Annotated in this window: 50 protein-coding genes and 1 riboswitch (2 of these 51 running past the window's edge); of the genes, 10 read left to right on the top strand and 40 right to left on the bottom strand. The window is 45.1% G+C overall.

The features are described 5' to 3' along the window. A protein-coding gene (locus ACFSDB_RS03765; RefSeq protein ID WP_204890918.1) for an S-layer homology domain-containing protein crosses the window boundary here: on the bottom strand, positions 1 to 627 show its 5' portion. The gene continues 444 nt to the left of window position 1, outside the view; 627 of the gene's 1,071 nt are visible here — the first part of the coding sequence; the start codon lies at positions 625 to 627; the stop codon falls past the left edge of the window. Between the two features lie 244 nt (positions 628 to 871). Beyond that, entirely contained in the window at positions 872 to 1,933 is a 1,062-nt protein-coding gene (locus ACFSDB_RS03760; protein WP_204890919.1) for an S-layer homology domain-containing protein, read from the bottom strand. A 195-nt stretch (positions 1,934 to 2,128) separates the two neighbouring features. Between ACFSDB_RS03760 and ACFSDB_RS03755 the strand changes: the two genes are divergently transcribed. Together ACFSDB_RS03755 and ACFSDB_RS03750 are read left to right on the top strand one after the other, a co-directional pair. Beyond that, positions 2,129 to 2,953: an aldo/keto reductase gene (locus ACFSDB_RS03755; RefSeq protein WP_204890920.1), complete on the top strand. Its 825-nt coding sequence runs from the start codon at positions 2,129 to 2,131 to the stop codon at positions 2,951 to 2,953. A 282-nt stretch (positions 2,954 to 3,235) separates the two neighbouring features. Further along, entirely contained in the window at positions 3,236 to 4,594 is a 1,359-nt protein-coding gene (locus tag ACFSDB_RS03750) for a hypothetical protein (protein WP_204890921.1), read from the top strand. A gap of 50 nt (positions 4,595 to 4,644) precedes the next feature. On the opposite strand, the gene ACFSDB_RS03745 is transcribed toward ACFSDB_RS03750, so the two are convergent. The 5 genes from ACFSDB_RS03745 to ACFSDB_RS03725 all read right to left on the bottom strand — a co-directional run bounded on the left by ACFSDB_RS03745 (position 4,645) and on the right by ACFSDB_RS03725 (position 9,063). Then, a complete protein-coding gene (locus ACFSDB_RS03745) occupies positions 4,645 to 5,067 on the bottom strand; it encodes a CBS domain-containing protein (protein ID WP_204890922.1) in 423 nt (140 codons plus the stop codon). A 58-nt stretch (positions 5,068 to 5,125) separates the two neighbouring features. After that, entirely contained in the window at positions 5,126 to 5,353 is a 228-nt protein-coding gene (locus ACFSDB_RS03740; protein WP_204890923.1) for a YgaP family membrane protein, read from the bottom strand. A gap of 314 nt (positions 5,354 to 5,667) precedes the next feature. Continuing rightward, positions 5,668 to 7,119: an amidase family protein gene (locus ACFSDB_RS03735; protein ID WP_204890924.1), complete on the bottom strand. Its 1,452-nt coding sequence runs from the start codon at positions 7,117 to 7,119 to the stop codon at positions 5,668 to 5,670. Positions 7,120 to 7,483: 364 nt separating this feature from the next. Then, positions 7,484 to 7,681: a hypothetical protein gene (locus ACFSDB_RS03730; protein WP_204890925.1), complete on the bottom strand. Its 198-nt coding sequence runs from the start codon at positions 7,679 to 7,681 to the stop codon at positions 7,484 to 7,486. 182 nt (positions 7,682 to 7,863) lie between these two features. Continuing rightward, positions 7,864 to 9,063, bottom strand: a complete 1,200-nt coding sequence (locus ACFSDB_RS03725; protein WP_204890926.1) for a MalY/PatB family protein — start codon at positions 9,061 to 9,063, stop codon at positions 7,864 to 7,866. 223 nt (positions 9,064 to 9,286) lie between these two features. On the opposite strand from ACFSDB_RS03725, the gene ACFSDB_RS03720 reads away from it, so the two are divergent. Further along, the gene (locus tag ACFSDB_RS03720; protein ID WP_204890927.1) at positions 9,287 to 9,682 is read left to right on the top strand and encodes a DUF2512 family protein; all 396 of its coding nucleotides are present in this window, start codon (positions 9,287 to 9,289) and stop codon (positions 9,680 to 9,682) included. Between the two features lie 83 nt (positions 9,683 to 9,765). On the opposite strand, the gene ACFSDB_RS03715 is transcribed toward ACFSDB_RS03720, so the two are convergent. The 15 genes from ACFSDB_RS03715 to galE form a co-directional block, all read right to left on the bottom strand. Beyond that, the gene (locus tag ACFSDB_RS03715) at positions 9,766 to 11,301 is read right to left on the bottom strand and encodes a Na/Pi cotransporter family protein (protein ID WP_204890928.1); all 1,536 of its coding nucleotides are present in this window, start codon (positions 11,299 to 11,301) and stop codon (positions 9,766 to 9,768) included. A gap of 183 nt (positions 11,302 to 11,484) precedes the next feature. Next, on the bottom strand, positions 11,485 to 12,027 hold the full coding sequence (locus tag ACFSDB_RS03710; protein WP_204890929.1) for a DUF2179 domain-containing protein: 543 nt from the start codon (positions 12,025 to 12,027) through the stop codon (positions 11,485 to 11,487). A gap of 316 nt (positions 12,028 to 12,343) precedes the next feature. Continuing rightward, positions 12,344 to 13,249, bottom strand: coding sequence for an AEC family transporter (locus ACFSDB_RS03705; protein WP_204890930.1), 906 nt, complete (start codon positions 13,247 to 13,249; stop codon positions 12,344 to 12,346). A 127-nt stretch (positions 13,250 to 13,376) separates the two neighbouring features. After that, on the bottom strand, positions 13,377 to 14,699 hold the full coding sequence (locus ACFSDB_RS03700) for a UDP-glucose dehydrogenase family protein (protein WP_204890931.1): 1,323 nt from the start codon (positions 14,697 to 14,699) through the stop codon (positions 13,377 to 13,379). A 17-nt stretch (positions 14,700 to 14,716) separates the two neighbouring features. Beyond that, entirely contained in the window at positions 14,717 to 15,607 is an 891-nt protein-coding gene (galU, locus tag ACFSDB_RS03695) for a UTP--glucose-1-phosphate uridylyltransferase GalU (protein ID WP_204890932.1), read from the bottom strand. Between the two features lie 279 nt (positions 15,608 to 15,886). Next, positions 15,887 to 17,731 (bottom strand): asparagine synthetase B family protein, encoded by a 1,845-nt coding sequence (locus ACFSDB_RS03690; RefSeq protein ID WP_204890933.1) that lies wholly within the window; start codon positions 17,729 to 17,731, stop codon positions 15,887 to 15,889. 31 nt (positions 17,732 to 17,762) lie between these two features. Continuing rightward, positions 17,763 to 19,049: a lipopolysaccharide biosynthesis protein gene (locus ACFSDB_RS03685; RefSeq protein ID WP_204890934.1), complete on the bottom strand. Its 1,287-nt coding sequence runs from the start codon at positions 19,047 to 19,049 to the stop codon at positions 17,763 to 17,765. Positions 19,050 to 19,267: 218 nt separating this feature from the next. Next, positions 19,268 to 19,963, bottom strand: coding sequence for a sugar transferase (locus tag ACFSDB_RS03680; protein ID WP_204890935.1), 696 nt, complete (start codon positions 19,961 to 19,963; stop codon positions 19,268 to 19,270). Between the two features lie 1,139 nt (positions 19,964 to 21,102). After that, positions 21,103 to 22,110, bottom strand: coding sequence for a glycosyltransferase family 2 protein (locus ACFSDB_RS03675; protein ID WP_204890936.1), 1,008 nt, complete (start codon positions 22,108 to 22,110; stop codon positions 21,103 to 21,105). Between the two features lie 172 nt (positions 22,111 to 22,282). Beyond that, the gene (locus ACFSDB_RS03670) at positions 22,283 to 22,936 is read right to left on the bottom strand and encodes a CpsD/CapB family tyrosine-protein kinase (protein WP_204890937.1); all 654 of its coding nucleotides are present in this window, start codon (positions 22,934 to 22,936) and stop codon (positions 22,283 to 22,285) included. 6 nt (positions 22,937 to 22,942) lie between these two features. After that, on the bottom strand, positions 22,943 to 23,671 hold the full coding sequence (locus ACFSDB_RS03665; RefSeq protein ID WP_204890938.1) for a YveK family protein: 729 nt from the start codon (positions 23,669 to 23,671) through the stop codon (positions 22,943 to 22,945). 129 nt (positions 23,672 to 23,800) lie between these two features. Continuing rightward, entirely contained in the window at positions 23,801 to 24,892 is a 1,092-nt protein-coding gene (locus ACFSDB_RS03660; protein WP_204890939.1) for a glycosyltransferase, read from the bottom strand. A 167-nt stretch (positions 24,893 to 25,059) separates the two neighbouring features. Then, positions 25,060 to 26,181 carry an EpsG family protein gene (locus ACFSDB_RS03655; protein ID WP_204890940.1) on the bottom strand — a complete coding sequence of 374 codons (1,122 nt, stop codon included), beginning with the start codon at positions 26,179 to 26,181 and terminating at the stop codon, positions 25,060 to 25,062. A 67-nt stretch (positions 26,182 to 26,248) separates the two neighbouring features. Further along, positions 26,249 to 27,337, bottom strand: a complete 1,089-nt coding sequence (locus ACFSDB_RS03650) for a glycosyltransferase family 2 protein (RefSeq protein ID WP_377339163.1) — start codon at positions 27,335 to 27,337, stop codon at positions 26,249 to 26,251. 739 nt (positions 27,338 to 28,076) lie between these two features. After that, on the bottom strand, positions 28,077 to 29,150 hold the full coding sequence (galE, locus tag ACFSDB_RS03645) for a UDP-glucose 4-epimerase GalE (RefSeq protein WP_204890942.1): 1,074 nt from the start codon (positions 29,148 to 29,150) through the stop codon (positions 28,077 to 28,079). Positions 29,151 to 29,823: 673 nt separating this feature from the next. Between galE and ACFSDB_RS03640 the strand changes: the two genes are divergently transcribed. Further along, complete coding sequence (locus ACFSDB_RS03640; protein ID WP_204890943.1) at positions 29,824 to 30,315, top strand: hypothetical protein; 492 nt, start codon at positions 29,824 to 29,826, stop codon at positions 30,313 to 30,315. Positions 30,316 to 30,720: 405 nt separating this feature from the next. Here the strand turns inward: ACFSDB_RS03640 and ACFSDB_RS03635 are convergent, their stop codons facing one another. Further along, positions 30,721 to 31,515: a neutral zinc metallopeptidase gene (locus ACFSDB_RS03635; RefSeq protein ID WP_204890944.1), complete on the bottom strand. Its 795-nt coding sequence runs from the start codon at positions 31,513 to 31,515 to the stop codon at positions 30,721 to 30,723. 216 nt (positions 31,516 to 31,731) lie between these two features. On the opposite strand from ACFSDB_RS03635, the gene ACFSDB_RS03630 reads away from it, so the two are divergent. Then, complete coding sequence (locus ACFSDB_RS03630) at positions 31,732 to 32,916, top strand: ketopantoate reductase family protein (protein ID WP_377339159.1); 1,185 nt, start codon at positions 31,732 to 31,734, stop codon at positions 32,914 to 32,916. Positions 32,917 to 33,062: 146 nt separating this feature from the next. Here ACFSDB_RS03630 and ACFSDB_RS03625 read toward each other — a convergent pair whose 3' ends face one another. Next, positions 33,063 to 33,218 carry a hypothetical protein gene (locus tag ACFSDB_RS03625; RefSeq protein WP_204890946.1) on the bottom strand — a complete coding sequence of 52 codons (156 nt, stop codon included), beginning with the start codon at positions 33,216 to 33,218 and terminating at the stop codon, positions 33,063 to 33,065. Positions 33,219 to 33,470: 252 nt separating this feature from the next. Here ACFSDB_RS03625 and ACFSDB_RS03620 point away from each other — a divergent pair, with 252 nt between their 5' ends. The 3 genes from ACFSDB_RS03620 (at position 33,471) to ACFSDB_RS03610 (ending at position 36,225) form a co-directional block, all read left to right on the top strand. Then, positions 33,471 to 33,650, top strand: a complete 180-nt coding sequence (locus ACFSDB_RS03620) for a hypothetical protein (protein ID WP_204890947.1) — start codon at positions 33,471 to 33,473, stop codon at positions 33,648 to 33,650. After that, the gene (locus tag ACFSDB_RS03615; protein ID WP_204890948.1) at positions 33,647 to 35,065 is read left to right on the top strand and encodes an amidase; all 1,419 of its coding nucleotides are present in this window, start codon (positions 33,647 to 33,649) and stop codon (positions 35,063 to 35,065) included. Before ACFSDB_RS03620 ends, ACFSDB_RS03615 begins: the two co-directional genes overlap by 4 nt. 866 nt (positions 35,066 to 35,931) lie before the next feature. Further along, a complete protein-coding gene (locus ACFSDB_RS03610) occupies positions 35,932 to 36,225 on the top strand; it encodes a hypothetical protein (RefSeq protein ID WP_204890949.1) in 294 nt (97 codons plus the stop codon). A gap of 112 nt (positions 36,226 to 36,337) precedes the next feature. Here the strand turns inward: ACFSDB_RS03610 and ACFSDB_RS03605 are convergent, their stop codons facing one another. The 9 genes from ACFSDB_RS03605 to ACFSDB_RS03565 form a co-directional block, all read right to left on the bottom strand. Continuing rightward, positions 36,338 to 37,417: a M42 family metallopeptidase gene (locus ACFSDB_RS03605; protein WP_204890950.1), complete on the bottom strand. Its 1,080-nt coding sequence runs from the start codon at positions 37,415 to 37,417 to the stop codon at positions 36,338 to 36,340. Positions 37,418 to 37,432: 15 nt separating this feature from the next. Then, positions 37,433 to 39,067, bottom strand: a complete 1,635-nt coding sequence (locus ACFSDB_RS03600; protein WP_204890951.1) for an ABC transporter substrate-binding protein — start codon at positions 39,065 to 39,067, stop codon at positions 37,433 to 37,435. Positions 39,068 to 39,615: 548 nt separating this feature from the next. Next, positions 39,616 to 41,070 (bottom strand): lipopolysaccharide biosynthesis protein, encoded by a 1,455-nt coding sequence (locus tag ACFSDB_RS03595; RefSeq protein WP_377339152.1) that lies wholly within the window; start codon positions 41,068 to 41,070, stop codon positions 39,616 to 39,618. A gap of 247 nt (positions 41,071 to 41,317) precedes the next feature. Beyond that, positions 41,318 to 42,460 carry a glycosyltransferase gene (locus ACFSDB_RS03590; protein ID WP_204890952.1) on the bottom strand — a complete coding sequence of 381 codons (1,143 nt, stop codon included), beginning with the start codon at positions 42,458 to 42,460 and terminating at the stop codon, positions 41,318 to 41,320. A 307-nt stretch (positions 42,461 to 42,767) separates the two neighbouring features. Beyond that, positions 42,768 to 43,682: a glucosamine inositolphosphorylceramide transferase family protein gene (locus tag ACFSDB_RS03585; RefSeq protein ID WP_204890953.1), complete on the bottom strand. Its 915-nt coding sequence runs from the start codon at positions 43,680 to 43,682 to the stop codon at positions 42,768 to 42,770. Between the two features lie 476 nt (positions 43,683 to 44,158). Continuing rightward, a complete protein-coding gene (locus ACFSDB_RS03580; protein WP_204890954.1) occupies positions 44,159 to 45,439 on the bottom strand; it encodes a nucleotide sugar dehydrogenase in 1,281 nt (426 codons plus the stop codon). After that, on the bottom strand, positions 45,439 to 46,449 hold the full coding sequence (locus ACFSDB_RS03575) for an NAD-dependent epimerase (protein ID WP_204890955.1): 1,011 nt from the start codon (positions 46,447 to 46,449) through the stop codon (positions 45,439 to 45,441). Before ACFSDB_RS03575 ends, ACFSDB_RS03580 begins: the two co-directional genes overlap by 1 nt. 258 nt (positions 46,450 to 46,707) lie before the next feature. Continuing rightward, positions 46,708 to 47,535, bottom strand: coding sequence for a PGN_0703 family putative restriction endonuclease (locus tag ACFSDB_RS03570; protein WP_204890956.1), 828 nt, complete (start codon positions 47,533 to 47,535; stop codon positions 46,708 to 46,710). Positions 47,536 to 47,594: 59 nt separating this feature from the next. After that, complete coding sequence (locus ACFSDB_RS03565; protein ID WP_204890957.1) at positions 47,595 to 48,590, bottom strand: GNAT family N-acetyltransferase; 996 nt, start codon at positions 48,588 to 48,590, stop codon at positions 47,595 to 47,597. 373 nt (positions 48,591 to 48,963) lie between these two features. On the opposite strand from ACFSDB_RS03565, the gene ACFSDB_RS03560 reads away from it, so the two are divergent. Beyond that, positions 48,964 to 49,785 (top strand): neutral zinc metallopeptidase, encoded by an 822-nt coding sequence (locus ACFSDB_RS03560; protein ID WP_204890958.1) that lies wholly within the window; start codon positions 48,964 to 48,966, stop codon positions 49,783 to 49,785. Between the two features lie 147 nt (positions 49,786 to 49,932). Here ACFSDB_RS03560 and ACFSDB_RS03555 read toward each other — a convergent pair whose 3' ends face one another. Further along, positions 49,933 to 50,382 carry a RidA family protein gene (locus tag ACFSDB_RS03555; protein WP_204890959.1) on the bottom strand — a complete coding sequence of 150 codons (450 nt, stop codon included), beginning with the start codon at positions 50,380 to 50,382 and terminating at the stop codon, positions 49,933 to 49,935. A gap of 77 nt (positions 50,383 to 50,459) precedes the next feature. Further along, the gene (locus tag ACFSDB_RS03550) at positions 50,460 to 51,206 is read right to left on the bottom strand and encodes an MBL fold metallo-hydrolase (RefSeq protein WP_204890960.1); all 747 of its coding nucleotides are present in this window, start codon (positions 51,204 to 51,206) and stop codon (positions 50,460 to 50,462) included. A gap of 260 nt (positions 51,207 to 51,466) precedes the next feature. Between ACFSDB_RS03550 and ACFSDB_RS03545 the strand changes: the two genes are divergently transcribed. Then, positions 51,467 to 52,030: a spore germination protein GerW family protein gene (locus ACFSDB_RS03545; RefSeq protein WP_204890961.1), complete on the top strand. Its 564-nt coding sequence runs from the start codon at positions 51,467 to 51,469 to the stop codon at positions 52,028 to 52,030. A gap of 143 nt (positions 52,031 to 52,173) precedes the next feature. Here ACFSDB_RS03545 and ACFSDB_RS03540 read toward each other — a convergent pair whose 3' ends face one another. From ACFSDB_RS03540 to ACFSDB_RS03520, 5 genes are all read right to left on the bottom strand, one after another. Next, complete coding sequence (locus tag ACFSDB_RS03540; protein WP_204890962.1) at positions 52,174 to 53,181, bottom strand: GNAT family N-acetyltransferase; 1,008 nt, start codon at positions 53,179 to 53,181, stop codon at positions 52,174 to 52,176. Positions 53,182 to 53,542: 361 nt separating this feature from the next. Further along, positions 53,543 to 54,817, bottom strand: coding sequence for a DUF5667 domain-containing protein (locus ACFSDB_RS03535; RefSeq protein ID WP_204890963.1), 1,275 nt, complete (start codon positions 54,815 to 54,817; stop codon positions 53,543 to 53,545). A gap of 80 nt (positions 54,818 to 54,897) precedes the next feature. Further along, positions 54,898 to 54,981: riboswitch (cyclic di-GMP riboswitch) on the bottom strand. Between the two features lie 198 nt (positions 54,982 to 55,179). After that, entirely contained in the window at positions 55,180 to 55,716 is a 537-nt protein-coding gene (locus ACFSDB_RS03530) for a hypothetical protein (protein WP_204890964.1), read from the bottom strand. A 72-nt stretch (positions 55,717 to 55,788) separates the two neighbouring features. After that, complete coding sequence (locus tag ACFSDB_RS03525; protein ID WP_204890965.1) at positions 55,789 to 56,085, bottom strand: hypothetical protein; 297 nt, start codon at positions 56,083 to 56,085, stop codon at positions 55,789 to 55,791. A gap of 261 nt (positions 56,086 to 56,346) precedes the next feature. Next, positions 56,347 to 57,671, bottom strand: the 3' portion of a protein-coding gene (locus ACFSDB_RS03520) for an alanine/glycine:cation symporter family protein (protein WP_204890966.1). Its footprint extends 94 nt past the window's final position; the window shows 1,325 of its 1,419 coding nt (coding positions 95-1,419); its start codon lies beyond the right edge, outside the window; it ends in the stop codon at positions 56,347 to 56,349.

The following is a 57,671-nucleotide window of genomic DNA, read 5'->3' as shown; positions in this document are numbered from 1 at the left end:
CCGAAGGTAGGAATCGGGGATCCTTGCGTCGTTCTGGAACTTCGGCTCTAAGCCGCGCGCGAGGAATGCCGAGAATTGGCCGCGCGTCACATTGTCGAGCGGCCGGAACGTGCCATCCGGATAGCCGATTGTGATGCTCGCCGCGAGGAGGTTCTCAATCGGCCAGTACGCTTTCATGTTGTGGGACACGTCGGTGAATTCCTCGTCCATCCGCATGCCGAGGTTGAACACACGCTGCAAAATGATCGCCATGTCGCCGCGGATGATCGGTGCGTCCGGCTGATAGGTCCCGTTCGGATAGCCCGACAGCAAGCCCGCTTCCACCGATTCAGCGATATAGCCGCTCGCAATATGCCCGCTCGGCACATCGCTGAACGGCGTCGCAACTTGCTCACCGCTGAAGCCTTTCAGCCGGCCGATCATGATGGCCGCTTCGGCGCGCGTCACCACTCGGTCCGGCTGGACAGTGCCGTTCGAGTAGCCTGTAACAATTCCCTTGTCCATCAAATAGGTGATTTCGTCATAGAACCGGTGATCTTCCGAAAGATCCGGTGCAGCGAGGGCAGAAGGCGCCAACAACATCAGCGAAAGCAATAAAACCAGTGCGGCAAAAAGCTTTCTTTTCATGTCACCACTCCTTTTTTCTGATTTTTCTATCTTATTTTCATGTTATCAAAAAATTACCAAATATACTAGGTGTTTTTCAGATCGGCGGGAGCCGGGAAGAAATATGCTCAGCTAATGTTAAAATACGCACGACGAAGGTTAAAATACGCTCAGCAAAAGTTAAAATACGCACGACGAAGGTTAAAATACGATTCTGTGCCATCTCTCCACTAAAAAAGAGCCCTCACTCCGGAAGGCCCCTCCATCATTTCACTGAAATCAATTCAAAGACCACTTTCCCCGCTGCGTTGACCGTCTTCACCGTCGACTGTCCCGGCACCATGTAATAGCGCGTGCCGTCATACGTCGTCACTTCCGTCGCGTTGGTGAAGGTCTTGTAGCGGGTGGCGACCGTTTTATTGACAGCGGTGATGGTGTTGACTTGGCTTTCGTCGCCGTTGAACGTATCAAACTTCTTGCCGGCAACGACCGGGTAAGGGAGCGCAATGTCGTATTCCGAATACGGCCAGCCGAATGCAATAAAGCGGTAGTTCTCAAGTTCCGCATACTCACCGGTTTCACCGCCGTACTCCACGGTCCACATAAAGCCGTACGCGAGATTTCCACGGTCCGGCACATCAACAAAGCGGTGCACCGCCGACGCGCCGTCAGCCATGCGGTACGTATAGGTCTTCGTCTTGTCTTTCATGTAAGAACCGGGGATCGCCGCATCGTTCTTGAACTTCGGCTCAAGTCCGCGCGCGATGAACGCCGCAAACTGGCCGCGCGTCACTCGGGCTTTCGGCCGGAACGTATTGTCGGGATAGCCAGCGGTGATGTTCGCTGCAATGATGAGATTAACCGAATCATACGCCATCATGTTCGGCGACACGTCCTTGAAGCCGTTCTGGAAACCGAGGCCAAGGTTGAAGACGCGCGCGAGCACAATTGCCATGTCGCCGCGGATGATCGGCGCATCCGGCTTGTACGTTCCGTCGGTATAGCCGGTCAGGTAGCCCGCCTTCACCGCTTCAGCAATAAAACCGCTCGCAAAATGAGTCTTCGGCACGTCGCTGAAACGCGTCGCCTGCTGGGTGCCGCTCAAGCCCTTCAAGCGGGCAATCATAATGGCCGCTTCGGCACGGGTAACCGGCCGGTCAGGTTTGACGCTGCCGTCCGCCTCCCCTTCGATGACGCCTTTGTCGATCAGGTAATTCATTTCCTCATAAAACGTATGGCTCGCCGGCAGATCCGGCGGCGCCGCTTGGACTGGGACCAGAAGAAACAGCGACAGCAAGATGGCAATGGGCGCAAACAGTTTTTTCATGGCTCTACCCCTTTTCTCGTTCGTTTTTTCTTGTACTTTCAGTTTAACAATAAAAACTTGATAAAAATATAAAAATATTAGAAGAATCAGATTATATTAGCTTCTTTTATTTCAACTCCGCTTTAGGATTATGTACAATGAAGGAAGGGTATTTACTAAGGCACACGAAATTTCAGGAAAAAGGAGAAATGCGAAATGGATCATATTACATTGAACAATGGCCTTCAGATGCCGCAGCTGGGATTCGGGGTTTGGCAAGTGCCGGACGACGAAGCGACGGATGCGGTGCTTAAAGCGATCAAGTCGGGCTACCGGTCGATCGATACAGCGATGATCTACCAAAATGAAAAAGGCGTCGGGAAAGCGATCAAGGAAGCGGGCGTTCCGCGTGAAGAGCTTTTCATCACGACGAAAGTGTGGAACAGCGACCAGGGTTATGACGCTACACTTCGTGCTTATGAAGAAAGCCTCGAGCGCCTCGGCCTCGATTATGTCGATTTGTATCTGATTCACTGGCCGACACCGGAATTCGACCAATTCGTCGATACATACAAGGCGATGGAAAAACTGTATAACGATGGCCGCGTCAAAGCGATCGGCGTCTGCAACTTCGAGATTGAGCATCTTCAGCGCCTGCTCGATGAATGCGACGTGGTCCCGGTGCTCAACCAGATCGAATGCCACCCGTATTTGGCACAGAACGAACTGAAGGAATTCTGCGCGAAGCACGACATTTTCGTGGAAGCTTGGAGCCCGCTTGATCAGGGCGGCGAAGTGCTTTCGGACGACACGGTGAAACGGATCGCCGAAGCGCACGGCAAATCGCCGGCACAAGTCGTATTGCGCTGGCACCTCCAGAACAACACAATCGTCATCCCGAAATCCGTTACGCCATCGCGCATCGAAGAGAATTTCCAAGTCTTCGATTTCGAGCTTTCGACAGATGAAATGGATGCGATCAACGAGTTGAACAAAGACCGCCGCAAAGGGTCTCACCCGAACGAAATGCACGTGCGGTAAAATTGGACAGGCTGCCGGGAGATTTTCCCGGCAGCCTGTTTTCATTTCAGGGGTTAGGGGTTCTATGAGCGGTTTCCGCAGTTCTATGATCACTTTTCGCGGCACTATGAGCGCTTTTCCGAGTTCTATGAGCGCTCAACCGGTTTCTATGATCATTCAGCCCATCCCCCTCTCCTTTTCTCCACTCCCCCAACCCGATTCATTCCAATAAAAGCCCTTTTAAAAGACGGCTCCCCTTTTTTCTGGCAAACTGAAGAGACCAACACAGAAGGAGCTCCTGCCATGAAACCGATCCTGCGGCCGCTCAGCACACTCTTGATGGGCGGCACTTACCTGATCTCCATCTTTTTTCCGTTCCTTTACGCTGAGGCCTTTATCAGCTTTTTTGCGCTGATTGCGCTGCTATCGTTTTTTCCATACTTGAAGACGGTGCCGAAAGTGCTGATCCTCGCCCTTACCGTCGGCGCACTGGCGATGGATTTGAGCGCACAAGGCCTGCACGCGTTCTTCATCGGCCTGCAGACGAATGCCAATGTCCTTGCCATCTTCATTTTCGTTCCGCTCCTTGCTATTCCGATACGCCAAGGCAATTACCTGACGTACATAGAAGTCATTTTTTCGTATTACATCAAGCGAACGGACGGGCTGTATTTATTCTCCACTTTGACCGCCGGCAGCATCGGCGGCGTCATGAACATCGGCTCGATCCCGATCCTCTACCAGCTGACCGATACGCCGTCGTTTGAGCCGTACACGATGCTGCGCGTCAAGGCGATGATCCGCGGCTTCGTCCTGGCGTTCCTGTGGTCACCTTATTTCATCTCGGTCGGCCTGGTACTGGCGTATTTCGATGTTACGTGGCTGCAGCTGTTTCCGGTCGGCATCGTGCTGACATTCCTCATCATGGGAAGCGGCTATCTGCTCGAACGCAGATCTGCTAAGCCGATTCCAAGGGATGCGCCGCTGCCGGACGCGTTGGAATTGCACCGCGCAAAGCAGAAGGTTGCAGAACTCGCCGGGGTCATCGGCCTGATCACGGCGATTATCATGATCAGCGAGAAAGTGACCGGCCTGTCCGTCCTGACAGTCATTCCGCTTGTCGCCATCGTCATGTCGTTCCTCTGGTCGCTGTTCTTCTCGACACGCCAACAGCTCATTCGCAATTACCGGGCGTTCTTCGATGCGCGCGTTCCCGGCATGGGCAATGAGCTGTCGCTGTTCATCATCGCCGGCGCATTCGGCACGGCGCTCCTGAACAACGGCGCCGACGAATGGATCGTTACCTTGCTCAATGCGCTGAACATTACGAACGTCTTGCTGTTGATTCCGTTGATGCTCGCGCTCATGGTCATCCCGGCGCTGCTCGGGCTCCATCCGGTCATCACGGCGACGATACTCGCCATCACGCTGAGCGATGCACCGCTGTTTGCCGATGACCATTTCTATTTGAGCCTCGGGCTGCTTTCGAGCTGGATGGCGACAACCCTCGTCTCGCCGTTTTCCGGCTTGAACCTGCTGCTTGCCGCGCTCAGCCGCCGGAGCCCGTTTGAGATTAGTCTGAAGTACAACGCCGGTTTCGCCGCGATGCTTTGGGTGATGTGCTACGCGGCGATTGTGCTGCTGTACCTCTTCAGTCAATAAAAACAGCCGTCCTGGATTTTTTTCCAGAACGGCTGTTTTAGCTTTTTTCATCAATCCTGCTCAGAAGGCTTGGAGATTTCCTCGATCGCTTCCCCTGCGTGCTGATCGGACGGGTCTTTCACCGCAATATCGCCGAGCGAAACGATGCCGACCACTTGATCCCCATCGACGATCGGCAGCCGGCGTATCTGGTTAGCGGCCATCAATTCCGCAGCCTCCTCCACGTCCATATCAGGCGAACCGGTGACCGGGTTCTTCGATAGGATCTGCCCGACCGGTGCATCGAACGGCACTTGCGCCGCGACGCCCCGCGTCACAATATCCCGGTCAGTGATGATGCCCGCCAATTTCCCGTTGTCGGTGACCGGAATCGACCCGACGTCAAGATTCACCATTTGCACTGCCACTTCCTGGATCGGTGTTTCCGTTGTGCATGTTTCCACTTGGGCTGTCATAATGTCCGTCACTTTCATGATTGATGATGCCTCCTTTTATTTTTCATTCAGCTGCATGTTTGGGCTTGCGTGAAATCTACATCGTAATCGGCTTCTGCACCGGTTTTTTGTCCAACCCGAACATGTCCGTCATCGGACAGTAATTCGTTACGCCTTCAGCGACTTTTTGTGCCCCCATGAATGCCAAAAACATCTGGCCGCCGATCGGCTCCTCCTTCGCCATCTTGGCGATCGACCATGCGAGCAGCGTCAGTCCGCCGGAAATGCGCATCATCGAGTTGATGGTACCGATATTCTTCTTCATCGTCCTCGCCTCCTTTTTCCAAATCATTACCTATACAGTTCCCGTTCCGGGACGGGCTAAACCGCTCCGGAGCATTCGATGGTCGCTTCAAATTGATGGAATAAAATCTCTCTTTTTAGGATGTTGGTTCTACTCATTTTTGTGGCTGGCATGCGATGAGCGTTCGACCGTTCGTTATGAGCGTTGAACCATCTGCGATGAGCGTTCAGCCGAATGTTATGAGCGTTCAGCCACTCGTGATGAGCGTTCACCCAACCTGCCCGGCCAAATAAAAACAGTCCTCAAAAAATAGAGGGCTGCTGTCATGATAGGTTTTATTCAAATACAGGCGCTTTGCGCTTTTTCGAGGTCTGCTCATAGGCGTAAGCGAGTTCGATCAGTCGCGGTTCGCTCCAGGCGAGGCCGCTGAACGTCACGCCGACCGGCATGCCGGTCCCTGTGTAGCCGCCCGGAACGGTGATCGACGGATAGCCCGCTTTTGCCGGCATGGCGGCACCGCGGTTGTTCTGGAATAGGAGCGCGTCCAAGTCATGCTCCGCCATCGCCGCATCGATGCCTTTTTCTGCCGAAATCTTCAGATCGGTCGCGCGGTGCAGCAGATACGTCGTATCCGCCGGATCCTCGCTCATCATCTGGGTTTTTTCGAGTTCGGCCTGGCCGAATTTCATCCGGACTTCCGGGTCCTCTTTGTTGAACGCGATCAGTTCCTCAAGCGACTTCACCGGAACGTCATCCGACAAGCCTTTCAAGTAGGCATTGATGCCGCGCTTGAACTCGTACCATAATACGTCCGAATGGAATTCCTCGACCGGAATCGTCATTTCGACGATGACTGCACCGAGCGCTTCCAGGTCCGCCATCGCCTGGTCCATGATCGCCCGTTCGTCCGGTTCGGCGTCATTCAAGAACGTCACATCGACGCCGATGCGTGCGCCTTTCAGGCCGTCCGCTTTCAGATGCGGCGTGTAATCGGTCAAAAATTTGCCTTCACTTTTCTGTGTCGCCAAATCCCGTTCGTCTACGCCCGTCAACGCGCCAAGCGTGATCGCCGCATCCGCGACGGTGCGCGCCATCGGCCCCGGCGTGTCCTGGCTTTCCGCGAGCGGAATGATGCCGGCGCGGCTGATCAGGCCGACCGTCGGTTTGATGCCGACAATCGATGTGGAGCTTGCCGGGCTCAAAATCGAACCCGACGTTTCCGTTCCGATGCCGACCACAGCGAAGTTCGATGCAATCGCAGCACCGGTACCGGAACTCGAGCCGCCGACGCTGCCTGCCTCAAAGCGGTCGACTCCGTACGGATTATGCACCTGTCCGCCAAGCCCGCTGTAGCCGCTCGGGCCGTCCTTCGACATGAAATACGCCCATTCGCTCATGTTCACTTTGCCGAGGATGATTGCGCCTGCCTGGCGCAGCCGCGCGGCGATGAACGAATCATCCCGCGCGAAATTGTCCTTCAGCGCAATCGCCCCAGCCGTCGTCGGCATGTCGTCGGTCGTTTCGATATTGTCTTTCAATAGGACCGGGATGCCGTAAAGATCCCCTTGCCCGTCCTGCCCGCGCATGCTATCCAGTTCTCCCGCAATCTTCAGCGCATCCGGATTGAGCGACAGCACCGAATTGATTTTCGGCCCGTTCTTATCGTACGTTTCGATGCGGTCCAAAAACGCTTGAACAAGTTCAACTGATGTCAATTCGCCTGTTCCGAAAGCCTGCTGGATATCGTGGATGGTTGTTTCCTCTATTTCGAAAGTTGTTTTGTCCATGGGATTCTCGCCTCTTCTTTCCAAAGGATTTCGAGCAGATGCGCATTGTGTGCTCCGCTATACTTTCAATTATATGAATTTATTTCGGTAATAGAAACAAAATGTTTATGATAATTTTGAATACTACAGGATTATTCCTTTTTCCGGGGTGGGCTAAACACGTTTCATTCATCACAAATAAAAAAGCGCCTTTCTCTTTTCCGTTTTCACGGAGAGCGGAAGGCGCGTGGACGAAGATCTTAACAGCTAAGAGATTTCACAAAGGCCGCGATTGGATCACCGGCCAAAAAAGATAAAGGTATGCCGCCATGACAACGATTGAAAAAACAGCTGTCCAGAGAACGTTCTCCAGAATATGTACTTTTCATAGTAAGGCGTTGAGCAGAAGCAGCAGATTGGGCGACGCTCCGATAGCAGCAACAATCAGGAGGCTGATGAAAACTTCATTTCTCGGCTCCTGCCCCGTCCCTCCCCCTATGCCCATCACACTGACAAAATACATGAATACATGGAAGAGGATCAAAGCAATATTGAAAATTAAATACTGTAAAAAAGTCCTCAAATCTTCCTCCTTTTCTCCTCTAACAACGCTTGACTAATTTTTTTTACTAGGAGATAAATCTATTCAAGTTAAAAATTCTACAAAATTCTGGAAATCCCTTTAGCTGAACTCCATTTTTTCTATCAACAAATAAAAATAGCCCGCTCCGATGGAAAAGCTCCATCAGACCGGGCTATCAACATTTATTTTCCTTCTTCCAAATCCTCGAACTCCCGTGCAATCCGCTCTAATGCTTCCTGGATCAGCGGGCGCGGCGACGGCAGGCAGATGCGTTGGAACATCTCGCCTTCCTCGCCGAACATCTTGCCGTCTTCGAGGACGACGTTCGCCTTGTTGTAGATGCGGTCGTGGATCTCATCGGCGGAAATGCCGTAGCCGCTGAAATCGAGCCACATGATGTAGGTGCCTTCCGGGATATAGGCTTTCACTTTCGGCATGTGCTCAGCCAGAAACTCGATCGTAAAGTCCATGGTGCCGTCGATGTATTCCTTCAGCTGCTCGAGCCATTCGTCGCCGTCGTTGTAGACAGAGATCAACGCCGATACGGTGAACGGCGACGGCAGCTGCATGCCCATCTCGGTCGCAAATGTAGTGCGCAGCTCTTCATCCGTAATAACAGCGTTCGTACAATGAAGCCCAGCCAAGTTGAAGGTTTTATTGATCGCTGTAAATGTGATGATGTTGCTTGCGTCTTCAACCGCTTTTGCCATCGGTACGAATTCCTGCCCGATGCGCACCAAGTCGCCGTGGATTTCGTCTGCAACAATCAAGACATTATGGCGGCGGCAGATATCCGCGAGCTTCTTCAGCTCATCCGGCGTAAACACACGGCCGCTCGGGTTGTGCGGATGGCACAGGATGAACATCGTCGTGTGCTCATCTTTCGCCTTTTCCTCGAAATCCTCGAAGTCGATCGTGTAATAGTTGTTCTCGCCCAAAACGAGCGCATTGTTGACGACTTTCCGGTCGTTGCCTTCGATCGCGCCGGTGAACGGCGGGTAGACCGGCCGCTGGATGATGATGCCGTCGCCAGGCTTCGTGAACGCCTTCACCGCGACGTTCAACGCATGCACCGTCCCGGGGCTGTAGACGATCTCTTCTTTTTTGACCTTCCATCCGTGGCGCTTGTCGAGCCAATGGATGATTGAATCGAAATATTCGTCGGGGAACACCGAATAGCCGAAAATGCGGTGGTCGACCGTTTTATGTAGCGCCTCGATCAGCGGCTGCGGAACCGGCAGATCCATATCGGCCGTAAACAGCGGGATCGTATCCTCGTCAAACCGGTCGGTGATGCCGAACTCCTTGATCAGCTCGCCGCCGTCCCACTTCAGTGAATACGTGCCTTTCCGGTTAACCGCTTCATCAAAATTGTATTTCATTGTCCATCATCCTTTCCTGATTCATATGGATATCGTAACGCATCTATTCCCTGCATACCCGGTTTCCTGCTCAGGCCCACATCAGTTTCCAATAAATTCACGGGTACACCGGACCCTTTTTGGAATAAAACCACTCACACTATTTTCTTTGTGTGAACCGCTTAATCCTTCACAAAACGGGTACATTTCCAATAACAAGAACTTTCAAAAAGGAGGGAAACGCATGAACCACGTTATTGCATTCATCATCAAGTTCGTCATGGTCGCCGCTGTCCTGCTCATCGTCCTGACTTGGGCCTTCGACGTGCCGCTAGTCGACACCTTGCTGATCAGCCTGGCAGTGACCGCCGTCTCCTACGTCATGGGCGATCTGCTGATTTTCCTGCACGCCGGAAAGCCCGAGGACCAGTCGACGCGCAACAGCATCGCGTCGTTCGTCGATTTTGTCACCGCGTTCCTGCTCATCTGGCTGATCGGCCAGATCCTAAGCGGCACGATGTCCGAAATGGTGGCACCTGCCCTGATTGCGGCGCTCGTCTTGACAGCCGGAGAATGGTTCTTCCACAAATACGTCGACTACAAAGTCATGGCCGGGTACAATAATTACAAGACAGGGTGAATTTTGCCCATAACGCAGACGAAACAGCCGGTTCCTTTTGGGACCGGCTGTTTCGCCGTTTTAGTTGTGTGCAGTATCTGGTTTTATTCCCCCAGCCGGGCTACCGCCCGCCAGAAATGGTAAAGCACGCCGTCGTACCACAGAAGCGCTTCGACTTTTTTCAGCACGAGGTCCAGTTCCGCCCCGGATTTCGCGGCGCGCATGAAGTATTCATCGCGCCGGACTTTGCGGTGGTCGGCCATCGCTGCTGAGGCGTCGCCAAGTTCTGTGATCAGCCCCGGCAGCTGCTTGTCATCCCGGATACGCTTCTCAGCCGATTCCAGAAGTGGCAGCCAACGCTCGGCAAGGCCTGGATGGAGCTGGTCCGCTGCCTTTGCGGCCGGTTCGCTGAGCACTTGCAGGAGCCGGTCGATATGGTCGAGCGTGTGCAGAATCTGGACGTGGCGGTTGAACACTTCCGGCGACATCGTCTCGATCTTTGCAAGGAACGTCCGCACCTGCATCGCCGCGTCGTGCAGACGGGCAATCCGGGCTTCGTCTGCTTCCCCGCCAGCGAGCATCGCGCGTGCCAAGCCGAACAGGTCCGACAAAATCAGCTGGATGGTACGGTGCGCGGCTTCGAGTGCGACTTCCGGGATGCCGACCGATCGTGCGTCCAAGTGGTGCAGCAGCGGATCGCCCTTGTCCGGCACGAGCCACTCGAGCAGCCGGACGAACCATGGCAGCACCGCTGTAAAGGCCAGCACCCCGAGCACGTTGAACAGCGTATGGAAAATCGCGATGCCGACTGCGGCGTCAAACGTGCCGAAAAGCGCTGTGCTGACTATTCGCGTCGCCCCGATCAATAGTGGCGCGAGCAGAACCGCCAGGATCGCTGTCCCCAGATTGAACAGTACGTGCGTCAGGCCCGCCCGCTTCGCTGCCGTACCTGCTCCGATTGCGGCGAGCACCGCCGTCAAGGTCGTGCCGATGTTCTGGCCGATGACCAGATAGACCGCCTGCTCAAAGCCAATGACGCCCGAGAACAATGCCGTCAGCGTCGTCGCGACCGCGACCGACGACGACTGCATGATGATCGTCATCACCGTGCCGATCGCAATCAGCAGGAAGGGATTGGTCAGCCCTTCGAACGACACCGCCTCCTGCAGATCCGCCATTCCGGTCTGCAGCACACCGACGCCCAGGAACAGCAAGCCGAACCCGGCCAGGGCTGTGCCGTATGCGGACAAACGCTTCTTAAGCGCCACTTGCGCGAGAACGCCGAATCCGACGATCGGCAGCGCCCATGCCAGCAGGTCCACCTTGAAGCCTATGAGCGACACCAGCCAGCCGGTGCTCGTGCTGCCGATGTTCGCCCCCATAATTACGCCGATCGACTGGCGGAACGGCAGCAAGCCGGCGCTGACAAAACCGATCGTCAACAGCGTCACCGCGGTCGACGACTGGATAATCGCGGTGATCAACGCGCCGGAAAAAATGGCGCGGCCGGTCCCGCCGGCAATGCGGTTCATCCAGTCCTTGATAAACTCGCCCGCCAGCTCCTTCAACGCTCCCGTCATCATTCCCATGCCGAGCACAAACAAACCGATGCCGCCGATGAGCGCCGCCGCCATCTCCATCGCTTCCGCCTCCCCGCCTGGTCTTTCTTCTAGTGTAAGGGATAAGGACAGGAATTGAGTAATTTTTATCAGAAAATTCTTTCTATTATTTTGAACCTTAAAAAGAGCCGGCTTCTTCACGTAGAAGAAGCCGGCTCTCGTTCTTTTATTCGCCTAAAGATTGGACGCGTGCAAAAATCAGCCTTAAACCGCTGTCCGCCCTTTTCGCACCGTCCGGATCCAGAAACCGCCGTGGATCGTCTTCGAATCGTTGGCCACAACAAATGCCTGCGGCTCCAGCTCCTTGATTGTCTGGTACAATTTCAATTCGCGTTTTTTCGGCGTCAGGATCTGCAGCGAGCGGCGCTGGCCGCCGTGTCCGTTCGTTTCCCAGTCCGTCACCCCGAAACCGAGCTCGCGCAATTGCTTCGACAAGCGGTCAGAGTTGTCCGGCGACACGACCGTCGCGGTCACATACCCGAGCGTCAACTTGTCCTCGATCATCGATCCTACAACGATTCCCGCACCAAAGCCAGCAGCGTACGCAATCAAATTCTGGATCTGCGAAATGTTGTCGAGCACCAGGCCAAGGCCCAGGATATTGATGATCACTTCCAGCACGGATAGCCCCGCGGCCAGATAGCGATACCCTTTCATCATCAGAATCATCCGAATCGTCGACAGCGTCACATACACAATGCTGATCATGAAGATGATCACTACTAATACCAAAGGATGTAAGTCCAATAGCGAAACCTTCTTTCTAAGTTGTATGTATTTTCCATTATTATATTTTTGATATGTACCTTTTCCCGTTGAGTTTGGAATTAAACATGTCGGCGAATCGATTGGGGGGGTCTTTTTGGTCTTGAATGGCCTCTTTTTGACAAAATCGAAAGCGGTTTTATTACTATGAGCGGTTTTCCGGACTCTACGAGCGGTCAGCGGTTTTCGTATTCCTTTGAGCGGTTATCCAGGTTCTATGAGCGTTTTCGGGCTTCCTATGAGCGTTCAACCCCATTTCAGCACAAAAAAACCATCACTCCTTAGAGTGATGGCTATCCTACAGCACAATCAATAACACCGGGATCGTCACAATGCTCGCAAACGTGTTGACGAACATCGCGCTCGACACCATATCCGGGTTCATTCCAAACTTGATGGCGAGCAAAGTCGTCGTTGCGGCAGTGGGCGTCGCAGCCGCCACCAGGAGCACTTTCGCTTCCAGCGCATCAGCCGGATACAAGAACAGCAACAGGCCAAAAGCAATCAGCGGAAAGACAACCAGCTTGAACATTGTCGCCGTCCAGATAAAACGCAGCACGTTCTGCAGCCGGATCGATGCGAGCGTGATGCCAAGCAGCGTCAGCATCGTCGGAATCGATGCCTGCCCCAAAAGCCCCGTCGCATTCTCAACCGCCGACGGCAGCGGAACCTCCAGAACCTTCAATAGCAATGCGAGCAAAATGGCAATAAACCCGGGCATCCGCAGCACTTGGAAAAAGATGTCCTTTTTCGGCATCTCGTGATGGTTCGAGGCGTAAAACACTCCGGCTGAATTCATCAAAAGCGATTGCATGACCAAATAGATGATGCCAATCGCCACCCCTTCCTCGCCGAACGCAAATAGGATGATGGGCAGCCCGTAGTTCCCGGCGTTCGGGAATCCGCTCGCGAGCATCAGTGTATTCTGGTAGACTTTGTCCCATCCGAACACCTTCCCCGCCGCAAAGACAAACACCCCAAACACCAGAAACAAGCCGAATGAAAACAAGACGATTCGGCCGAGATCTGCCATGTCCATCTCTGAAGTTGAAACTGAATAAAAGAATAGCGCAGGGCTGAAAACATAAATTGATAAATCAGAGACCGACTTTGAGTCGATCAGCATGTATTTACCGACAACAAATCCGACACCTAGCAAAAGGAATACCGGCAAGACCACGTTCAGGATTTCCGTAATAACCAAAACTCTTCACATCCGATGAAAGAATAGGAAAACTGACACTTTTCCTTATCCGTTCATTCTACGGAACGCTGATTCAAAAAACCAGCCTGAATTGTGTCTGTGCCTGGCACGGAAACTATTTCAATTCTTAGTATGGAAGCTTCACGCTTTCTGTGACTGCTGGACGTCCGATAGAATGGTACTCAATCGGATACTCCTTCATGGAGTCTAAAGAGAAGCAGTTGCGGCCGTCAATTATGAGTGGACGTCGCATTTTTTGAAAAACGGACAAATTTATCCCTCTAATTTCTTCCCATTCGGTCACGATCAAGGCTGCGTCACTACCTTCTACGGCTTCTTCCACGGAAGCAGCATATACGACAAGCGGGTGCAGTATGGATTTCGCATTCTCAGTGGCGATGGGGTCGAAAGCGACCACTTCCGCTCTTTGTCTGATCAGTTCTTCAACAATCAAAATGGAGGTCGCTTCTCGCATATCATCGGTGTTCGGCTTGAAAGCTAGCCCAAGGACTGCAATCCGCTTGCCTTCTATTTTGTCTGTGCATTGGTTCAGCTTTTCAATCAACAGCAATTGTTGTTTCTTATTGACATTGACGACACCTTTTAAGAGGTCAAATTCATAATTCACGTTTCCAGCAATCTGGATTAAGGCTTTGGTGTCTTTTGGGAAACAAGAGCCTCCATAACCGATTCCTGCTTTCAAAAATTGACTACCAATGCGGTTGTCCATGCCCATCCCGGATGCGACATTCTCGATGTTTGCGCCTACCAATTCGCAGATGTTCGATATTTCATTGATAAAGCTGATTTTAGTCGCTAAAAATGCATTAGAGGCATATTTGATCATTTCGGCACTTTTTATATCTGTATGATATATTGGTACTCCAAAGGGTTCATTAATAGCTGCAACAACCATTGCACCTTCCATACTGTCAGAACCAATCACTATACGGTCTCCGAGAAATGTATCTTCGATAGCTGAACCTTCTTTCAAAAATTCCGGATTTGAAACAATTTCTATCTTGACACGTCCTTTCACCGCATTGCAAATCTGCTCTTTGACTTTATGATTGGTACCGACAGGGACTGTGCTCTTCATTACCACAGTAACATCGTCAACAACGTTTTCAGCAATGTCTTTCGCCGCTTGTTCGACATACATTAAATTAGCAGAACCGTCCTCATTTTCCGGTGTTCCGACAGCAATATAAATTACATCCACGTCTTCAAAACCTGATTGGTGACTGGTAGTAAAAGCAAGGCGCTTAACGGCAATATTTCTTGCCATCATTTCACTCAGACCTGGTTCATGTATAGGGGAGGCCGCTTGTTTCATTTTCTCGATTTTTTGGGCATCTACATCGATACAAATAACTTCATGTCCTATTTCTGCCAAAGTCACCCCTGTTACGAGGCCAACGTAACCAGTTCCAATTATCGAAATCTTCATGTCATTCTCCCCTTGGCCTATATTATTTTAGCCGTCGATTTCATTTTTAATAATTCAATCATCATTTCTTCAACTTCTTCCCTAAATTCTTCATTGTCCAAAGCGAATTCGATAGTCGTCCGGATAAACCCGATCATTTCTCCAACATCATATCGTTTGCCTTCGAAATCATACGCATATACATCTTGTATTTTGTTCAGTTTTTGAATGGCATCGGTTAACTGTACTTCTCCTCCGGTCCCAATTTCTTGATCCTCTAAATACATAAAGATTTCTGGGGTTAAAATATAGCGTCCCATAATCGCCAAATTGGAAGTGGTAGTCCCTCGCGGTGGTTTTTCAATAAAATTTCTGACGCCGTAACAGCGCTCATCTTTTTGCGTCGGCTCAATAATTCCATACCGATGTGTCTGGTCTTCAGGAATGGTCTGTACACCAACAATGGACGACTGCATTTCGTTAAATTTATTAATTAATTGTTTTAAACATGGCTCTTCTGAACAAACGATGTCGTCCCCAAGCAGGACTGCAAATGGTTCATTCCCGATGAATTTGCGGGCGGTCCAAACTGCGTGACCCAGTCCTTTTGGTTCTTTTTGGCGGATATAATGAATTTCTACTTTCGAAGATGCTCGTACTTCTTTCAATAATTCAAACTTGCCTTTTTTCAAAAGATTGTCTTCGAGTTCGAAATTATTATCAAAATGATCTTCAATTGCCCTTTTACCCTTTCCAGTCACGATGAGAATTTCTTCTATTCCGGATGCCACCGCTTCTTCTACAATATATTGAATGGTCGGTTTATTTAAAATTGGCAGCATTTCCTTTGGCATCGCTTTCGTAGCTGGTAAAAAACGCGTACCTAAACCCGCAGCGGGGATAATTGCTTTAGTTACTTTTCTATACATTAAAGGACCTCCTTAAATATAGAACTTTTTCAGTAAATATCGTAAATTCTACTGATACCAACAAAGCTGGATAGTTTACTTTGTTTAATTTTAAAAATTATCCAATTTTAAATGTCATTTTATTTTAATTGCCCACACCATACAGATCTGCACTTGAGTTTATTAAACTCTTTCTCCAATTTGATTTTATAAATGCTCTTTTCCATACCAAGTCACCGTATTGAATGGTCTCATTCAGTTGAAGATTAGCACTTTCCCCTTTTACATCATTTTGAACAATCAATCCCTACATCTAATTTGTGTTTCCAATAAGAAAGCATCAATATTTGTTTTCCTTTCTTCTATCACTTCTTTTTTTAGATTTATGTTTTTCACATTGCCATATAGCGTTTGGAGCAAATTGATACGCTGCATTCTCGTCAATTCCCTGCTCTTAAAAATTTTTTCCGTATTTTCTTCTGTAAATGCGCCTGACATCACAGTTATTCCCTTTGCGTACTTCAAAATATGGTCTTTATATTCTTGGCTTTTTATGATTGCACTCCATTCCCCCCAAGGACCTTGAAACCCCTTTACCAATCCGCTTCTTGTGCTAACCTGTTGATAGGTCCAAACGCCGGACTGGATAATGCAATTGATATACCAAGGAAAGTAAGGCAGCCGTCCATCTGAATGGAACAACCATTTAGCTTGTTCTAGATAGGGCTTGGTTGTTTTAAGGAAAAGGCGTCGATTAAGCCTCCAGTTTTGCGGAACAGAAGCACTTATCTTCACGATATCATTCGCCATAAAAGGTTCATAACTTCTAAAAAGCCGTCGATTTACATGAAGGGACGGCAATACCCAGTTCATTGAACTTGGCCATAATTCAAACCACTCTTCAGCAGTGTTCTCTCGGAAACTTTTGACCAAGTCTAAATGAGCTTCACGACGTCGACTTAACTCATTCAACACTTCTTCTTTCATTAGGGAACATCTGATTTTATTACTTCTGGAAGGAAAGCGGCTCTTAATCTGGGGAATGAAAGGGAGCCTAGTTTTTTCCATCATTTTTTCAATGCATTCACCTTTTAATATATCATCGGAATACAGTCCCCCAAATACGGCAGGATATTCCGTCAATCCACAGCTTTTATAGAACTTTAGCGTATGGGCATGAATGTATTCCGCTCCGCTTCCAGTTAATTTAGTACTTGAAGGGAGAATCTCTAAGTAAAAAAATTTACTTCTAGTCGCTAAATTGAAATGTGCTCCGTAAGCATCAGCTGCTTTTTTTGCTCTTTTTCCTTCGCGGTTCATATCATCCAAAAAAATGAATGCCTCCCTTTTTAATTTTTTCGGCAAGAGACCGGAAAGTGCCCTTGAATCTTCACCGCCGCTGATGAATTGCGCAATTACAGTCATCCCTTCTGTCACACGAGAGACATAACTTTCCAAAGCTATCCTTATGTCATTCGCGGCATCATTTATCCGCGCATAATTCATCGACTCTTTTGGAATCCAATAAAACTCAGACTCTATCTTTTTAGAGTTAGCCTTTGCAGAATGGACAGAAGCTGGTTGTAGTTGAAAGATCCGTTGATACACTGTATAGGGATAGGTAACGACTCCATGTAGGATAAAATCCACTTGTGATACGATATCAATGTTGTATTGTTGTTCGCTTACTCTTCCTAATACATCAACGTGTGTCGAAATCATCACGTCTGCAGAATGCTGGTAAGCAAACACTGGAATGAATGACATCAAATCGGTAATACAGTGGATAACAGCTGACTTCTTTTCCACAATCAATACCGTAAAAGGCCCACTTAAATCTTCATCCCAGCTAATTTCGTCATTTAGCCATCGCTGGAAAATAGCTATTGTTCCTTCAGAATCTGGTCCACAAACTAAAAAAAGATTGTCTCTAAAAAAAAGGACAGGGCTACCAATTACGATGCAAATATAAGCATCATCTTCGTAAGGCTGGAATCCGTTGTAAAGATTCCGGCTTACTCCCAGCGATCCCCAGTTCCCATGAAATTCTTCTACCTTTGGCAGATCTTCCTCATAAATCGCCTGTATTTCGAAAGTCATTTTGCCTATCGGTAATCTCTTACTCGAATAAACAAAATCGCTCATACTATCCCTTCCTTCTGCTTTAGTAACTCCGCTAATTTGTTTCATCTCGTTTTTTGCTAATATACAAGGTGATCAGTAAGAACATGATTTCCAGAATGGCTTCCACCACCGCCGCTATGATAATCGCTGCTATTGCGCTGGAAAAAATATATAGTCCAATTAGGAACGCGGAGATTTTTGCAATCAAGAAAATGATTGTACTGCCCAAAAGAAAGGCTTGGGCAGACAAAGCAGGCAATGCTGTTAAACACGCGCTATTTAAAAACCTGAAATACATCCAAAGAGCCATCCACCTAGCATATTCGCCTGCTGTCCACCATGCTTCACCGAAGACAAAACTAAACAGCCAAGGGCCGAATGCAATGACAATAATGTAAGGGAAAATCCCAGCTGCCCCTAAATAAAAAGTCGCTTCTTTTATCAATTTTGTCATATTTTCCCCATTGTTTTTTGCATCGGATATTCTAGGATAAAAGACGTCTCCAACTGATTTGCCTATCAATTGAGCGGGGACCGATAAGACAGTGTAGCCAATAGAATAAAAACCTGCTGAAGCAGGTCCAAAGAAATTGGCGAGCAAGAGGACTGGAACCCCCAGTGTTATGGCATCAAGAAAAACTTCAGGAGCTCGAAAAACAGGGAAATCCTTATACTTGGCCGCCACTATTTTAAGTTCTGGGATTTTCCGAGGCATTTCCATTAATTTCAAAAAAGAATTATCTGAAAACCAAATCATCATTGCTGCTTTAAAAACGAGAGCAAGAGTTGTAAGTATGATCAAAATAGAAGCATCGGGATAATATAAACCGATTAGCACCATACTTCCCTGAATAACCAATGCCTGGACGACCGTTACCTTTGCCGTTATTTTGAATTGCTTGGTCCTGATCAGCCAACTTTCTGCAATTTGCAGCATACCTGAAAATAGTGCTACTAGTGGCAGGAGGAACAAAAAAGATGAGAGATGCGCCAAATTAAACCACTTGATTATAAGGTCGTAGAAACATAACAGAATCCAAGCAAGAGTAAAGGCACTTCCTATTGAAATCATAAAAGAAATCTGCATTAACCCCTGTACTTCTTCACTTTTTCTTGGTAGTACAATCGCAAATGGATAAGTAAGTGCAGCTACAGGACCGATAATCATTACAATTGCCAAAAATGCCCCCAATAATCCATATGCTTCAGGACCATATATTCTAGTAATAAGAGGCGACAATGCCATATAAATTACTTGTGCCATGGCAGTACCTGTCGCCATGACTGCTACATTGCGTAAAAAGGGCTTCCTGGCTATTTTTTCAACTTGGCTCTTCATCGTCCGCCATATACCCACTCTCCATCATCGATTTTCAAAGTGATAAAATCTCAATACAAAAAACTGTATATAGTTATTAGTTATGAGATTTTATTTTTCTCTTCCGCTCTCTTCCGCTCTATTCAAAAACAACAATTGATTTTTGTAAAAAGCACAGATCTGGTTCTCTTACGTTCTTTAAAAAGAATGTCTATTTGGCCTCCTAAATAATTTGGTTTTTAATAAGCGTCTTTAGAACCCAATAAGACAAAGAAAGTTTTAAAAATCAATTTCAAATCAATCCACGTTGAATGATTATTTATATACTTTATATCCATTTCCATCCATTCTTCAAATCGGACATTACTTCTTCCGCTGACCTGCCAATAACAAGTCAAACCAGGAAGAACATTTAGCCTTTGCATTTCAAAAGAAGTATACATTCTTACTTCATCAGGAAGAGCTGGTCTCGGTCCCACAAAACTCATTTCACCTTTGAGTATATTAACTAATTGTGGCAATTCATCCATGCTTGTTTTGCGGATGAATTTACCCACACATGTAATTCGTGGATCTAGTCTAATTTTAAATACAGGTCCTGAAGCTTCATTTCTTTTTAACAACTCAAGCTTCATTTCTTCTGCGTTACAAACCATAGAGCGAAATTTATACATAGTAAATTCTTTGCCATTTTTACCGACACGAGACTGCTTAAAAAATGCTGAATGATATGGATCTTCTGTCTTAATTGCTATATAAATCAATAATAAAAGAGGAAACAGCAATATTATTCCCGCAATAGCACCTAGAATATCAATTATCCTTTTCATTATTAAGTATGAACTTGCATCTTTTATTTCCTTTGGATAATATGTGTTTTCATGAACTTCGTTGATTATTATGTCCCTAGTTTGCTCTGGATTGGAAACTGCCATGCATATCCCTTCCTTCTGCTTTACTCGATGGATTCCAGCGTCTAATATCTGTTTAGTAACATGACCATCTTGCGATACACTAGGCGAATCCTATTTAGAACACTTCTACAAAAATTGTTTTAAATTTAATCGACTTAATTATTCCATGCTCACCTTCCTTGGTTAGTCCTATTCTCCGGAAAATTAATTTCTCAATTTCTTTTTCTGTAATTAATAAAGAAAAAAATTTAAACTTCTTCGCTCCGCTTTTAACACCCTTAATAAAATTATTCTATTCTTAATTTCTTCTGCTTAAATTTCCTTTATGATAGTCCTGAGATTTTTCATCATCTAACCATAACCTTTTGGAAAACCAAATCACATTGCAAAACGTAGATTGGACTCTAGTTTTTTAAGTTCACCGTCCTTTAGTAAATTAAATAATTTACAATTATTTCTAAAAAATAAAATTATCAACACTTAAACATATATAATTATCTATAAAAGATAAATAATTAATTTACTTTTCAACAATTCTAACTCTTTTTACCTAGTAAATCAACACAATTAACAAATTTATTTGAAATTTCAGATTAATTTGATTTTCAAATAAATACTTTGCTTTGAATATCAGAAGGAATAGATTAGAGAAAGATCTGCGGTAAATTACTGTTGGAGTAAGAACTTATAGAACGAAGAAAATATAGAGGTAATTCAAAATAAGAAATATTCATTTTTATAATTAATCTTAAGCGCTTGGAACGTAGAGAAAACTCGGCAACAGCAATCAGCTTAAAGACTCTCCATTAAAATAAAATTTTTCAACAAGTAGTTGAGCAATGCGATTTTCAGTTATGTAAAATTTGGAGAGAGTCTTTTCTTATTAAGAGGGAAATCTTAATCTAGTTCGTAAAAGAGCAATATCTATTGAAGATTTCTAAAAATAGCCCTACGAGAACTCTAGATACCTACATCGAAAAATTAAACCTAAATCGCTTTTTTAAAACCAAAGAGAATAGTGTTCCTATAATTTAAGTAGGTTTTTTGGACGCAAAATCTTTTTTTAACATCTACAGATTATTCTTCACCACATACTACAAACTAAAGGCTATCGGTTGAGAATAATATCTTTTTTACACCTACTGATATTTTTAAATGTCCTATTTGTTAATCACACTGTTTCTTTTCGGTCCATTTAAACTCAATGCTTTTTTAAAAGAAAATGAATATTGGCCAGCATTAAACCGTTCATAATGTGTATGAAGATGAAGTAAAAATTTCAGATTAATGAACGTGCAGTAGTATAATAACGTATTTTTAGAAATTGATTGATCTTTTGCCAAGCCTGTAACCAATATCTTCCTTGAGAGCTTAACCTTTTCTTTATCTTGGCTAATCAATCCCACTCTAAATATGGTCTTTGCTATTTTGAAACTGAACTTTTGGAATACAGACTTTCCTTTTGCTTGTGCAAGCTCACAGTATGTTTCGTACATTTGCAAGTGCCCATCTATTACAGCCCTGTGATTGGTCGATATCCGCTCACCAGGATGCTGATTGTACAATACTAAAGTCTCTTTAACAAAATCAAATTGACTAACCTGCGCCAACCGAAGGTACAAATCCCAATCCTGACAACTGGGAAAGGAAGAATCGAATCCACCTATCTGCTCAAACAGCTTCTTATTAACTAGTATGGAAGAAGTCGTATAAATGCAATTTGATTCGATTAGTCTCGATAATAAATCCCCTTTATATTTGGGGAATATTTCTTTGACAACTGTATTATCTCTCAATACTTTAATGCCAGTATAAACAACTTTGATTTCCTGATTGCTTTTGATAACAGCTAATTGCCTTTCTAATTTATCAGGTAGCCATCGATCATCCGAATCCAAAAAACCAATAAACTCTCCAGAAGCATGTTTAACGCCCGTATTTCTTGCTTCTGCTCCCCCTTTATTTACTTCATGTTTGACATAAACAACCCTTTTATCATCTATCTGTTCCACCATTCGAGCTGTTGAATCTGTCGAACAGTCATCCACAATGATAATTTCAATATTTCCATATGTTTGTTCTTGGAGACTTTTTACTGCTGCCATCAGTAAATCAGCTCGGTTATAAGTAGGTATGACCACGCTCACTTTGTTATTTGTCATTGTCATCAGCATTCACTCCTTCACACAGTCACTATTAGTCTTATGCACAGAGTTTAGTTGATCAAAATAATAAAGCTTTGACTTCAGTAAAGCAGTTGTCATTCTTCACAATAACTACTTATTGTCGTTACCTCTTTTTACGAATTTAACTTTCCGAAAACTGCTTTCCAGCGGGTTTTTAAAAATTATTTAGAATAACGCCCATTAACCTTCCATTCGATAAGGCAATCGCATCTTTCGCTTTGATAGCTTCTTGTCTATCCGTTTTCCCTGAATTAATGACTAGGATACTTCCATCACACTTATTGGCTAGAATCTGGCCATCAACTACTGAAAGCAAAGCTGGAGAATCTGAAATAATGATGTCATAACTCAATTTCATCGAATCAAACATTTTGTTTGTGTATTCTGAAGCTAGCAATTCAGCTGGATTTAAAGGTACCGGTCCACACGGCATAAGATCCAAGTGCTCGACGAAAGTCTTTTTAATTGCTGCTTCAGCCTTCATTTCCCCAGCTAAAACATTTGAAAGCCCAACGTCATTTGAGACATTAAAATTTTTATGAACTGTGGGATTCCTCATATCACTATCCACAAGCAACACCTTTTTACCTTCTTGGGCGTAAATGATAGCAAGATTAGCAGCTATCCATGATTTACCTTCAGTAGCTGCTGCAGAAGTAATCACGAGTGATTGAACCTCTTGATTAGAAAAAGAGAAATTTATATTGGTACGAAGTCTACGGAATTGTTCTGCAATCGGGTTTTGAGACCCTGTGCTGACTGTGAAATGTTCCTTCCCTATTCTAGATTTGCTTTTCTTTTTCTCCATATTCAATTAAGCCTCCTTTTCCTTTAGAACAACTTTCGCCGCCTCGCTGTCTTTTAAGCTGCCTGTTGCATGAGAAATTACAGCTAACACTGGTACATTGAGGTATTTTTCAATGTCGCGTTCACTTTTGATTGAAGTATCTAGGTACGATAATAGAAACGCCAAGACAATGCCGATGATCAAACCCAGAGCAGCACCTACAGCTATGTTAAATAGAGGTCTTGGAGAAATAGGATCTGTATTTTCTATAACTTCAGCTGGGAACAAAATCTTGACGTTATTTGCATTCATAATATTCTGCACTTCATCCTGGAAGATAGCAGCTGTTGCATTTGCAATATCGACTGCCTGCCTTTGACTCTGGTCGGCAACAGCAATTTCAATAAGTTGGGATTCCGAACTTGAATTTATTGTGAAATTTTTTTTTAGATCGTTAACAGTAATATCCAAATCAAGTTGTTCAATTACTTTCCCCATTATGACCGGACTTTCAATAAGCCCTCTATAAGTGTTCACCAACTGCAAGTCTGCTTGTACATCATTTTCAGTCAGTCCCTGCCTCTCTGCAGCTCCCTGGCTCACCAGTATCTGAGTGGTCCCCTCATACATTGGAGACATAATATAAAAAGAAAGTATTGCCGCTAATCCGGCAGACGCTACGATCATTAGAAATATCAATCCTGCTCGTTTTCTTAATAATCTATAAATTTCTTTCAATTCAAGTGTTTCTTCCATTTTGCAACCTCCTGAAATTTACAATATCGGGTAATTTCCAAAGTTCACATTGAGGTGAGTTACATGCTATTAGAAATTTAATAACAACATTTATAACAAAACGTTCTAGTTCACTGACCAGATTCTCCATTAGACACTTTGATAAATAGACATGAGCTTTTTCAGCATTTGCACATTGTTGAAACGGTCATTGAAAATACGATATGAATTTTCAGAAAATGAATTCCATTGTTCTTCGTCTACAATAAGGTTTTGAATAAACTCATAGATAATTTGATCTTCTCCACTTTTGAATAATAGACCATTTTCTTTTTCCACTACCAAATCTGTATGCCCAACAATATTGCTGAGAAGAAGCGGCAACCTGTAGGACATAGCCTCAATTACTGCAAAAGGCAGCCCTTCATATTGCGAGGTAGAAAGATATAAATCTGATTGAAGGAATATATCCTCCTTTTCATTGGTATAACCAATAAATTTAATATTTTTATCCAATCCACTTATCTTCACAATTTCTCGAGCTTCTTCTAAATACTTCCCATTTCCTGCCCAAATAAATGTGACATCTAAATTTTTACTTAAAATATTTTGAGCAATTTTAATAAATTCAAATGGATTTTTGGGATCATCTACTCTGGCTAGATTTATAATTGTGAAAACACCGTTTTTATTACGAATGGGCCTCATTTCAGGATCTTTTGAGCCATTTAATACAACAATTGATTTTTCAGCAAAAGTGAGTTTGTTTTTTAATGCTTCTCTTTCTTCACTAGCTGATACGTGGATAACCAGATTTGCCGATTTATTTATTTGTTTTTCCACTAATCTTACTAAAAACTTTTTTAGTCTACCCATATCCTTGAATGAATAGTAGCCATGCGGACTGTAGATGTAAAATGGTTTTCTATTCAAGCGTGAATATATATACATCATAATTCCCGAAAAAGTACTATTGGCATGAACTACATCAATATTCTTTTCCAGTACGATAAAATGAAATGTCCGCAATGCTTTAAACAGCTTAAAGGGGGACTTTCCGAATGACAAATTGTTTTCTATCAAATAGGACTGATGGATTTTTTCGTCTTTCTCTAATCTCATTGAGCTGACAAGAGCATAAAGTCGAATAGCCGATTCTTTCTCCTGATTGAGAAGAATTGTGTCAATGTAAGTTTTCACACCACCCCCATAAGCTTCCGCAAGCAATAAAATATTTTTCAAAAGCCTCTCCCCCCATTGCTTTTATAGTAATCTACCTTTTTGATTCCAAGGTTTCATGTCTGCTCATGAAAATGAATGAAATATTAATTTTTTAAGATTTTTAAAATGATTTTAACATTTATAGATTTTGAGATATATTAAAATACGAATTCTGCATATAATTTAAATTAACTTATAAAATCATAAGGGTTTATTCCTCCTATGCCCTGATTAACTCTTAAAATGAAGTATAAAAACCAAAATGAAATGCTTGCTATTCCTATTATTCTATTTATATAACCTTGTTTAGTATGTTTCTGGATTCCTTTATTCAAACAAATAGTGTTAATCAAATAATCATAGAAAAGAATTATTGATGGATAGAAATAATATTGCAGGCGATCGATCGCCTCAACCCCTGAAGCTGAGTATAAAAACAAAAAAGCCAAGTAATAATTAATCAAAAATTTTTCATAAATGTTTTCAGGTTTTTTTAATTTGAAGCTATAATACAAAAATGCATACTGTATAATTACCGGCATAAATTGCAGAATTCCCTTCTCTTTATTGACTAAGAAAAAAAAATCCAAATCGTTTTCATACTTTTGAGCATAAAAATCAATTACCGCGAGACTGTAGCCAATATTATTCTTTATGAAGGGCGTAAAGTATCCGATAACCGTAAGAGAAAATGCAATAAGAATAATTTTTTTATCGACTTTGAAAAACCTCAAAAGAATCAAAGGGAACATAAATATTGCACTAAAATGAAACTGCATCGCAATAAAAACTAGCGACAAAAATATCAAGAAGTCCTTTTTCTTCATATGTTCCTTTTGAATAAAATATACAGCCAGGAATATAACTGCAATAGCAACCGCTTGTCTCATTCCATTAAAAACAAAGAAAAAATAGAACGATAAGATAAACAAAGTGAAACTGACGAAGAAATTATAAGTTATCTTTTTTATAGCCAACAAATTAAAAATCAAAAACAGACCAGTAATTAAGAAAGTAAAGATGAGAAAATTGCCTTCATGATGTGCTAGCTCATAAATCATCACGACAAAAAAATCGAATTTTTCTGCATATTCTCCAGTGAGATAAAAATTATGATACATTTTATAATCGGTTCCTACATCAAGAGATCTAAAGATCGCCAAATACAGGAGGTAGCAAATTATTGGAATTAAAAGCAGTACTCGCATGACTTTCAAATGCGTGATTCCTTGACTATTGTTCGGCAGCAGAGGCAGATTAATTAGAAATAGTATATAAAGTAGGCTCCCGACAAATAAATATGTAAACATAGCAACCTCCTATCTACTTCCACTAAATTAGTATGTTCTACCATTTATAAAAACGCCCTTCATCAATTCAATGTTTTTTCCATTCAAAAGCTTCCTTCTCTGACCTTAAAACATTGCTTTTTGCAGATTGAGGTTTTTTAGGCGAAATATATTTCTTACGATTCTTCAAAATGAGATAGACAATTATATATAAGGTCTTAAAAAATGACTTCCCAATATCGTCAAACTTTTTTATATAATTGTCGCCGAGCCTCTTTTCAAAAAATTCGGCATTCCAATTTAAAAATTTATTGTTTTTCCAATCAGGAAAACGAGCATATATCAGTTGGCGAGTCGCTTTCATTCTCCGGTAAAACCCCCAGAAATTGTACTTATAAAATCTGAGCTGCCTGTACATGTTTGACCACCCAAGCAACTTGACATACTGATAACATAAACCTTGCTGGTTTTCAGTAGTTAGGGCATCATGTTTTTGATAAAAGCGGTAAGTGCTTTCTAAAGCTTCATAAAGATCATTGATATTTGAAGAAACAGTAGAAAGAATACTTCCTTGACGATTTTTTCGGTAATTGTATAAAGCTTCATTAATGTATATATAATCCTCTGCTAAATAGACTAATTTATAAATAGTTCCGACATCTTCGTATACTCGTCCAATTGGGAATGAAATATTTTTGAACAAGTCTGTTTTATATACTTTGTTCCAAGCGCTTGGCTGAACCGTCCAGATAAACTCTTCAAAATCTATGCCCTTCACAACTTGCTGGGCTCGATCTTCAAAAACGTCTACCCAATCAAAAATGATTAAATCTGGATGACTTTCCATAGCATCTATAATTCTTCTAAAATACGATTGCTGGATCCAATCATCACTATCTATAAACGTGACATAATCATATTCTACAAATTTAAGGCCATAATTCCTTGCATCTGACAAGCCGCCATTTTCTTTATAGAAGTAATGGAAGTTAGAATAAGTTTCTGCATATTTTTTTGCAATCTTTCCCGATCCATCAGGAGAATTATCATTGACTAGGATTATCTGTACATTTGGCATTGTGCCCATACTTTGTATAACAGATTCTAGACACTCTTCAAGATAATCTTCAACGTTGTATATAGGGATGATTACACTTAGTCCTTTAAGTTTGCCCACTCTCATTCCTCCCTTGAAATCAGCCCCGTATGCCTTCTGATTAATTCATTTCAATAAACTTTCACTATTTTTTCACAACTTTTCACATGACCAATTTACTTATTTAATAAATCAGAAGATTGTGAATATATCATAATTTTTAATCAATTCTACCATCGCTTCGTTCCTATGTCACTACTATTAAAAGAAATATTATTTCAAATGATTTTTATCCACTACTTTTGTCCTTATCTACAGAAAAGCTATTCTTCAAATGAATTGAAGAATAGCTTTTTGTACTTTTATAAAAATAGGGGCGTTCGATGCTCCATTTGTATGGGTAAAGCTTTTTATATTAAAAGAAGGATTCAAAATTATAAACCAAAATGTCCAAAGAAGAATTTTTTTTGCATCTTCCACTCCCGTATTCCTTATGCTTAGGTAATCTATTTCAGTTAATACGTTGAAATATTTATTACACATGTCTGTTAAGTCCGCCTAATGCATGGTTACTTTTAAATAATAGTGAAGTATATGGTCTATTAAGTAGACCATCAGATAGTAAAGCTTTCTATCAAAGTGGAATGTTAAGTAAAAGATTTTTAATAGTTTATTTGTATTGCTCATCACATTCCTTTTCTAAATAAGCTTCTACATAATAACAATTATCGTTTTAGTATATCGTTAAGAACGTCTTCTTTACTTGTTTACAAATAACAGGAACTCATCATGGTCTTATCGCTTTCCGCCATAAAATTGATTACGCAAATTCTTTATTCTTAAGCTTAAATCTCACTCTTCTTTCGGAAGAATCTTTTTGAGCCACTTCATATCCATTTGGATTCTTCGACTGCCATCGCCAGGAGTCCCGGCACATATCCATTAGATTCTTTTCTGCTTTCCAGCCAAGCATCTTTTCTGCTTTTTCCGAATCAGCGTAGCATATTGCAATATCTCCTGGACGTCGGCAGATTATTTCATATGACACATCGATTCCATTTACTTCTTGGAAAGTTTTTATGAGATCCAAGACGCTGTATCCTTTGCCGGTCCCTAAGTTGAAGGTCTCTAATCCCTCATTTAAATCCAAGTATTCCAAAGCGTTCAAATGGCCTTTTGCCAAGTCAACGACATGGATATAGTCGCGTACTCCTGTTCCATCTGCAGTATCATAGTCATCTCCAAATATTTGAAGTTTTGCACGTTTTCCAGCTGCTACCTCAGTAATGAATGGCATCAAATTGTTTGGGATGCCAAGCGGATTTTCACCAAGTCTGCCGCTTTCATGCGCTCCAATTGGATTGAAATATCGGAGCGTCGCAATTCGCCAAGAAGTGTTTGCAGCTGCGAGATCTTCCAGCATCTGTTCAATCATCAGCTTTGTACGGCCATAGGGGTTCGTAGCCAACCGCTTAGCACTTTCATTGATTGGCACTTGCTCCGGATCTCCATAGACGGTCGCTGACGAACTGAACACAAATTTTCTCACTTCAAACTTCTCCATGCTCTCAAGTAGATTAACCGTTCCCGTAAAATTATTTCGGTAATATTCCAGTGGCTTATCCACGGATTCACCCACTGCTTTCAAACCAGCAAAATGCATGACGGCATCAATCTTGTGTTCAATAAAAACTTTTTCTAACTGCTTCTTTTGCAAAATATCCCCCTTATAAAATGGAAAATCCTTTCCTGTAATTTCCTTAATACGGTTTACCGCTTCTATTTTAGTGTTTGAAATGTTGTCATATAATACAACTTCATACCCTTTTTCTAATAACTCAACAGCTGCATGACTTCCAATGTATCCAGCTCCGCCAGTTATTAATATCACCATATTTGACTCCTCCTAAAATTTTAAGTTTACAACCGAATCAAAAAGCATTGAAATGAGCAGTTTATTATAAAAAACTAATTAAACTGAATATTCAATCTTTTTTTCTTTTTTGTCAATAGGTAAAAGTAATTTAAACTTAATAAACGGATTATTATGTATTGGAGAAAGTAAGATATATTCAGTATTTATCCCTTTAACCGATATCTTCGACAGAAAAATTTCCCATCCTCTCAACAAGCGCTGCGGAAGCCTGCATTAATCAGCCAATAAACAGTATTATCCTGCACCATCGGCTTTTGTATGATCCTCGGTTTCTCTCTGATTCTATAATGCCTTGGAGTAAACAAATATTCGAAAAATTAATAGAACATTCAGATTTTAATTGACACTCTTTCACATGAGGTAGATACTATAAGTGAATATATAGAACACCCGGATAACCTTATTTTCTACTTAAAATAATCCAGTTTATGAAATTTGCTGAATGATGTTCTTGAACGCTACATAGCTTAGGACTAACACGTATTTGCAAGTCAGTACGATTTAATTTGTAGCGCAACTTTTTCGTACACTTCAATTTGACAGGAGGTCTGCCCTTTCACCTCACTTTTGTTTTAATGGATTCCAATTGTAGTGGTAAAGCACGGAAGAATCTTTAGGAAGGTGAATTCCTATGAAAAAATTCAAAAGAGCAACGGTTGCTTTTTTCATCTACCTTGGCTTCGCGGTAAGTTTATTTCCGACAAATGTTCTGGCACATAATAACGATGACGGTTCTCCGCCGCATTTAATAAGAGGGGTGGAATGTGAATTCTTGCAAAGCGGCCATTTCCGGCTGAAGGCGTTGCCGCCCAATCACGCAACTGCCTGGTGGGGTTTGAAAGATGATGTTGTGCATTGGACTCCAGTGCTTTACCGGTGGGACGGCACCCTGTACATTAAATGGCAGGAACCGACAATTGCCCCCGCCTATGCTTACGTACACCCTTATGGATTTTTCCAAGGCCCAAATCCAGGCTGGCGAAGTGAAACAGGGCAAGGACAGCTGGACTTTTTCCCTTTTCACAGCCTGCCTTCCGGAACCTATAAAGTGTTGAATATGATTCAGTGGGACAGCAATGGGCACGTGCATATGGAATGGTCTCCTAATTTATGCACATTCTAGATTTCGGGATAGGAAAAAGAAAACTTTGGATCACATTCTGCTAATAATGGCTTCTGCCACTCTTTCTAATTGGGAGGCGATTGGGATGTTAAGACAATTTCTCAAGATTTTATTGGCTGCAATAGTTGCCCTCCTATTGCCTGATGATCATCCGGTTCCTCCGCCATGGTATTCAGAATCAGTAGAAGCAACTCCGACTCTTTCACTGGTCTTCAGCGTTTCATCTTCAAAAATAGTTTCGCCCAACTAATAAAACTGAATGGCAAACAAATTCCAATTTGCACAATTATTTTGTAGACCTGAACAAATAATTTTGACGCTAGAAGAATTCAAAGGATGGTAGTTGTATAACGGTTTAAAAGCCGCCAGCGTTGCTGGCGGCTTGCCTATTTTACTATCCTACTTTTAATTCCCTACATAGCCATTGGCATAGGATTGGCAACTTTCCATCGTTCCTTGGTTATAACCTGATAAGAATGCAGCATGGCGTTGCGCTGGCGTACCCCGGTGCTCCGTCGGGAGTTGGGAATAATCTCCGATATCATGCAGTGTTCTGTTTGCTTGTTCTAAATCAGTATTTTGAAGATAGCCTCTTTGATATAGGGAATTGGCCCATACTCCCGATAAGCAGTCTGCATAAAGTTCCTTACTTCTTAATAGCGTAATCGGATTCCCCAAATAAGATTCCATTGCATGGCCCGCTTCGTGCGCAACCAAGAGGGCCGCAGAGAAATGACCTGTAGAATAATAAGGGGATGGATCATTGTTGCGTCTGTAGATTCCGTGCCAATAATTGTAGGCCAGAGCTTGTGAGATATAGACTCTACCGAGCCATGGACAATACTGGGCTGTCTCATCATTCGTTTGAGTCAATGCACCACAACCAATCACTCCCATGCTTTCACCTGGTTTTGGGAAGAAAAAATCCAATGTCGGTACTGGGCTAATTAAATTCTTTTTATCGATTACATTTACCCAGAACGCTTCGACATCATTCGCTACATAATGAAGGAATTCTTCCATCGTTTTGAGACTATCGCCCCAGGTTATTGTTGGTTGGAACGTATTTACTGTTGTTTGCTGCTTTGGAGGCACTTCATGTTCTGCTGAAGTAACACCGTTTGCCAATGCACCACTCCAACTTATTATTAACAAAGGAATTAGCAAAAGAATAATCTTCTTGCGCAATCCATTTTTCATCACGAGCCTCTCCTTAAGTCCGGACAACTCCTGTCCGGTTAATGGAAAATCTTTCGCCAGCTCCTGAATGATGACTGCTAAAGCTTATCTGTTTGTTGCGCCTGTTTTAGCACCGCGCCTCCTCCCCAGAAATCTTTTGTTTTTCCATTTCTTTTGTATAAACAGCTTTCGATCGTCTATGTATAACCCGTTCTACAAACCCATTTTATCATATATATGATAAAATGGCATAAAATTATTACAATATTCAGAATAAACTTCGTGCACTATATTCCCGATTCACTAGTACGACAAGAAAAAAATCCCAACATAGGAGGCACCACCATGAAAAAGAACATCCTGATCTACGGCGTCGGTCCGTTCGGCAGTCTGTTCGCCGAGCGCCTCACTGAAGCCGGGCACAGCGTTTCGCTGCTTGACCATGGGGAGCGGCAGGAAGAATTGAAGGCGTACGGCGTCGTCACGGAAAACACCAAGACCGGGGAGCAGACGGTCACCCGGCTTCCGATCGTGGACCGACTCGGGGAAGACGATGCGTACGATCTCGTCATCCTGCCGGTGCGCAAAAACCTGATTTCCGGAATCCTGCCTATACTCGCCGCCAACAAGCACGTGCCGACGTTCCTGTTCATGATGAACAACGCCGCCGGGCAAAAGGAATTGATTGCTGCGCTCGGCAAGGAGCGGGTCATGTCCGGTTTCCCGCTCCCCGGTGGCTTCAAGAAAGGGCACGTCATGCACATGCTGCCGGTCGATGATAAAAAGCCGATAGCGCTGCCAATCGGCGAACCAGACGGCCGCGTGACGGAGCGGACCCGTGACGTCGCCGCCGTATTGGATTCGATGCGCGGCTACCGGGCAGAAATCAGGACGGACATCGACTACTGGTTGAAAACCCACGTCGCCTTGCTCATTCCTACGCTTGCGCCTGCTGTCTATGCCTGCAATATGGACCTGGAGCGGTTTGCCGCGACGCGGGACGCGCATGTCTTGATGAAGCGCGCCCTTCACGAAGCATTCACCGCCATCCAAAACGTCGGTATCCCGATCACGCCGCCCGGGCTCCGGGCCATCGACGGTATTCCCGAGCCGCTCTTCGTGCTGGCGCTTTCCAAGATAGCGAAGGGCACTACGTTCGAGAACGTCCTCGGCCACCTTGATACCGTGCCGGACGAAGTGAAGCATCTAACCGATGAGTTTCTTACGCTGATCCGCCCCGGACACACGCCGACACCTGCAATCGACCAGCTCGCCGCGTACACATATGGCCAAAAGGAACCGCTGCCGCCAGGCTCAAAAAGCATTCCGCTGCGCTGGGGCTCCGTCTACGGTGCAGCGATCGGCGCCGCAGCCCTGGCCGGACTCGTGGCGATGGCCAGCCGAAAACGTTTGCGGCAATAAACCCCAAAAGGCAGCGGGCTCTTTTGAAAGAGCCCGCTGCCTTCAATGGTGATAGATTTTATTTCTTCAATGGAATAAACCATATTAAAACAATAAAAAGTTCCGGAAAATAAAAAAGCGCTCCCGATTGGAGCTGCCCCGTTTGGTTATTCCTCTTCCAGCAAGTCTTCAGCCGAGCCGATTTCCTCAAGGCTTCCTGCTTCCCGCAATGCCTGTACAAACTCTTCCTGGCTCTTGTAGAAGATCACCTGGTTGTTTCGCGTGCGTGTGTCCATTGTGTTCAGTTGAATGGTGTTGTTCATGTTGTTCCCTCCACTTTCAATTTCTATTATAGTTATTCCCCATCATCCAGCAGATAAACCCCTCTTCCTTTTATCCCTGTACCTTCAGTTCAAAACGAAAAGAACATCTGCTCCTAGCCCCCTTGGCTCCTATATCCAATCTTAGTTGATATCGACTAAATAGTCAAAACTTTCTTTCAAATGTGATAAAGTGAATTTATTCAACTTTGTTCTCGCACCTGGGCGATCACCATATGAATGGGAGGAAAAGGAATGGAACCAGAAATCGTAAAAGTCTTGAAAGCGAAAGGGATTGACGTGCCGGCGCATCACGTGGACATGTTGGTCAACCAGTGGGCGGTTTTTGAAAAGATGCGGGAAACCGTGAAGCAGGAAGCGCTGGCCGATTACGACATCGGCTTGACCCACGTGCCGGGAGGTGACCGCAAATGACGCAGGAACTTGCAGCCAAATCAATTGGCGAACTGGCGCCGCTGCTTGAAACCAAAGAGGTCTCCCCGGTCGAATTGACGGAAGCGGTGCTCCACAACGTCGAGAAATACGACGGCGACGTGAATTCGTATATCATGCTTCAGGCCGAATCGGCGCGTGAGGCCGCCCAAGCCGCTGAACAAGAAATTGCAGCCGGCCATTACCGCGGTCCGCTTCACGGCATTCCGATGGCGCTGAAAGACATCCTTTATTTCAAAGGGGAAACTGCGACGATGGGCTCCGGCATCCACAAGGAGTTCGTGCCCGATTTTGATGCGACGGTTGTCTCCAAATTGAAGGATGCCGGCGTGGTGTTCACCGGCAAGCTGAACATGCATGAGTATGCCTGGGGCGCCACGACCACCAATCCGCATTTCGGCGCCTGCCGCAATCCGTGGGACTTGGAGAAAATTCCGGGCGGTTCAAGCGGGGGGTCCGGAGCGGCCGTCGCGGCCCATATGGCGATCGCATCGCTCGGGACCGATACCGGCGGGTCGATCCGGATCCCTGCAGCGAGCTGCGGCATCATCGGGCTGAAGCCGACGCACGGCCGCATCTCCAAATATGGCTGCTTCCCGCTCGCCTGGAGCCTCGACCACATCGGCCCGATGACGAAGACCGTCCACGACGCCGCGCTGCTGCTTGAGACCTTGGCCGGCTACGATCCGCAGGACCCGACGTCTGTCGACAAACCGTCGCGGAAGTACAGCAGTGGTCTTTCGGGTGACGTGAAAGGCAAAGTGATCGGCATCAACGAGGACTATTTCTTCCGCAATGTTGACAAGCGAGTCGACGAAGCCGTGCGGAATGCGATCCGTGAACTCGAGAAGCTCGGCGCCCGCATCGAGCCCGTCAAGATTCCGTCGCTTTCCATGGCGGAGTACGCGGAACTTGTCACGATCACGTCGGAAGCGAGCGCCATCCATCATCAAAACCTGAAGGAGCATCCCGAAGGGTTCGGCGAAGACACCCGCTTCCTATTGGAATTCGGCGAATTGGTCACCGCTGTCGATTACTTGCAGGCGCAGCAGATCCGCCGCAAGCTGAGCAACGAATTCGCACAGGCCTTCACGCAAGCCGATGTCCTCATCAGCCCGACGCTGCCGTTCCTGCCACCTGGAATCGGCGACAACACGGTCGACATCAATGGCCAGTCTTTAAGCTTTTTGGATGAAGTGATCCGCTTCACCGGCCCCGGCAACCTGACCGGTCTCCCAGCGCTGAGCATCCCATGCGGCGTCCGCGACGGGCTGCCGATCGGCCTGCAGATCATGGGCCCGGCTTTCGAGGAAGAAAAAGTGCTGGACGTCGCGTTCGCCCTGGAGCAGCTGCAGCTGATGAAAGGCGCCAAACCGGAACTGCTGAGCACCCGTTAAAATGAACCTTTGGCCAAGGACTGGCCATCTGAACCACCCCCATCCGACGATTTCCACGCCCGGGTGGGGTTTTCTTCGTTCCTTAAAAACTTCCCGTCTTCGGCCGACAGATACCCGCATTCAAAAAGCCGCCCCTTTGAGGGACGGCACAAATCAGCCCATTGCTAATGAATCAGATGTTCTGCCACGATTGCCAGGGATGGATTGGCCCCCAAGAACACGATCAGCGGAATGATCAGGAGCGCCAAAAGCCATTTTGCCCGTTTCTTCATCATAAGCCTCTCCTTGTTTGTGATAGCCGTTTTCGGCAAACAGCAGTGACGGAAATTCCAGCAGTTGCGCTTGGCCTTATTCACTTTGCCGTTCCGCCTTCACTCCTTTCCTTTTTTATGACGAGGGCATCAAGCAGGCCTTTCCCGGCCATTGGCTCTACGGGAACCTTCCTGGCCCGACTCCTCGGACGTCCGCCGTTGCTCCCTTTTACGCGGCTTGCGCATCAAGGGAAAGCTTCTTTCATCTTGCGTTCATTGAAATGCTGCATCCGATGCCGGCTTATACGTTCAGCCGGCTTATGTAGGCCGTTCATTCGTCCAAAATCACAGCTCTATTTTAACACATTATCGACTATTTTGATAACAATATTTGAAACATTCAGATTTTTTATTACATTACTTTTTGGTGTCCTTCAACCGAGGGAACGGCTGCCCTGCTTCTCCTTCTCATTTCGGACCGCATTTCCCCCTTTCCCTCTGACTAGGACCATTAGATTCCAAACGGTTATACAAAATTTTCGGAATGTGGATTAAAGCAGCTGTGCGGAGGGAAGGTAGGAAGTACAAACGATGAGGGAAAGGAAGAGAACATCCATGGCTTTCCGAAATGAAGAATCTGAACCGGCCACCGACACTGTATTGAAGCACATTCAGCTTGATCCCGCTTACCACATTAAAAAGAAAGTCATGGAAACCATGCTCTACTCGGTCTACATCATAACCGCCATCGAAAAAGGGGCGTTTTCAGATAAAGTGCTGCTGGTCCGCCACCCGCCTGCCGCGGCGCCTACTTCCTGCGTATTGCCCGTTGAGCTCGAAGAAAGCGAGACGATGACCGAGTCCATCCAGAAAATCACAGCCGCGCTATTGGACGATCCGGCATTTTAGGAGCGATTCCGCTCCATCAAAAAACCCCTTTCGTGAACCTGAATTCACGGAAGGGGTTTTTCATGGTTTCCACGTTAATTGTGTCTGTGCCTGGCACACAAAAATTTTGACTTCAAGTATCCAGGAAATCTTTGCCCGCCAGCTCCCCTATGCGATAAAGGAATTCTTTCGCCAGCCCGACGGTGTTTTCCAGATCGCCCAAATCGACGATCTCCACCGGCGAATGTGTGTAGCGCGACGGAATGGAGATGACGCCCGATGAGACGCCGGTCGACGTCATATGGATGGCCCCGGCATCGGTGCCGATGCCCATGAAGACTTCCAGCTGATGCGGAATTCCGCCTTCAACAGCTGCCTTCTGCAAAAGCCCTGTGACAAGCGGATGGGCGATCAGCGACTTGTCGGCAATCTTGATGCACGGACCGCCGCCTAGCACACGCGTCCCGGTCATCAGTACGTCGTACGTGTCGCTCGTCGGCGTGGTGTCGATCGCGAGCGCAAAGTCCGGCTGGATTGCAGGCGACAACACAGATGCTCCGCGCAGCCCGACTTCTTCCTGCACAGTGAAGGCAAAATAGATATCGCCGTGCGGCCGCTCCGGAGCATCCTTCAATTCCTCGATGAGCCGGATCAATACCGCACAGCCGGCCCGGTCATCGAGTGCTTTTCCGGCGACGCGGTTCCGTGCCTTGCCGCCGATGCGCTTGAGCCCGCTGCCGTAAGAGATCGGCTGGCCGACTTTCACACCCATCTCTAGGGCCTCTTCGGCATTCGCAGCCCCGATGTCGATGTAAAGTTCCCGGTGGGACTCAATGCGTTTCGGGTCGTCCCATTTCACGTAATGCATGGATAGCGTCCCGATGACACCTTCCACATAGCCTTCCGACCCTTTGATCGTCACCGGCTGAGCCAGCAGGATGCGGTCATCAAACCCGCCAAGCTTCTCGAACCGGAGCGTGCCGTTCGGCTCGATCTTCTTGACGATCAGCCCGATTTCATCCGAATGCGCGGCCAATAAAACCGACGGCATCTTGGAATCGGTGGCGTTCAGTTTCACGATGAGGTTGCCCAAGGCATCCACGTGCATTTCGTCTGCCCGTTTTTTCACTTTATCCCGGATCAACCGCTGCACATCCTGTTCGAAGCCGCTCGGGCCAACCCGTTCGCATAGTTCCTTCAATAAATCGTACACACAATCACTCCATCATCATTTATTGGACAAGTACACGTCCGTCAGCAAATCGTTGCTCATCGGATGCGGCACGAAATCTTCCACGTAATCCATCTGCGCAAGCGGCGGCGTAGTGTACGCAAGCATCAGCCACGGCACGTCTTTCTGGAACAACTGCTGCGCCTGCTTATAAAGTTCGATGCGCTTGTCCTGGTCGATCGTCTCACGCGCTTCGGTAATCAAAGCCGTGAACTCCTCGCTCTTATAGAACGCAATGTTCTGCGCCGGGACGGTAGCATTCGTCTGGCTGAGGTTCGGGTACAGGAAATTGTCCGGATCCGCCATTACACCGGTCCAGCCGTAAAGCGCCATTTCGTGCGCCCCTGCTTTCGTGTCCTCCAAGTACGTCGCCCATTCCATCGAGACGATCTCCGCTTCGATGCCGACTTTCGCCAAATCCGACTGGATCGCTTCCGCAATCTTCATCGGCTCCGGCATATATGGGCGCGGGTTGCTCATCGTATGCAATTTCGTCTTGAACCCGTTTTCAAACCCGGCTTCTTTCAAAAGCTTCTTCGCTTCTTCGACATTGTAGTCGTATTTCTCCAAGGAATCGTCATGGCTCCAGAGCGATGGCGGCAACGGGCTCGTTGCCGGATCGGCCAGGCCGTTATAGAACGCATCGACAATGTTTTCCTTATTGACGGCCATGTTGATCGCCTGGCGGACCAAAGGGTTGTCGAACGGCGCTTTTTCCGTGTTGAACGCCATATAGCCGATATTGAAACTTGGGCGCTTCAATAGTTCCAGCCCATCCGTGTCTTCCACAATACTGGTATCGGTAGCGTTCATGCCATCAAGCAAGTCGATTTCGCCGGTCTGCAGGGCATTGAGGCGTGCCGTATTTTCCGGAATCACCTGGAAGATGACCTTGTCCAGATACGGCTTCCCTTCCATCCAGTACTTGGGGTTTTTCGCGAGTGTGATCGTGTTGTTGCGGCTCCATTCCTCGAACATGAACGGACCTGTCCCCACCGGGTTTTCGTTCAGCGTATCGCCGTATTTCTCGATTGCTGCCGGGCTCGCGATGCCGAACATCGAAATCGCCAGATAGCTCAAGAACGGCGCCGTTTTGCGCTTCAGCTTGATTTCCAGCTCGTGGTCGCCGGTCGCTTTCACATGCTCGATCAAGTGGTTTTCGTCCCCTTTAAATCCGCCGTAAAGGAACGGGTAGTACGGGAAATCCCCTTGGTGGTACGGGTTTTTCGGATCCATCCAGCGGTCGAAGTTGAAGACGACCGCTTCTGCATTGAAATCGGTGCTATCGTGGAACTTCACGCCTTCGCGCAATTTGAACGTCCACGTCAGCCCGTCTTCACTCGAACTGTATTCAGTCGCCAGCTTCGGCTGCAATTCCAGGTTTTGGTCGTATTCCAATAACGTCTCAAAGATATTGTGCGTCACCCGGATCGATTCACCGTCCGTCACATTGATCGGATCGAGCCCGACCGAATCGGCGCCGCGGCCGTAGACGAGTGTGCCGCCTTGCTTGTCGCCTTCCGAAGCTTCGCCCCCTTCACCGGTGGTTGCTTCGTCGTTGCCGGAACAAGCGGCCAGCAATAAAACAAGAACCAATGCCAAAACAAATCCAAAACGTACTCTTTTCTTCATCTTTCGTTCCTCCTTTTTGTAACTGATGCTAGTGCAGCAGGCTTTGGCTGAATAAAAGCCGCTTCCTGCATCTTCTTTGAACCCTGTTCCCCCTCCTTCATCTGAACAAAAGTACATTAAAAAATGTAAATGCTTTCATAACGAAAGAAATACTTCATTTCCTATTTCCTTTCGTTTTACGAATAAACCTAGTTTATTGCTAATAGTTGCCTGTGTCAACGTAATTTTTAAAGATTCTGTGAATAAAAACATTTTTTTGAGGCATTCGGTACCTGCTCTTCTCAAGCACCAAAAAAGGCTGCGCTGGCGCCGCTTATTTTAGGGCAATCAGGCAGTCTTTATTGGTTTTCAAATAAATTGAATGATATTTGTTTAGAATGCAGATTGAAAAACAAGCAAGGTTAAACCTTCTTCACTTTAACTAATTGGAAATAGTTTTTAAGTACTTGCCATGTTTCTACAATTTATTGATTCACAACCAACCAAAAAGAACTGATGCTATTCGGATGGGTATGGTGAGTGACGGGGATATATTCAGGTTTTTTAAGCTACACTTCTTTACTTACGATAACTTTTTTAGCCGCAATTACAGTTCCTTTGTCCACATAGAACAAAGCCAAGAAATAGACCAGAATACATAATGCTATTGAAATAGCACTCCAAACAGGCAAATCGGAAATAGATTGGAGAAGCAATGCAACAGCGGACATGATAAGCGTACAAATTAATGGCTTTATTACATTCTTAAGAATACGATGTGCACTGATTTTAAAAATGATACTCATAACAAATAAACCAGGAATTATTAAGTCGAGTCTTACAAACGCTCTCGCATAAACGAGTTCCCAGAAACCAACCTGTAAAGAGATTAAACAGACCGGTATGATAATCAACAAGTCTATCGTCTGCAAGAAAAGTGATATCTTAGGTCTACCCATAGATCGGTATACTTCGCTGAAAATACTTACCATAACTAGTCTGATAGCAGACGTTAAGGCCCACAGACCTAGGATCGTACTCGCTTCGGTCCATTTCGGACCCAACATGATGCTTGTGGCAAAATCCCGATACAGAAATAACCCCATGCCAATCGGAAAAACTAAAAAAGCAAGTAATCTTTGTGCACTTAAAAACATAGCCGTAAACTTGTAGTGGTCATTTTGAAGTCTCGATAAAGCGGAGAAAAGAACAGGATTCATAGAAGCAGTAATAAGCGCAAATAATGATTCGACCATATTTAATGAAGTCCGATATAAACCCACAAAGTATTCGCTTAGGAAACTGCCGATGATAAAAACATCCACCCAAGCTGTCAGCCAAATGGCAGTCGCTTCTAACAATGTCCAACTGCTAAAAGAAAACATGGTCTTAAAAAGAGAAAAACTATAGAAAAAAGAAGGTTTCCATTCCGAAATCCGCATAAAAATTATAGCGCTTGATATAGAGCCGGAGATGGTCCCAATAATAATTGACCAGTATCCATAACCAAAGAAAGCTAATGGCAATGTAACGAATAAAGGAATTGTTACAATTACAATCCGCACCAAAAATAAAAGCTTAAAATTGTAATCCCTCCGATTTAAAGCTATTTGCACACTAGAAAAAGCGTAAATTGGAATTTGCATTGCTGCAAATGCAATTACGTTTCCTAATGCAGGGTTCCCCACTGCAGCAGCGAGCTGGTGCCTGAAAATAAAAATGAACGCGTATATTACCAGCGAAATGAATAGGCTTGTCCAAAAAGCCACATTAGCAGTTTTCTCTTTTTCTTCAGTGTCCGAAAATTCATGCTGGACCAAATATTTCTGGAATCCTGCATCAGTAAACATCTCTGCAAAGCTCACAACCATTACCACAATCGTAATAATCCCGAATGCTTCAGGCGCTAGTAGCCTGGCTAAAATAATATTTGTGACCGGAGTAACCAATTTTGCCGCCACTTCAGTAAAGGTTGACCACTTAGCGGCATGACCGATTTTTGAAGACATCGAATTTTGACTCACATCTCAATTCTCCCTCCCTCATTTTCCTTTCTCATACTTCCAATAACGTTTCATTAAAATTTCTGGAAGTCATCCATTCCCTATGAACTTAAAAGAAAGCAACTGGTAAAAAAGAAAAAGAAGAGCACTATCGAGACTAACTATCCAGTCTATGAATTAATGATTTCAATGACTTATATAGCCATTTTGTAAGCATACCTATAAAGGTTATAAAAGATATAAAATAATCAATCCTGACAACGGGTTCTTATTGTAAGTGCTCTGAATGATATTGTTCCATCTGTCTGCTGTCTACAGAAAAACCTTCCCCCCTACCCTCTACTATTCCTTTCCAATAATTGAATATTTTTTCAACCGATAATTCTTCTCTAATTTGAAAAGCATTTTTAGATAATTTATGGCTTAAACTTTCATCCAAAGCCAATTCCTTCATCGCTTTATATAAGGCAATTGTGTCGTTAACAGGAATTAACATCCCATTTTCATAAGGTTTAATAATCATCCTGGCACCTCCTACTGGACAATCTGTGCAGATTGTCGGCAAGCCGATCGCCATTGCTTCCAACATCGAATTAGAAATCCCCTCGTAATTAGATGAAGAAACATAAATGGCGTTCGACTTTATTGTTTCATGCAAGTCGTCTTTGTGTCCGTGAAAAGTAATTTGGTTTTCTTTTGACTGTTTAGCCTTGGCATATTCTTTCAATTCTTGTTCCAAGCAACCTCTTCCATAAATAGATAATTTATAATCTGGAAATTCTTCTACGAACATCATAAAAGCGTCAATCAACATGGGCAAATTTTTGCCGGCATCTAATCTGCAAAAATTGACAATCTCTTTTTTTCTTCTTCCTACATGGGGCATGGGCAGTTCATTACTAATCGGATTAGGAATAAGTCTCCCTTTTTTTTGAATAGCTGGCGAAAAATATTCTTTTGCATCCGTAGTCTGAAATACGATAGAGTCAGCTAATCTAAGCTGCATATTCCTCACCTTTTTTAATAAATATTGTCTCGGCAGCTTTTCAGGATTGCTTCTTTCAGAGAGAATAACTTTTTTCTTTGAAAATAAGAGGATAGGAAGCAGGTGGATATTGGTAACGGGCATAGCTAAAGAAATAATTACATCACTCTTTAAGCGCTTTATCAGCGGATAGATTTCCATAAAGTTGTCGGCAAGCTTTTTATATTTATTTGATGATTTTTTTAGTGTTAGGTAATATTTTTTCACGTTAGGATTTACATAATACTCTTTTTCCGCTTCGCTTAAGATTATCATTTTTACATTAAAACCTTTGTTGCTAAATTCATTAGCCAGTATAGAAGTAACTCTTTCAGCCCCTCCACCATCAAGGCTTTCAATTAAAAAAGTGATATTTTTTGATTGCATGCTTTTCATCCCCCTAACAATAATTATTCGTTAGATTGTTATTTCAAAATCGATAAAGTTGTAAAATTTTCTCTACCAGCCCTTTTATGCGAAAATCAAGACCTCATATTTTTAAAAACATAAAATAAACTGAAAATTTAGAATTTGTATTATTTTGATTTTATCCTATTTATAATTTTTGTCTAGAACATTTAGCAAATCTTTATAGAAAATTGCCAGTCAACTCTATAAAACTTTTAACAAATCTACATTCTTTAAATGTCAAAGACTCACTTCCATTTAAAAGGATCAGATGAAAATTGAGAAATTAAATCGATTTTTCCTTCTGCTTGTTCTGCCTTAACGATAATTTCTTAAGCTTTAAATAAGCTTTTACTATGATCGTAATTAAACTCACCCGCTCTATTTTCATGTCAATAATTTCATAGTTTTCAGTTGCGTTATAAGTATGCATACCGTGCCACTCTTTATTTTGACTGAATTTGAGCTGGTGGGTAAATATTCTTTCATGTTCTTTCTCTTTGTACATTTCCGTTGAAAGGTTAAGAATTTCATTAAATATTAACGCTTCTCCATACGTGTTCGTACATAATTGAGATGGCCGATACATTTTTCCTTGATGCTTCAAAATGTTTCCTGCTGGCCTTTTGGTTTCACTACAATCTACCAGCGAAGACACCATTCTAATTCCATTTTTGTCTTGGGACAAATATTGAAATTCTTTTAAGCCGTCCTTTTTAACATACAAAAATATATGTGTTTTGTTATTCGGTTCAATGAACAATGTCGTATCCACTGATCCAAAACCACTTGCTAATTCTTTTTCTTTTGTCCATTGGCTAGGAAAAGATACGGCTTTATAACGGGCAATTGAACTATCTTGACCAGATTCCGGAATCATATACCAAGATTCTCCCTCCCTATAGATAAAAGGATAAGAGAGGTGGTAAGGCTCTTTCAGAATGATATGTATTTTTCCGGCTTTGTTGTCCCTTATTTTTCTATAACCGAGTACTCCTCTTCTCAATATTCTGTCGTAAGCTTCAAAAAAAACCAATAAACTTTCCCTTTCTTCAACTATAAAAGGATCAGCACACCAGTAACGCCAACTATTTTTAAGGACAATAAAAGGAGTTTCTTTATCAGTGAAGATATTTTCTTCATCTCTTTTTCTTCTATAAGCAATGCTCCATTCTTCATCCCTAAAGGTTTTCTTTAACATAGAAACACCTTCCTTTTACTCAAAATTTATAATTATAAATGTACGAAAAAGCTATATAACATACAGAAAGATTAATGAAGATAAACAAAATTTGGTTTGGAAGATCTTTTACCAAAAAGCAAGGATGAGTAAAGTAATTTTTTATCTTTAATTCTTTTCACAAAATAACCTCTTCTTTATAACTTGACCTCATCCTAATAGAAGCAAGTTAAAAGAAGGTTAAGTGAACTAAAAATTCAGTTATGAAGGAAGAGAAAAACGTCCTTCAATCAGCAATTTCCAACTCATTGAAAGACGTTTCTCTATTTTTATATCCCTTCGCAGAATGTTTGAAGAGAACAGCATTCACAATGTAGCCTCGTATTGTAATTGGAATCTGACCGTTTTTATTGCAATTGCTGCTTTACAGATATTTAAAAGCGATAAAAACTTACAAACAGTCAAGGTGAATTGCTTAAACACGAGCTTTCTACAAGTTAGAGTCTCCATAATTTCAACGCTTCCGGTTTTTCGCTCAGTGGCAATACACTTTTAACATCCACTACGATTCCACTTCCATCTTTCAGCAACGACTGCACGTTATCCCATCCTTTTTCAAGGTATTCCCGGTGAGGAACCGCTAAAACGACTGCATCAGCTTTCTCTAAGTCGTCCATTTCAATCAATGAGACGCCGTATTCCCGCAACCCGTCTTTAGCATTCGCTTCTGCATCTGTCACTTGAACTTCAACATCATATTCCTGCAATTCCCGAATGACATCTATCACTTTCGAATTGCGTAGATCTGGCACATTTTCTTTGAATGTAAGTCCCAGTACAGTGACTTTTGCACCCTGTACGCCAATGCCAGCTTTAATCATTTTTTTCACCAATGTTCTAGCAATGAACTTTCCTAAATCGTCATTGATTCGGCGTCCCGCTAAAATAACATCCGGCTGGTAGCCAACTGCTTGCGCTTTATGTGTGAGATAGTATGGATCAACTCCGATACAATGGCCTCCTACTAAACCTGGAGAAAAGTTAAGGAAATTCCATTTTGTTCCCGCTGCGGCAAGCACTTCAGTAGTATCAATATCCAACCGGTCAAAAATTAGCGCTAGCTCATTCATCAATGCAATATTGACATCACGCTGTGTATTTTCAATGACTTTCGCCGCTTCTGCTACTTTAATTGAACTCGCTTTGTAGACTCCAGCCTTTACAACACTGGCATAGGTAGCTGCTACAATTTCAAGAACTTCGGGGGTTTGGCCTGAGACTACTTTCGTAATTGTTGTAAAGGTACGTTTTTTGTCTCCAGGATTAATCCGCTCGGGTGAATAGCCTACGAAGAAATCGACACCGCATTTCATATCAGAGAACTTTTCAAGCACAGGTACACAGACTTCTTCAGTAGCTCCTGGATAAACAGTGGATTCAAATACGACAATTGTACCTTTTGCTAAGTTTTTTCCTACAGTTTCGGATGCTTTGATAAGAGGCGTCAAATCAGGCTGTTTATGCTCATTGATTGGTGTTGGTACAGCGACAATGACAAAATCAGCTTCCTTAAGTTTTGCCCCATCAGAAGTAAAGTCAATTGAAGCTTCTCTTAACTCTTCTCCCGTTACTTCATTTGTATAATCAGTTCCTTGTATTAATGTAGAAATCCGATTTTCGTTAATATCAAATCCAATGATTCTATGTTCTTTTCCAAATGCCACTGCCACCGGCAACCCGACATAGCCCAATCCCACAACTCCGATTTTTCTATCCATTATAATTTCACTCCATAGTAGTCAATATACCAGTCGACGAATTTCCCTACACCATCTTTAATATGGGTTTGTGGCTGGAAATCAATATCTCGATATAAATCCGCTACATCTGCATAAGTCGCAGGAACATCCCCTGCTTGAAGCGGCATGTAATTCTTTATTGCTTTCTTGCCTACTTTTTCTTCAATCGCTTCAATAAAGTCCATTAAATTAACAGGATTATTATTTCCGATGTTATAAATTTTATAAGGTGCATAACTTGTACCTGGATCAGGATTTTCGCCTGACCAGTCCGGATTAGGAAGTGCAGGTTTTTCGATCAATCGAGAAATTGATTCTACAATATCGTCTACAAAAGTGAAATCCCTCATCATTTCCCCATTATTGTAAACATTGATTGGTTTACCTTCGATGATATTTTTTGTGAACATAAACAATGCCATGTCTGGTCTGCCCCAAGGGCCATATACTGTGAAGAATCGTAACCCTATAGTAGGTATTTTGTAGAGACTGCTATATGTATGCGCCATCAGTTCATTCGCCTTTTTGGTCGCCGCATATAAGCTTAATGGATGATCTATGTTATCATGGACCGAAAACGGCAAGGAGGTGTTTGCTCCATATACAGAGCTAGAAGATGCATAGATAAGATGCTTAACTTCATTATGACGACAAGCTTCAAGAATATTTATAAACCCGACAATGTTCGAATCAATGTATGCTTTTGGGTTTTCTAGGCTGTATCTGACTCCGGCCTGTGCAGCTAAGTTTATAACTACATGCGGCTGGTTTTGTTCAAAAATCTCCGAAATTTTTTTGCTATCTTCTAAATCTGTTTTATAAAATATAAAATTCGAATTCCTTAATAAATCCAAACGGGATTCTTTTAAAGTTACTGAGTAGTAATCGTTAAGATTGTCAATTCCAATTATTGAATAGTTTAACTCCAATAATTTTTGCGTTAAAGCAAAACCGATGAACCCAGCTACACCAGTTATTAATATTCTCATGGGATAACCTCACTTTTTCTTAGAATATATTTTGTATAGAGATTAAAATACTCACATATAATGTCGTCAATTAAATATCTTCTGTTGATAACTTAAGCCTTCAAATGAGAGCGTAAATATTTTGTTTATCTAAATAAATAGGAATATAATAAAACGTTGACTTACCAAATGGAAGTATTCGAATCTCTTTTATTGGAAAAGTGCTGACCTTGCCGAAAGATCGATAAATTTCCAATAACAATTCCCTCTCACTCCGCATCAATCCTCTCCCTCCAGCGGAAGGTACTTTTCAGCGAAATCCGAGTACTGGTTCAGCAAGCGGCCAGAAGCATTCGAGTCCTGCAGCACTTCCATGACACCCGTGCACACGTCCTCCCATGTGAGAAGACGGATATTGGGTTGGTAACTCGGCTCGATCACATTAGCCAGGACGGCATCGTATTCCTTGCGGATCTTCCGGTTGCCTTCCGGATAAATGATGATTAATAAGTTCTCGCCTGTCTCATCGATGTAAGAGATGTTGCGCATCAATTGGTAGTCATCCATGAAACTTTCATAATCATCGAGACCTGGTTTAAGCTTTTCGGCTAATCCTTCCTGATAGTAGGAGTCATACTTTGACCGATAGTCGATGCCCGCCTTCTTTTTTCCAAAACCGTCTTCTGTATATTTGATTTCAAAGAAGAGTTTCTTCCCCGAAGCCAATTCGATGTAAAAGTCGAAATTTGTACCGTCCCCTCCGGCTACTTCCATTTCAAAACTGCATTCTTTTACATCTTCATCTTCCAACTGCAGAACTTCCAAAAGTGCTGAGAGCTGCTTTTCCTTCATGATTGGATAAAAAAAATTTAGGCAAACCGCTTGGGAAGAGGTTAAATGATGAAAGCCCCAGTGCCGGTTGATGCCTTTTTCCTCTATGTGATTCGCCAAATCAATTCGATACGGCTCCAACAGGTTCAAATTTTTATGGCTGACAGGCAGTATATGTTCATAATCATCGATGCCCCAATTGCCAGGTTCCTCAACCCCAAGCCGATTCACTTTGTAATCCGATAAATGTTTTTCCATATCCTTTTTAAACGCCAACCCAATTCCTCCCGCCAATATATGTTTCTTTTTTTCAGATCGTTAAATCGCGTTTCTTTTTAATGCTTTTCCGTCCCATTGAGTGACCCAGTCCCCTTTGCCCAGAACCCCGGCAGAAATACAACCCCATCCCCCGCACAAACCCTCCGGTAAACTTCCGGATTCCAAACCTTGCTCCCCACGCATTGCCGGAAGCTCGTGTTCAAGGCGAACTGCTTCTTGTACAGATACAGCCCCTCTTTCGGGTTCGCGCTGCCCAGATGGATCCGCTCGAAGCCGTGCGTTTTCCCCCACAGCGTCAGCCCGTATTGCATGACGTGCGCGGGCGACAGCGATTCGAATTCCGGGAGCGTCAAAGCCAGGTGGCAACAGATTTCGTTTTCGTCGATAAAGCTCAGGCTCATGCCGATCGTGATGCGCTTGTACGTCGCTTCCACCACAACGAGCTTGCCGCCGAGCGATTCCATGCATTTATTGAAATACGGTCCGTCGAGATCGTCCGGGCCGATGCTACTCGCGTGTTTCGACAAGGCAAGATAGAATCGCTTGAACTTCTCGAACTGCGCCGGTTCGGTGCTGACCGAATACTCGACGCCTGCGCACAGGCCATTCCGGATCATCGATTTGAACGGCTCCGAGAATTCCACATGCTCCGGGCTTTTGAACGAGGCGAGGTCCGTCGCAAAGCCTTCGCCTGCGTAATCGATATCGTAATAGCCGACAAAATCCAGCACATTGGACCGCACCGGGTGGAAGCGCACAAACTCGCAGATGATGTTGTTCTCTTCGCAATACGACTGGAACGCCCATTGGAACTCGTCCACGAGCTCCCATTTGTCCCCTTCGCTGCAGCCCGAGATGACCGGTCCGCCGTACATGAGCGGCGTGACCAGGTCGTAGTAGGTTTCGCCATCGACCTTCACCGCGATTTCCCGCTTCAGGAACGTATGCTTCACCGTCCCCTTGCTGTGCTGGAACTCGAACACTTCACATGCGCCGTCGCCGACCGTTTCATAGGAGCGGCCACCGGGCTGGTTAAAGAATAGATCCCTCATTGAAATCCCCTCTTTTCTTTTATGTACAGGAGCGGAAAGTATACGTATCCCATCTAATGCCTTCATCCTAATCCTGGCAGGTTAAAAGGAAGTTAAACTTGCTGAATAAAACCTCTTCCAAAACCTATTTAATCCAATAAATTCATTTGTTCCGGATATAAAGCTTTAAGCGGAGCCCACAATTGTCATTAGCCAAGCGAAAAAAGGAAGTAATCCGCAAATGGATTACTTCCTTTTTGTGCATTTTCAAATAAAAAAAGTCTATCCGATTATCAATTATGTGATAGAATAATAAAAGTTTAACAAAACATTCTGAAATTAAATCACCGCCCCGCCTCTGGATATTCCAATCGCAAACGAGGAGATGATCATCATGTTGAGAAAGACATCCCAGATCCTACTAGCCATGGTCGTCTTCCTGCTGATCCCTGAATGGAATACCCTTCAGCCCCCAACGCAAGCGGCAGAAAATCAGGAAACTGTCGTTCTCCAACCTGCCGCCTTGGCAGCGAAAGAAGCGGCTCCCGTCAGCCAAGCGTTCACCAAGGGCCTGCCGAAGGGTTACTCGATGCATGATTTTCTTGTTTACGTCCTGGCGGATGTCGAAGCTTTTTGGTCTCCGCTCATGGTGAAGGATGGCTACGCAAAACCGGACGCCGGGTATTCATTCCCGGCTGCTGGAAAGCCCGTTCTTACCGAATGCATTCTTGACACACCGGATGAGCCGGCGCTGGCCTTCTATTGCAGCACGGATGACCGGATTGTCATGACCCTGCAAATGGCCACGCAGCTAAAGGAAGGAACCTATAAAACCAATGCGGAGCCGCCAAGTAAATACAAGCCCGGCGATTTCTCCGTGGCGTTTGTCCTGGCACACGAATACGCCCATAATCTGCAGACCGAACGCGGCTGGCTGCCGGAAAACGGCGACGAAGCGCCGAAAGCGACTTCCCGGAGCCTTGAGCTGAACGCCGATTGCATGACGGGCGTATGGGTCCATTCGGTAAACGCGCGCCGCCTTCTGGACGCTACAGATATCCAGGAAGTGAAGCGGACACTGGCGGATATCGGCCAAGACCCGTCGGTGACAGATCCGACGCACGGGACGCCGAAAGAGCGTACAAAGGCTTTCCTGCTTGGCTATGACTCCGGAAAGGCTGCGAGCTGCGAACCGTATTTGACCACGCGTTATTAAACGGATTATCAAAAGCAAAATCTAAAATTTGCAGCACGCAATCTGCAATCCCTATGCCAATAAAATCTGCATAGCTGTCATATAAACAAAACAGCCGCTCCCAGAAATGTAGATTCCCGGGAGCGGCTTTCTTTCGCCAATTTATATCTATTCTCCGCTTTCCATAACGACACCAGCAACCAATTGAATCTCGACCGGTGCACCGCCTGGCAACGACGCCACGCCCACAGCTGTCCGTGGTCCGATTCCCGCATCGCCCAATTGTTCGTATAAGTATTCGGAAGCAAAATCGGCGAGCGCAGAATGTGCTTCAAATGTGTCGTCTGCGTTCAGATACACGGTGAGCGAAACGATTTGTTCAAACCGCTCCCCTTCCGCAAGCAAATTCCGCGCTGCAGCGAGCGCATTGGCAGCCGCTTGCCTGACTGCCGCTTTATACGCCTCAACGGGCTGGTCGGTGCCGACTTTCCCCTTTTGGATCAGAACGCCCTTATCTCTGGGCGTCATCCCGGCGGTATAGATCAGGTTGTTAAACCGGGTGGCCGGAACATACTTCCCCTGGGGAATCGGGTGGTTGGTTTCTTCTATCTTGTCCATTTCGATACAGCTCCTCTACATTAATGCCCTATTCTGGTGCAACCACTGCCGTTTGGTAATCCCTTAAAAAATGGAAGCTATTTTAATTCCTTTTCAACAAACTCAATATTCCCTTCATGCCGCGCTATCAAATGTTCCGGAATCGGCTGTCCCCGGTAAAGCGCATCCTTCCTGCCAGCCAGCAACCCTTGAAGATATTCCAAATCCTCCTCAATTCGCCGGAGAATCTCCGCCTGCGAATCAACAATCGCACGGCCATGCCCCGGAACCAGCGTATGGATGCCATGTTCGATGATCTTCTCTTTTATCTTCTCCAAACTCTCTATGTATTTTACGCAGGAATAAAAGACGAACGGGAATTCCAGATCCGATAACACGTCGCCTGCTACCACCAGCTTGCGCTCCAGGAAAAACGTCGCCATCATGTCATCCGTGTGGCCCGGTATTGGCAAGAAAAGGAGCGTATCATCCGAAAATGATTGGGTCGTCTCCTCCATGATTTCCTGATCAATCCTCAGCTCCCCGAGCGCTTTGTCCCGTGCGACATACCACTGCAGATCAAATGCCCGCACCTTCGCCATCGGATCATGCCGTTCCTTGATCTTTTGATGGCCAATTGTATGCCCATACGAAAACTCCGAGAACCCGGCAATGTGATCCCAGTCCGCGTGGGTGTAAATCACATTCAACGGCTTGTCCGGAAGCGCCGCTTTGATTTGCGCCAATTCATGCGGATAGAAGGTCGGATCAAACAGAAAGCACGCCTCCTCCCCTTCGATCAGCGTCGCGTTCGTCTGCCATAAACAGCTCTGAAAAATTTTCATGCAAATCCCCTCTCAATTGCAAGTATCGTATTCCATCCCCTAGATGCACTGTCTTCAATTTGTTTATGCAATTCCATTTCATCCAGTATGCGCCTGAAGAAGAAAACCGGCAATCCCAGAAATAAAATAAAGGGATACCTCCGGAGAGGGCGAATCTATACACTATCAGTTTCACGGGGGATGCAACTGCCGCCGCTTCGGACACAGAAAACTACCGGTACTTTGCCATGGGTGCACTCTATTTGAAAGGAATGAAGAACATGGATGAAAAAGTGTTTACACCATTCAAATCGTCTCCGCTTCTTCCGATTTTCGAAAAGTTTTCAAAAGTACGCGACGTTTCACTCGTCTACGGCGACCCGATCGAGATGCAAGGCCGGACCATCATCCCGGTAGCCAAGGTCAAATACAGCGTCGGTGCAGGGGCCGGCTTCGGCTTTGAGCGGGAAGGCGATGAAGGGTCACCCGGCTCAGAGGAACTGGAAGGCGGCCAAGGCGAGGGAGCTGGCGGTGCGTTCCAGATCAAGCCCGTCGGCATCTTTGATGTGACTTCCGACAAAGCCGTCTACCGGCCGATCGTCCCGATTGAACTCATCCTCTTGTTGCCGCTCATGACAGTCGGACTCGCCTTTATGATGACATCCAACCAGGACAAGCCCGGCCGCATGGAACACATGAAAAAAGGCCAAATGCGCATGGGCGGCCGTTGCAAAACCAAAGGGCAAGGGATGAAGATGAAAGGCCAAGGCATGGGCATGAAAGGCCAAGGCACGGGCATGAAAGGCCAAGGCATGCACATGGAAGGCATGGGACACAGCGATTAAGCGAAGTTAGCCGATTAAGAAAATGGCAAAGCCGTCTGGAATGCTTCATTCCAGACGGCTTTTATCGGTCCACAAGCTGCTTAGATTCTTTTAAATCCTTTCAGCAAGAGAGACACCCATGTCATACAAAGAATTTCCCTCTGCTACACTGTGTGCGAATTCTCTTCAATTTCCGCCCGGTACGCCGGGAAAAATGCTTGATCTCCCCGCTTCCCTGTCGCTTCACATAACGCCCCATACACATCCGCGTTCCAGATTTTCTTGCCGACAAAAAATTCACCTTCCGCTTGTCTGCCGAACTTCTTCTTGAACAAATACAATGTATCATCCGGCAGGTTGGTCCGTCCGCCTCCATGATGGACCAATTCAAAACCGTTCGCTTTCCCCCACACAGCCAAGCCATATTGCAGGATCAACGCAGGAAATAAATGATGGAATTCTTTCAACGTTCCCGTCAGATGGGCATGAAGAATCTTGCCGCTGGTGAAATTCAAACTCATGCCAATCACTTGTCCTTCGTACCATACTTCCACCAGGACAAGGTTCTCTTTGAACAGCTCCAAGCACTTGGAAAAATACGCATCGTCGAAATAGTAGTATCGGCTTGCTTCATTGCGCTGCATCGTGGAATAGTAAAGGGTCTTGAACAGCGCCAGGCTCTCAGGTTTTTCGATAATCCGGTATTCCATACCGGCCTTCAGCGCATGCCGGATATCTCGTCTGCACGAGCTGGAGTATTCCTGCTGGATCGGATCTTCATGGGCTGCCAAATTCGTTATGATCGTATGCCGGTAAAAAGTCACCTCATAGCAAGCCGTAAAATCCTGCGCATTTTCAACGAGCGGATGAAAACGGACAAATTCGCTGACCACTTTGTTCTCCTTGCAATACGACTGAAAGGCCTGCTCGAACTCTGCCACCAACTCACTCTTGCGCCCTGCTTCCACATAGAGAATCAAAGGTCCGCCGTATCCATAAGGTGTCACAAGGTCGTAAAAGGGGCCGCCCTGCAGCGGATATGGAATTTCCCGTTTGATGAACAGATGCCTAATCCGTCCAGCATGGTGTGAAAAATCGAAAACCACCGTTTCCCCGCCTTCCATCGCTTCATACAATTTCCCGTAGTTCTCTTCGAAATATAAATCCTTCATATGGCCCCGTCTCCTCTGAAAAGTGACTTGATACACACCGATTTCTTCTGCCGCCTTTCTTGATTCTTCCAATCTGCGACCGTACCACAAGCTTCTCTTGTCCTATTTAATTTTCTGAGCCGAAATAAATAGGAAAACTTTCCCTTTAATTTTCAATCTATAGAAACAAGGTTAAAATGAAGTTAATTTTTTCTCTACCTGAAATAAATAAAGTGGGCACCAACAGGAGACCCTAACTTTATGCCGGTAACTTTTTGAACATTGGATTACATGCGCCAACAAAGAAAAAGCCCTCTAACCGGTTTCCCGGTCAAGGGCTGCATGTTCTACCAACTGGATCTGTCGTCTTACAAACCCTCAATCAATCCTTAGGACTTTTCCCTTTGTCCTGAGCATCTTGTTTCTCGGGTTTATCTGCTTTTGGCTCTGCTTTCTTTTCAGGCTGAGCTGCTTTCGGTTCTGCTTGCTTCACCGGCGGAGCGGCCTTTGGTTCTGCTTTCTTCACCGGCGGAGCGGCTTTCGGTTCCGCTTTCTTCACTGGTGCTGCCACTTTCGGTTCCGCTTTTTTCACCGGAGGAGCCGCTTTAGGCTCTGCCTTCTTCACTGGTGCAGCTGCTTTTGGCTCTGCCTTTTTCACTGGTGCAGCCGCTTTTGGTTCTGCTTTCTTCACTGGCGGAGTTGCTTTCCGCTCTGCCTGTTTCGTTGTCTCATTTTTTACAATGGGTTGTGCTGGTTTTTCAGCGGACACATTTTTCTTTGTAGCTGCGCCCATTACCGAGAAGCTTTCGCCTTCTTCTGTTTCTACTACCTCCGGCTCGGCCGGATCTGCAGCTTCTTCCTCAGGGCCTTCTGTGATGACATCTCCTGTTTCTGTTTCAGTTTCAGTTGTTTCTTCCTCTGTCACTTCTTCTTCCTCTGGAGCTTCTTCTCCGACAGATTCTTCAAGCTTCGCCAATTTCTTATCGATTTTACGTTCCAAGCGTTCCTGGGCCTTCACCACATTTTTCGCCAGTGCTTCTTTGGCCTTCGGATTCTCTACTTTCTCCAGTGCAGCTTGCAATGCTAGAAGGTTGGAACTGAATTTTGCTTCCAATGCCGCACGGTCTTCGTCGACCGGTGCCTCCTCGGATTCCTCAGCAGCTTCGCCTTCTTCTGCCTCCGGATCTGCCGGCTCATCACCAGCCTCATCTTCTGCACTTTCTTCATCAGCAGCTATTTCTTCCGGTGCTGCCTCTTCATACGCCTTTAACGCTTCCTCTTGCTGGGCAATCGCCCGTTCCAGCGTTTCAACCGCGAGCTCCACTTCGCCTTGGGCAAACAAAGCCTCGGCTTCTTGAATCCGCTCTTCCACGAATGAAGCAAAGAGTTCAGCTTCCTTCACATCATCGAACGTCAACGCAAGCTGCACATTCTCTTGCAGCTTTTTAATGAAATAGAACCAGTCCCCCGGCAATTGGGCAGGTTCGTCCGTTTCAACTTCTTCAGGCGTTTCAACCCCTTCAGTCTCTACTGCTTCCTGCTCTTCTGCCTCGTGCCCGTCTGCGAAAACGAGGGTCGAGCCCAAACCGAACGCAGTTGCCGTCGACACCAACCCCACTGCGAAATATCGCTGCATCTTCTTTTTACCCTTAACCAAAAATAAAACCTCCCAAATCAAATTTGTATTTGAATCAGAAGAATTTAGAAATCAACCGGGAAAGTTTTCATTCACCATTCTTCAGCAGCCCAGCCGCCGTGGCACAAGGCTTTAGGCCTGAGACTTTGCGTCACTTTCTTTCGAAAGCTTTGCCTTTATTGAAATGAAGAATGGCGTTTACGTTGCCCTTGCTTTCGGCATGTAGAAAAACCTTTCTTTCACTAATTCCATTTTACTCCGAGCAGAAGAAAGTAGAATAGGTTTTAAGACATTTTTTATTTCCTTTTATTTCATTTTATGTTTTTGGGGAATTGTTTGCGTGCCAGGCACGCAAACAATTCCCCATGATAGAAGCAGCTCGCCTATAGTTTAAGATTCCCAACGTCAGAAAGGGCGCCTTCGAGCCGCAGGAATTCTTTAACCGCCCGCATATAGGAATCCGTCGCGCTCGGATGTTCATATTCACCAATCAATCCGGATTCGAATAAACTAGTTTTAAGCTGCATCAGTTTTTCTTCATCATCTTTAGAAAGGGGTTGATCCGTATACTGCAGCTTTTCAATGATCGGCAAATAGTTCCGTTCAAGGATGAGATGTGCGCCCCAAAGATACTTAAAGTCGGTTTCCTCAATCGAAACGTCCATCTCGGGATGCGACATATCAGAAGCGGCTGCGAAGGCATCTGATAGCGCCTCCAGTTTAAGCCTAATATATGTAGGGTCAGCTGAAATCTGCGCCGGACTCACCCCCATCATAAAACCGGCATTACGGGTAGTTTGTTCAAGGTTAGAAGCCAATTTTCCTTCATATATATTCTCTGCCTTCTGCCACTTATAGAGAAACCACCCGCTAGCCATTAATGAAATGACTAAAAACCAGATTAACAGTTTATTCTTCATCTACTCTCACCTCTTTTATTCCATATTATAGCAAATAATAAAGAGCGCCCCAACGGACGCTCTTCACTCCACTTATTTCACCAGCTCCGCAACTACTCCTTCACTTCCATCTTCTTTAACCTCTTTCGAAAAACTCATCGCTTGGTAACGCTTTTGCAGTTCTTCGTCCGGCTCCTCGAAGATGATCGCTAAAGGGCGTAATGCGATGTGTTGATCGATTTCAGCAAGTTCATTCAGTATTCCAGACTCATTGGTTTCGAAGTACTCCTTCACTGCTCTTAACTCCTCAGCACTAACTAAATCTTCAATCGCTTGCGTATTTAAATCCATCCTATCCCTCTTTCCACAATAAATTGTCTGCATAGCCATGATGCATCCTCTTCTTTTCTTATTCCCTAACCCACTGGAAACATGCTCATAAAATGCCTTTTAAATCGAGCCTTAAACGGGCAGAGACACTGCCATGTTTACTCCCTTCCATCAGCAGCTCTATCCTGCGAAGAAAACCGATCCCCTCCTCGCTCTCATCCGAAAACGATGAATCTCTTAAGTCCCTGACACAAAACAAGCCTTGAACTCTCCTACTCGAGTGTTCAAGGCTTTCATACTTTTTATTCAGCTGGGATCGTGTTAGTACTCGTAACCCTCTCTCGCTGCTTTTCTTGCTTTTTTCCTTCTCTTCTCTTTCTGGTCTTTCTTGTAATACTCTTCCGATGTGAAAAACTCGGTCGTCAGTGCTTTCACTTTCCCGCTTAGCAGCAGGATGGCGATGACGTTCGGAATGAGGATGGCCGCGAGCATGATATCGAGGAAGCCCCAAATCACTTCTGCTGCACCGACCGCGCCGAAAATGACGGCCAGGATATAAACCACCTGCATGCCGTAGGAAGCTTTCGTACCGAACAGGAACTCCGCCTGCTTCGCGCCGTAGAACACAACGACCAGGATCGTTGAAAGGACAAAGAATATCAAGGCGATAGTGACAAGAATCGCGCCAAATTCACCGAAATACGATTCAAATGCCAAGCTCGTCAATGCAGATGAATTGTCCATGGCCCCTTCGCCCGTCCAGACACCGGATGACAACACCACAAATGCCGTTGCGGTACAGACGATCAGCGTATCGACGACCACGCCAATGACGGCCCAGAACCCTTGTCTTACAGGATGGTCGGTCATGGCAGCTGCGTGCGCAATCGGCGCTGTGCCAAGCCCTGCCTCATTCGAATAAAGGCCGCGGGCAAAGCCCCAACGGATGACTTCGACAATCGCTGCACCGGCAAACCCGCCCATGACAGGTGCCGGAGAAAAGGCGTTGCTGAAAATCAGCTTAAAGAATTCCGGCACTGCGCTGACGTTCATCACGAGAATCACAACTGCACCGCCGACATAGAACAACGCCATAAACGGAACAAATATCTCCGTCACTTTCCCAATCCGCTGAATGCCGCCGAAGACGACGACCGATATCAGTACGGCAGTTGCAATGCCCGTCCATAGGGCAGGAATCGCGAATGTCGTTTCCACCGTACGGGCAATCGAATTCCCCTGCACCATGATGCTCGGGATCAATTCGATCATCAAGGCGAAGGAAAACCAGACGCCAAGCCACTTCATGTTCAAGCCTTTCGTCATGTAATACATCGGCCCGCCGACAAACTCCCCGTTGGCATTTTTCTCGCGGTACTCGACCGCAAGTACGCTTTCAGCGAATTTGAGCGCCATGCCGATTAGCGCAATGACCCACATCCAGAAAACCGCGCCCGGCCCCCCGAACATGATCGCAGCCGGCACCCCGACAATATTCGCTGCGCCGATCGTGGAAGAAAGCGCGGACGTCAGCGCCTGAAACGGCGTGACCGTCCCTTCGCCTTTCGGTTTCTTGAACACACTGCCAAACGTCTGTCCGACGATATAGCCAAAATAACGGAATTGAAAAAATCCAAGTTTAAATG

This window comes from Planococcus chinensis (assembly GCF_042681545.1).
Lineage (GTDB): Bacteria > Bacillota > Bacilli > Bacillales_A > Planococcaceae > Planococcus > Planococcus chinensis.
Note: the sequence above shows the minus strand (reverse complement) of the source record. Positions and strands in the feature narration are given on the sequence as shown.

What these genes read in the sequence shown, in the direction of transcription:
- ACFSDB_RS03550 (WP_204890960.1), bottom strand. Translation starts at nt 51,206, where the DNA reads ATGAAAATTTTTCAGAGCTGTTTATGGCAGACGAACGCGACGCTGATC.
- ACFSDB_RS03580 (WP_204890954.1), bottom strand. Translation starts at nt 45,439, where the DNA reads ATGGATAGAAAAATCGGAGTTGTGGGATTGGGCTATGTCGGGTTGCCG.
- ACFSDB_RS03630 (WP_377339159.1), top strand. Translation starts at nt 31,732, where the DNA reads ATGATAAAATGGCATAAAATTATTACAATATTCAGAATAAACTTCGTG.
- ACFSDB_RS03615 (WP_204890948.1), top strand. Translation starts at nt 33,647, where the DNA reads ATGACGCAGGAACTTGCAGCCAAATCAATTGGCGAACTGGCGCCGCTG.
- ACFSDB_RS03640 (WP_204890943.1), top strand. Translation starts at nt 29,824, where the DNA reads ATGAAAAAATTCAAAAGAGCAACGGTTGCTTTTTTCATCTACCTTGGC.
- ACFSDB_RS03540 (WP_204890962.1), bottom strand. Translation starts at nt 53,181, where the DNA reads ATGAAGGATTTATATTTCGAAGAGAACTACGGGAAATTGTATGAAGCG.
- ACFSDB_RS03670 (WP_204890937.1), bottom strand. Translation starts at nt 22,936, where the DNA reads ATGGAGAAAAAGAAAAGCAAATCTAGAATAGGGAAGGAACATTTCACA.
- ACFSDB_RS03680 (WP_204890935.1), bottom strand. Translation starts at nt 19,963, where the DNA reads ATGGCAGTTTCCAATCCAGAGCAAACTAGGGACATAATAATCAACGAA.
- ACFSDB_RS03560 (WP_204890958.1), top strand. Translation starts at nt 48,964, where the DNA reads ATGTTGAGAAAGACATCCCAGATCCTACTAGCCATGGTCGTCTTCCTG.
- ACFSDB_RS03715 (WP_204890928.1), bottom strand. Translation starts at nt 11,301, where the DNA reads ATGGAGATGGCGGCGGCGCTCATCGGCGGCATCGGTTTGTTTGTGCTC.
- ACFSDB_RS03720 (WP_204890927.1), top strand. Translation starts at nt 9,287, where the DNA reads ATGAACCACGTTATTGCATTCATCATCAAGTTCGTCATGGTCGCCGCT.
- ACFSDB_RS03545 (WP_204890961.1), top strand. Translation starts at nt 51,467, where the DNA reads ATGGATGAAAAAGTGTTTACACCATTCAAATCGTCTCCGCTTCTTCCG.
- ACFSDB_RS03575 (WP_204890955.1), bottom strand. Translation starts at nt 46,449, where the DNA reads ATGAGAATATTAATAACTGGTGTAGCTGGGTTCATCGGTTTTGCTTTA.
- ACFSDB_RS03760 (WP_204890919.1), bottom strand. Translation starts at nt 1,933, where the DNA reads ATGAAAAAACTGTTTGCGCCCATTGCCATCTTGCTGTCGCTGTTTCTT.
- ACFSDB_RS03735 (WP_204890924.1), bottom strand. Translation starts at nt 7,119, where the DNA reads ATGGACAAAACAACTTTCGAAATAGAGGAAACAACCATCCACGATATC.
- ACFSDB_RS03745 (WP_204890922.1), bottom strand. Translation starts at nt 5,067, where the DNA reads ATGAAAGTGACGGACATTATGACAGCCCAAGTGGAAACATGCACAACG.
- ACFSDB_RS03620 (WP_204890947.1), top strand. Translation starts at nt 33,471, where the DNA reads ATGGAACCAGAAATCGTAAAAGTCTTGAAAGCGAAAGGGATTGACGTG.
- ACFSDB_RS03625 (WP_204890946.1), bottom strand. Translation starts at nt 33,218, where the DNA reads ATGAACAACACCATTCAACTGAACACAATGGACACACGCACGCGAAAC.
- ACFSDB_RS03530 (WP_204890964.1), bottom strand. Translation starts at nt 55,716, where the DNA reads ATGAAGAATAAACTGTTAATCTGGTTTTTAGTCATTTCATTAATGGCT.
- ACFSDB_RS03590 (WP_204890952.1), bottom strand. Translation starts at nt 42,460, where the DNA reads ATGCAATCAAAAAATATCACTTTTTTAATTGAAAGCCTTGATGGTGGA.
- ACFSDB_RS03585 (WP_204890953.1), bottom strand. Translation starts at nt 43,682, where the DNA reads ATGTTAAAGAAAACCTTTAGGGATGAAGAATGGAGCATTGCTTATAGA.
- ACFSDB_RS03740 (WP_204890923.1), bottom strand. Translation starts at nt 5,353, where the DNA reads ATGAAGAAGAATATCGGTACCATCAACTCGATGATGCGCATTTCCGGC.
- galE (WP_204890942.1), bottom strand. Translation starts at nt 29,150, where the DNA reads ATGGTGATATTAATAACTGGCGGAGCTGGATACATTGGAAGTCATGCA.
- galU (WP_204890932.1), bottom strand. Translation starts at nt 15,607, where the DNA reads ATGTATAGAAAAGTAACTAAAGCAATTATCCCCGCTGCGGGTTTAGGT.
- ACFSDB_RS03655 (WP_204890940.1), bottom strand. Translation starts at nt 26,181, where the DNA reads ATGTTTACATATTTATTTGTCGGGAGCCTACTTTATATACTATTTCTA.
- ACFSDB_RS03525 (WP_204890965.1), bottom strand. Translation starts at nt 56,085, where the DNA reads ATGGCTATGCAGACAATTTATTGTGGAAAGAGGGATAGGATGGATTTA.
- ACFSDB_RS03665 (WP_204890938.1), bottom strand. Translation starts at nt 23,671, where the DNA reads ATGGAAGAAACACTTGAATTGAAAGAAATTTATAGATTATTAAGAAAA.
- ACFSDB_RS03755 (WP_204890920.1), top strand. Translation starts at nt 2,129, where the DNA reads ATGGATCATATTACATTGAACAATGGCCTTCAGATGCCGCAGCTGGGA.
- ACFSDB_RS03600 (WP_204890951.1), bottom strand. Translation starts at nt 39,067, where the DNA reads ATGAAGAAAAGAGTACGTTTTGGATTTGTTTTGGCATTGGTTCTTGTT.
- ACFSDB_RS03750 (WP_204890921.1), top strand. Translation starts at nt 3,236, where the DNA reads ATGAAACCGATCCTGCGGCCGCTCAGCACACTCTTGATGGGCGGCACT.
- ACFSDB_RS03610 (WP_204890949.1), top strand. Translation starts at nt 35,932, where the DNA reads ATGGCTTTCCGAAATGAAGAATCTGAACCGGCCACCGACACTGTATTG.
- ACFSDB_RS03700 (WP_204890931.1), bottom strand. Translation starts at nt 14,699, where the DNA reads ATGAAGATTTCGATAATTGGAACTGGTTACGTTGGCCTCGTAACAGGG.
- ACFSDB_RS03725 (WP_204890926.1), bottom strand. Translation starts at nt 9,063, where the DNA reads ATGAAATACAATTTTGATGAAGCGGTTAACCGGAAAGGCACGTATTCA.
- ACFSDB_RS03690 (WP_204890933.1), bottom strand. Translation starts at nt 17,731, where the DNA reads ATGAGCGATTTTGTTTATTCGAGTAAGAGATTACCGATAGGCAAAATG.
- ACFSDB_RS03685 (WP_204890934.1), bottom strand. Translation starts at nt 19,049, where the DNA reads ATGAAGAGCCAAGTTGAAAAAATAGCCAGGAAGCCCTTTTTACGCAAT.
- ACFSDB_RS03675 (WP_204890936.1), bottom strand. Translation starts at nt 22,110, where the DNA reads ATGACAATGACAAATAACAAAGTGAGCGTGGTCATACCTACTTATAAC.
- ACFSDB_RS03565 (WP_204890957.1), bottom strand. Translation starts at nt 48,590, where the DNA reads ATGAGGGATCTATTCTTTAACCAGCCCGGTGGCCGCTCCTATGAAACG.
- ACFSDB_RS03555 (WP_204890959.1), bottom strand. Translation starts at nt 50,382, where the DNA reads ATGGACAAGATAGAAGAAACCAACCACCCGATTCCCCAGGGGAAGTAT.
- ACFSDB_RS03635 (WP_204890944.1), bottom strand. Translation starts at nt 31,515, where the DNA reads ATGAAAAATGGATTGCGCAAGAAGATTATTCTTTTGCTAATTCCTTTG.